The following is a 57,671-nucleotide window of genomic DNA, read 5'->3' as shown; positions in this document are numbered from 1 at the left end:
ATCCTCGATGATCCGGCGTTCGGCGTCGTCCAGCCTGCCCGGCTTCTCGAGCACCTCGATCGGGGTCGCCATCTTGCCGATGTCGTGCAGGAGTCCCGCGACCCCGGCCTGCTGCACCTCATATTCGGGAAGTCCCAGTTGCCGCGCGAGGTTTATCATCAGCGCGCAGACCGCGACCGAGTGGAGATAGGTATATTCGTTCTTGTTCTTCAGCCGCGTGACGTTGAGGATCGCGGACCGGTCGCGTTCGATCGAGGCGGCGATCTCGTCCACCAGCGGCACGACCGCCGTCATCTGCACCGCATGGCCCAGGCGCGCCTCGCCGAACATGCGTTCGACCGCCGCGCGCGACCGGGCGACGGTTTCGCGCGCGCGTTCCATCTCGTCCATGCGGCGGCGGCGCGGCCGGCCCGCGGCGCGGCGCTCGACCACCAGCGGCGCTGCGGCCGGTGCGGCGGCGGCGGCGGCGGGTCCGGCCTCGGGCGCGGGCGCGAGGCCGATCCCGCGTGCGTCGTCGATCGTGACCATCGCGATCCCCGACTGGCGCAGCCGTTCCAGGTCGGCCGGCTCGCGCAGCAGAAAGCGCGAGCGCCAGAAGGGATTGTTGAACCACGAACAGTCGACCGAGGAGATGTACATCCCCAGCCGAACGTCCGTGACCGCGATCCGATGAAGCATGCATTCCCCCCAATTCGTACGACCAATGTCGCACGCAAGGCGCTAAACAACGTTTAAGGGGCGTTGTTTGGGCCTCATAATGGGTAGGAAGGAATCGACATTTGAAGGTTTTCCCGGCGGCGATCGAACGGCTTTCCGAACGTCGGAACGGCCGGGCATGATCGCGCTATCCTTTCCCGGCATTCCCGCGCACTGGCGCCTGTCGATCGCGTCGCATGGACACGAATCGCAACCCGTGGTGGTGATCGACGGGTTCGTGCGCGAGCCGGAGGATTGGGTGGAGGACGCGGCCCTGCTGTCCTTCCGCGCCATGGGCGAACATTATCCGGGCGTGCGGGCGATGGTGCCGCGCGCGACATTGGCGCCGTTGCTCGACGCGCTGGCGCCGGTCGCGCGGGGGGTGTTCGGGTTGACCGCGCTGGCGGTCGTGGACGCCTTCTATTCGATCGTCACGACCCCGCCCGCCGCGCTCGCCCCGATCCAGCGGATGCCGCACGTGGACGAGGTATCGCCGACGCGACTGGCGTTGCTGCACTATCTGTCGCGCGACGATCGCGGCGGCACCGCGTTCTTCCGCCATCGCGCCACCGGCTACGAAACGATTGATGCGGCGCGGCTGGACCCGTATCGCGTCGCCCTGGCCGCCGATGTCGCGACGCACGGCCTGCCCGCGCCGGGCTTCATCGACGGCGACACGACATTGTTCGAGGAGGTCGCGCGGCATCGCGGGGTGTTCAACCGGGCGATCCTGTACCGGTCGAACAGCTTGCATTGCGCGGCGATCCCGCCCGACACCGTCTTCACCGCCGATCCGATGGCCGGACGGCTGACGGTGAACACCTTCCTGGAGGGGGCGGCATGTGGCGCGCCCGCAACAGTGTGAACGGACGTGTCTGAATACGTATGTGGCATTCTGGTGGCAGGTCCGGCGCGGGCCTAAGCGACACCCGGAAGCCGATCCGACCCGCCAGCGGTCTGTCGGCGCAGGGGAGGATACGCCATGGACGCCACGCATCACATCCATTTCGCCGGTACGCGCTCGCGCCTGGCGACGCAGGCCAGCGTGCTCGCGCTGGTGCTGGCGGCGACGCCCGCCTGGGCGCAGGAGACGCCGGACCCGAACGCGCCGTCCGCGAACCCCACGGGCAAGATCACGGTCACCCAGCCCGTTCCCGCCGCCGATCCCACGCCTGACGCGCAGGCGAACCCCGATGCCACCGCGACGCCCGCGGAAGAGGAAGGGGAGATCGTCGTCACGGGTATCCGCGCCAGCCTGGCGCGCTCGGCCGAGATCAAGCGCAATTCCACGCTGATCGTCGATTCGGTCAGCGCGGAGGACATCGGCAAGCTGCCCGACGTGTCGATCGCCGATTCGCTGGCGCGCCTGCCGGGCGTGACCGCGCAGCGCGTCGAGGGCCGCGACCAGAACCTGTCGATCCGTGGCCTGGGCCCCGATTTCTCCACCACGTTGTTCAACGGGCGCGAGCAGGTGACCGTGGGCGACAACCGCGGCGTCGAATACGACCAGTATCCGTCCGAATTCTTCCGCAACGTCAACGTCTACAAGTCGCCCGACGCGTCGCTGATTGCGGCCGGCATCTCGGGTACCGTCGACCTGCGCAGCATGCGCCCGCTGGAACAGCGCGACCGGTCGATCGTCGTGTCCGCGCGCGGCCAGTATAACGGCATCGGCAAGCGCAATCCGGACGGCGAGCGCCTGGGCTATCGCGTGTCCGGCGCGTTCGTGGACAAGTTCGCGGACGACACGTTCGGCGTCGCGATCGGCTTCGCCGCAACGGAGGCGCCGACGAATTACGACAAGTACGAGGCATGGGGCTATCCCGGGTCGGGCACGACCGCCGACCCGTACAATCTGGGCGGTGCCAAGCCGTACGTGCAGTCGAACCTGCTGAAGCGCTACGGCGGCGTCGCCACGCTGGAATGGCAGCCGAGCGATCGCTTCCATTCGACCTTCGACGCGCTGTACACGCACTTCAACGAAGTGCAGCGGCTGCGCGGGATCGAATTCCCGCTGGGCTTCAACGTCCCCGCCACCAATGTCGTGGCGCGCGACGGCTTCGTCCAGTCGGCGACGTTCAACCCGCTCTACACCGTGCAGCGCAACGATTATCAGGAGCGCGAGGCGGACCTGTTCTCGTTCGGGTGGAACAACGATTTCCTGATCGGCGACACGACGCATTTCAACGTCGACGCATCGTGGAGCCGGGCGGAGCGCACGGACTTCCTGCTCGAAACCTATTCGGGCACCGGTTATAACGGTGCGGGCGTCCGCGACACGATCAACATCACGCGGCAGGACAACGGCACGTACAAGATCGTGCCGACGCTGAACTACGCCGACACCGGCATCATCCGCATCACCGATCCGGGCGGCTGGGGCTTCAACGGGACGTCGGCGGTCGTGCAGGCGGGCTTCGTCAACCAGCCCAAGTTCACCGACGACCTGAAGTCGCTGCGCGCCAGCCTCCAGGGCGAGTTCGGCGACCTGGGCGTCATCAAGGGCTGGGAAGTCGGCGGCAATTACTCGCAGCGCGAGAAGGCGTCGACCTACACCTCCAACTTCCTGTGCCCGAAGGGCGGCGGCACGAACTGCACCGTCGCCAGCGGCACGCCGACGTCGATCGCGGTGCCTGCGGACGCGGTGCTGAAGGAGAATGCCTCGCTCGGCTTCCTGGGCGTGCCGCAGATGCTGACGGTCGATCCGCTGAAGATCTTCGGGCTGCTGAACCCGGTGTTCGACAACCGGCCCGAATCGCTGGCGAAGGCGTATTCGGTGACCGAGAAGGTGTGGACCGGCTATGCTAAGCTGGTGATCGACGGCGAGGCGGGCGGCAAGAACCTGAAGGGGTCGCTGGGCGTGCAGGTGGTTCACACGGACCAGTCGTCCGACGGCCGCATCGCGGGCCTGGTCGCCGGGGCGGTGACGCTGGCCGACGTGACGGGCGGCGTGAAATACACCAACTTCCTGCCCAGCGCGACGATGTCGGTCGAGCTGCTGCCGTCGACGTTCGTGAAGCTGGGCGCGTCGCGCACGATGGTGCGCCCGCGGATCGACCAGGAGCGGATCTCGCAGAACGTCAGCATCAACCCGGCGAACGTCGGCCGCGGCAGCGCGCCGCAGGACAGCCCGTTCAGCTCGAACGGCGGCAATTTCGCGCTGCTGCCGTACAAGTCGACGAACATCGACCTGTCGCTGGAGAAGTATTTCCCGGCGGGCGGCTATGTCGCGCTGACCGGTTACTTCAAGAGCATCAGCGATTACGTCGACGAGAATAACAACGTCCTTTACGACTTCTCCTCGCTGCTCAGTTCGCTGACCCCCGCGCAGCAGGCGACCGTGCGGGCACAGAATGCGCAGTTCGGCCTGTTCAGGAACCCGGCCAATTCGGGCGACGGCGAGCTGATCGGGGCGGAGGCGACCGCGTCGCTGCCGTTCCGCACGATCACCACCGCGCTGGACGGGTTCGGCGTCTTCGCCAGCGGCAGCTATACGTACAGCGCGATCCGGCTGGACAGCAATCCGGGGCAGAACATCACGCTGCCCGGCCTGTCGGACTGGGTGCTGAACGGCACCGCCTATTTCGAGAAGTCGGGGTTCCAGGCGCGCGCGACCTATCGCTATCGGTCGAAGTTCCTGGCCGAGGTGCGCGGCCTGTCGGCTACGCCGGAGCTGAACACCGCGCGGGGCGAGGGCATCCTGGACGCGCAGATCGGCTACGAATTCCAGTCGGGGCCGTTGCAGGGCCTGGCGATCCTGGCGCAGGCCAAGAACCTGACGGATCAGGAATTCGTCCAGTACACCAACGGCGACGAGCGGCAGGTGCGGCGGTACCAGCGGTACGGCACCGACTATTACCTGGGCCTGACGTACCGGTTCTGATGTCCGGGGTGGGGGAGCGGAGAGTCACGTCTCTCCCCGTCCCCACCCTGCCTCCGTTCGCCCTGAGCGACGTCGAAGGGTATGCGCGGGGGTCGGTTCGGGGATAGGCTTCGACTACGCTCAGCCCGAACGGAGGGGATGAAGGGATCATGCAGGACCTGTCCGCCCCCCGCACGATCGTGATCGCCGGCGGCGGTAGCGCAGGGTGGATGACCGCGGCGGCGTGCGCGCACTTGTTGCCCGCGCATCTGTATCGCGTCGCGCTGATCGAGTCGGATGCGATCGGCACGGTCGGCGTCGGCGAGGCGACGATCCCGCAGATCCGCAACTTCAACCAGGCGCTGGGGCTGGACGAGGATGCGTTCCTGCGCGCGACGGGTGGCACGTTCAAGCTGGGGATCGAGTTCGTCGGCTGGGGCGCGCCGGGCGAACGCTACCTGCACGCCTTCGGCGACGTCGGTCGCGACAGCGCGCTGCACGCCTTCCACCACCTTTGGCTGCGCGCGCGGGCGGGCGGGGACGTACGGCCGCTCGGCGACTATGCGCTGAACGACCTCGCCGCGCGCGCCGCGCGGATGCAGCGCGGCGCGGCGCGGACGGCGCGAATATTGCCCGAGATGCCGTACGCCTTCCATTTCGATGCCGCCTTGTATGCACGGATGCTGCGGCGCTTCGTCGAGGCGCGCGGGGTGATGCGGCACGAGGGGCGGATCGTGCGGGTCGAGCGCGCGGGCGAGAGCGGCGACGTGACCGCGCTGCTGCTGGAGGGCGAGCGGCGGATCGCGGGCGACCTGTTCGTCGATGCGACCGGGTTCCGCAGCCTGCTGCTGGGCGAGACGCTGGGCGTGGGGTTCGAGGAATGGACGCGCTGGCTGCCGTGCGACCGTGCGCTGGCGGTGCCGTCGGCGCGGACCGGACCGCTGCTGCCCTATACCCGCGCGACCGCGCACGATGCGGGCTGGCAATGGCGCATTCCGTTGCAGCATCGCACCGGCAACGGCGTCGTCTATTCCAGCGCGCACTGGTCGGACGACGCGGCCGCGGATCACCTGCTGGCGAACCTCGACGGCGCGGCGGAGGCGGACCCGCGGCCGATCCGCTTCACCACCGGAAAGCGGGCGCGGATGTGGGCGCACAACGTCGTCGCCTTGGGGCTGGCGGCCGGGTTCATGGAGCCGCTGGAATCGACCAGCCTGCATCTGGTCCAGAGCACGATCGCGCGGCTGCTGAAGCTGCTGCCCGGCGCGGCGGCGGGGGATGCGGTGCGCGACGCGTTCAATGCGCAGGCGGACGAGGAGTGGACGCGCATCCGCGACTTCCTGATCCTGCATTATCACGCGAACGCGCGCGACGGCGATTTCTGGCGCGCGTGTCGCGACGCGGCGTTGCCCGATACGTTGGCGGCGAAGCTGGCCTTGTGGCGCGAGGAGGCGGGCGTCGTGCGCGCGGGCGAGGAATTGTTCACCGATGTCGCGTGGATACAGGTGCTGATCGGGCAGGGCGTGATCCCAAGGCGCTGGCACCCGCTGGCGGATGCGCCGTCGCAGGCGGAGATGGCGGAATATCTGGACCTGATCCACCAATTGTCGGCGCGGGAAGTGGCGCAGATGCCGGACCATGCGGCGTTCGTGGCGGCGCATTGCGCGGCGCGGGCGGGGGCGCGGTAGGCGTCATTGCGTCGCTTGGCGCGCAATGACGGACCTTCGTTCGTGCTGAGCGTCGTCGAAGCACATGCGCGGCGCGCGGCCTTCGACTGCGCTCAGGCCGAACGGGGACGGTTTGCGTTAGCGCCTAGCTCGACGCCCTGACGACCAGCCTTGCCGGCAGCATCGCATTCTCGCCCGTCTCCCCCGCGATGCGGCGGACCAGCGCGTCGACCAGCGCGGCGCCCGCGCGGCTATAGTCCTGCGACACGGTCGTCAGCGGGGGGCGCGTCGAGCTGGCCGCGGGAATGTCGTCGAAGCCGACGACCGACACGTCGCCGGGGATGCCCAGCCCCGCCTCCCCCAGCGCGCGCATCGCGCCCAGTGCGATGAGATCGGAGGCGGCGAAGATCGCGTCGAAGCCGGCGCCGCGCGCGATCAGCGCGCGGGTGGCGTCGTAGCCGCCCTGTTCGATCGACAGCGAATCGACGTGCAGCGCGGGATCGGCGTCGATCCCGGCTTCCGCCAGTGCCTCGCCCAGCCCGCGGTAGCGGTCGCGGAATTCGGGATAGTGGTTCGACGCGTCGCCGACGAAGGCGATCCGGCGGCGGCCGCGTTCGATCAGGTGGCGACCGACGTCGCGCCCGCCCGCGAGGTTGTCGCAGCCGATGACATGGCCCAGGCCATGCGGCTCCACCGATCCCCAGCGGACGAAATGCGTGTCCTGCCGCACCAGATCGGTCAGCCGCGAACGATAGGTCTCCCAATCGCCGTAGCCGAGCAGGATCAGCCCGTCGGCCTTGCGCGCATCCTCGTAATCCTTGTGCCAGTCGGCGGACAATTGCTGGAACGAGGTCAGCAGGTCGTAGCCCTTCTGCGCGCACCGCATCAGGATCGAGCCGAGCATCGACAGGAAGAAGGGGTTGATGAACGATCCGTCGGGCAGCGGATCCTCGAAGAACAGCAATGCCAGCGTCTTCGCCTGCCCGCCACGCAGCGAGGACGCGTTGCGATCGACCTTGTAGTTCAGTTGCCGCGCGATCGCCTCGATGCGCAGGCGCGTCGCCTCGCTGACCGTGCGGTCGCCGCGCAGCGCCCGGCTGACGGTCGGCTGCGAGACGCCCGCCAGCGCGGCGATGTCGAAGGAGGTGGGCTTGTCGATCGCCGCCATGGCGACCGGCGTATACCCGTTGCGCGCGCGGGGGAAGCGATGGCGTGAATACGTATGCTGCGCGCTTGGCACGCCCGCGCTGCGCGCGCATCACGGCGGCGACCGGCGGACACGGCCGGAATGGGAGGGCCTGCGTGAAAAGCTGGATCGCCGCGATGATGCTGGCCGCCGTGACGCCGGCCGCCGCGCAGGATTATCGCGCGCGCACCCCCGACAGCGAGGTGATCTACTTCGCGCTGCCCGACCGGTTCGACAATGCCGATCCCGCGAACGACCGCGGGGGGCTGCGCGGCGGCCCGATGGCGACCGGGTTCGATCCGGCGCACAAGGGCTTCTATCACGGCGGCGACCTCAAGGGCCTGATCCGTCGGCTGGACTATATCCAGGCGCTGGGCGCGACCGCGATCTGGGTCGGGCCGATCTTCCGCAACAAGCCGGTGCAGGGCGCGAAGGGGCAGGAGAGCGCGGGGTATCACGGCTACTGGATCACCGACTTCGAGCATGTCGATCCGCATTACGGGACCGATGCGGACTTCCGGGCGCTGGTGGATGCGGCGCATGCGAAGGGCATGAAGGTCTATATGGACATCATCGCCAACCATACCGCGGACGTCATCCGTTATCGAGAGTGCGACGATTGCACGTACCGGTCGCGCGCGGACTATCCGTACCGGCGGCGCGGGGGCGTGACGGGCAAGGCGATCAATGACGGGTTCGCGGGCGATCAGGTGATGACCGCGGACAATTTCGCGCGGCTGACCGATCCGACCTACGCGTACACGCCGTATCTGCCCAAGGGGGAGGCGAAGGCGAAGTCGCCGGCGTGGCTGAACGACGTGACGCTGTACCACAATCGCGGCAACACCACGTTCGCGAACGAGAATTCGACGATGGGCGATTTCGTCGGGCTGGACGACCTGATGACCGAGAATCCGCGCGTCGTGGCGGGGATGATCGACATCTACGGCGGCTGGATCGACCGGTTCGGGGTCGACGGCTTCCGCGTCGACACCGCCCGGCATGTCAATCCGGAATTCTGGCAGGCATTCGTGCCCGCGATGCGCGCGCGGGCGGCGGCGAAGGGGATCCCGAACTTCCACATCTTCGGCGAGGTGGGGTTGACGACGCTGGAGCCGGGGCCGCTCGCGGTGCACACGCGGGTCGACGGCTTTCCGGCGGTGCTGGACTTCTCGTTCCGTCAGGCGGTGATCGAGGCCGTGGCGGGCACGCGCGGAACCGATGCGTTCGAGACGCTGCTGCGCGGCGACGCGTTATATGCGGGCGGGGAGGACGCGGCGCGCGGCCTGCCGACGTTCACGGGCAACCACGACAACGGCCGCTTCGCCTATTACGTGCGCAAGGCGTTTCCGCAGGCGGGCGACGACGAGGTGATGCGCCGCGTGATGCTGTCGAACGCGATGCTGCTGACGCTGCGCGGCGTGCCGACGATCTATTCGGGCGATGAGCAGGGGTTCGCGGGCGACGGCATCGATCAGGATGCGCGCGAGGACATGTTCCCCAGCCGTGTCGCCAGCTACAACGACAACCGCCTGCTCGGCAGCACATCGACCACGGCCGTCGCAAACTTCGACACCGCTCACCCGCTGTTCAGGCAGATCGCCGGACTGGCGAAGGTGCGGCGCGCGACGCCGGCGTTGATGCACGGCCGGTCGGTGCTGCGTGCGCGGGAGGACACGCCGGGGTTGCTGGCGGTGTCGCGCATCCTGGACGGGCGCGAGGTGCTGGTGGCATTCAACACCTCGACGCAGCCGCTCGACCGGCTGGTGGAGATCGGTGGCGCGGGGACCGTGGCGACGCTGGCCGGGACCGGCTGTGCGACCGGGACGGCGGCGCCGGGCAGCCTGCGGGTGCAATTGCCCGCGCTGGGCTATGCCGTGTGTGCGATTGGGACGGACGAATGAACGGAACGGACGTGTCGTGGTGGAAGGGCGCTGCGATCTACCAGATCTATCCGCGCAGCTTCGCGGATTCGAACGGCGACGGGATTGGCGACCTGCCGGGGATCACCGCGCACCTCGATTATGTCGCGGCGCTGGGCGTCGATGCGATCTGGATCAGCCCGTTCTTCACCTCGCCGATGGCCGACTTCGGGTATGACGTGGCGGATTATCGCGACGTCGATCCGATCTTCGGCACGCTCGCCGATTTCGACGCATTGGCGGCGAAGGCGCATGCGCTGGGGCTGAAGGTGCTGGTCGACCAGGTTTGGGCGCACACGTCGGACCGGCATCCGTGGTTCGAGGAGAGCCGCCGCGACCGCACCAATCTGCGCGCGGACTGGTACGTCTGGGCGAATCCGAAACCGGACGGCAGCCCGCCCAACAATTGGCAGTCGGTGTTCGGCGGCCCCGCGTGGACGTGGGACGGGCGGCGCGGGCAATATTACCTGCACAATTTCCTGAAGGAGCAGCCGCAGGTCAACGGGCATCACCCGGCGGTGCAGCAGGCGTTCCTGGACATCGCGCGCTTCTGGCTGGAACGCGGCGTCGACGGGTTCCGGCTCGACGCACTGAATTTCATGATGTTCGATCCCGCCTTCACCGACAATCCGCCCGCGCCCGCGGACGGGAAGGTGCGGACGCGGCCGTTCGATTTCCAGCTGCACAAGTACAACCAGTCCGACCTCGCCATCCCCGCCTTCATCGAGCGCGTCCGCGCATTGTTCGACGAATATGACGCGCGCTTCACCGTGGCCGAGGTCGGCGGGGCGGAGAGCGACCGCGAGATGAAGCTGTACACCGCGGGGAACACGCGGTTGAACAGCGCCTATGGCTTCGACTTCCTGTACGCCGATGCGCTGACGCCCGCGGTGGTGCGCGACGCGGTGGAGAAATGGCCCGATGCGCCCGGCATCGGCTGGCCCAGCTGGGCGTTCGAGAACCACGATGCGCCGCGTGCGGTATCGCGCTGGACCACGCCCAATCATGCGGCGGCGTTCGCGCGGATGAAGATGCTGCTGCTGGGGTGCCTGCGGGGATCGCCCATCCTTTATTACGGCGAGGAACTGGGGCTGACGCAGGTCGACGTGCCGTTCGAGGCGTTGCAGGATCCCGAGGCGATCGCGAACTGGCCGTTGACGCTGAGCCGCGATGGCGCGCGGACGCCGATGCCGTGGAAGAGCGGCGCGCCCGCGGTGGGATTCTCGACCGCGACGCCGTGGCTGCCCGTGGGGGCGGATCACGATGCGCTGGCGGTCGACCGGCAGGAGGCCGATCCGGCGTCGATGCTCCACTGGACGCGTGCCGTGCTGGCGTTGCGGCGTGAGCACCGCGCGTTACGGCAGGGCGACCTGACCGTCGTCACCGCCGACGACGCGGTGCTGGCGTTCGAGCGGCGCCTGCATAACGAGGTGCTGACCTGCGCCTTCAACCTGTCCGACGCGCCGGTGGCATGGGATGCCGCCGACGTATTGATCCAGACCGGCCATGCCGACGGGCGGCTCGCGCCGTTCGGCGCCCTGGTCGCGCGAAAGGAATCGTGATGAAGATAGTTGCCGCCCTGCTCGCCACCAGCCTGCTGGTCTCCGCGGCCCATGCGCAGACCGCGACGGTCGCGCAGGCGCCCGCGGAGGCGCGGATCGTCGCGCGCGGGACATCGCCGGACAAATCGATCGCGGTTGCGGTGTCGATCGATCCCGACGGGCGCGCGTCCTATTCGGTCACGCGTCGGGGCAAGCAGATCCTGGGCGAGAGCCGGCTGGGCTTCCTGTTCACCGACGCGCCGAAGATGGATCGCGGCATGAAGCTGCTCGGCACCACGGCCGACAGCAGCGACACCAGCTGGACGCAGCCGTTCGGCGAGTGGAAGACGATCCGCGACAGGCATAACGACCTGACCGTGAAGCTGGTCGAGGCGAACCGGCTGAAGCGGCGGCTGGAGGTGACGTTCCGCATCTTCGACGACGGCGTCGGCTTCCGCTACACCTTCCCCCGCCAAGACAACCTGGGCACCGTCAACATCGCGGAGGAGCTGACCAGCTTCGCCTTCGCGCAACCCGCGCAGGCGTGGTGGAAGCCGGCGTACGAGTGGAACCGCGAGGAATATCTGTACGCCAACACCCCGCTGTCGGGGGTAGGCACCGCGCAGACCGTCATGACGCTGAAGCTGGCGGACGGCACGCATGTCGCGCTGCACGAGGCGGCGCTGGTCGATTACTCGGCGATGAATTTGGCGCAGGTCGACGGCCATACGTTGAAGGCGGTGCTGACCCCCGGCGCGGGCGCGCCGAAGGTGACGCGCGATGCGCCCTTTTCGACGCCGTGGCGGACGATCGCGATCGCGGACGATGCCCCCGGCCTGTACATGAACCACATCACGCTGAACCTGAACGAGCCGAACAAGCTGGGCGACGTCAGCTGGCTGAAGCCCGCCAAGTTCGTCGGCGTGTGGTGGAACATGATAAAGGGCGAATGGTCGTGGGCGCGCGGGCCGAAGCATGGCGCGACGACCGCGAACGTGAAGCGCTACATCGACTTCGCGTCGGCGCAGGGCATCCCCGGCGTGCTGGTCGAGGGATGGAACGTCGGCTGGGACGGCGACTGGTTCGGTGACGGCACCGCGATGCAGTTCGACCGGCCGACCGAGGATTTCGACGCCGCCGAGCTGCAACGCTACGCGAAGGCGAAGGGCGTCTACCTGATCGGGCATAACGAGACCGGCGGATCGGTCAGCCATTACGATGCGCAGCTCGACCGCGCGTTCAAATATGCGCAGGACCACGGCATTCCGGCGGTCAAGACCGGCTACGTCACCGACGCGGGCGAGATCGAGCGCGTCGATGCGGACGGGACGAAGAAGCGCGAGTGGCACGAGGGGCAGTGGATGGTGAACCACCATTTGCGCGTCGTGCAGACCGCGGCGAAATATCGCGTCGGCATCGACAGCCACGAACCGGTGAAGGACACCGGCCTGCGCCGCACCTATCCCAACTGGCTGAGCCGCGAGGGTGGCCGTGGCATGGAGTACAATAGCTGGCCGGGGAAGAACCCGCCCGAGCATGAAGCGAACATGTTCTTCACCCAGTGGCTGGGCGGTCCGATGGACTTCACGCCCGGCGTGCTGAGCCTGACCGGATCGGAGGGGTCGGCGATCCTGTCGACCGAGGCGAAGCAGCTGGCGCTGTACGTCGTGATCTATTCCCCGGTGCAGATGGCGGCGGATACGCCGGAAAACTACGCCAAGCACATGAACGCGTTCCAGTTCATCAAGGACGTGCCGGTCGACTGGCAGGATACGCGCGTGCTGAACGGGGCGGTCGGCGATTACGTGACCGTGGCGCGCAAGGATCGCGCGTCGGACGACTGGTATCTGGGCAGCATCACCGACGAACAGGCGCGGACGATGACGGTGCCGCTGTCGTTCCTGGACAAGGGACGCCGCTACGTCGCGCAGATCTATCGCGACGGGCCGAACGCGGATTACCGGACCGAGCAGCGGCACTCGATCGCGATCGAGACGCGCAATGTCACGTCCGCGGACACGCTCACGCTGGCGCTCGCGCCCGGCGGCGGGCAGGCGGTGCGGTTCGTGGCGCAGGGCGGATCGGCGCGCAAGGCGCGCCGCAGGTGACCGACGCGCCGCCGCTCCGCATCGTCGTGCTGGGCGGCGGCACCGCGGGGTGGACGGCGGCGTGCCTGATCGCGAAGGCGTGGCCGCGCGCTCGCGTGACGGTGGTCGAAAGTCCCGCGGTCGGGATCGTCGGCGTCGGCGAGGGATCGACGCCGCAGATGCGCGACCTGTTCCGCGGGCTGGGGATCGCGGAAGGCGACTGGATGCCCGCGGCGGATGCGACGTACAAGGCGGGGATCCGCTTCGACGGCTGGGGCGGGGAGGGAAGCTACTTCCATCCCTTCCCCAGCGCGATCGACCGGCATACGCAGGCGCAATTCCACCACAATACGCTGGCGCGGCGGCGCGGCGCGGACGTGGACGCGCATCCCGACCGCTTCTTCCTGACCGCACGGATCGCGGCCGACGCCCGCGCGCCGGTGACGCCCGCGACCTTCCCGTTCGACATCGGCTACGGCTATCATTTCGACGCGCACAAGGTAGGTCAGGTGCTGCGCGACCATGCGGTCGGGCTGGGCGTCGTCCATCTGTCGCGACATGTCGCGTCGATCGCGCTGGCGGACGACGGGGATGTCGCGGCGCTGGTGCTGGACGATGGGGAGCGGGTCGCGGGCGACCTGTTCATGGATGCGAGCGGGTTTCGGTCGCTGATCGCGCAGCAGGCGCTGGGTGTGCGATTCCGGCCGTTTGCGGAGAATCTGTTCTGCGATTCGGCGGTGACGATCCCGACGCCTCGCCCTCACCCTTCCGCGGCTTCGCCGCTCCCTCCCTCTCCCACCGGGAGAGGGAAGTTGGAGGTACACACCACCGCCACCGCATTGTCGAACGGATGGGCGTGGCGCATCCCGCTGACGTCGCGGACGGGGAACGGCTACGTCTATTCTTCCGCCCACATTTCGCCCGATGCGGCAGAAACCGAGCTGCGCCGACACCTGAATGTTGTCGACGACGTGCCGGCGCGGCATCTGTCGATGAAGGTCGGGCGGGTCGAGACGACATGGACCCGCAACTGCGTCGCGATCGGGCTGGCGCAGGGATTCATCGAGCCGCTGGAGGCGACCGCGCTTCACCTGACGCAGGTGGCGGTGGAGGGGTTCGTCGAAAGCTACGCCGCGGGCGGCTTCACGCCCGCGCATCGCGACGCCTTCAACGCCCGGATCGCGCGGCGGTACGAAGGCGTGCGCGACTATATCGTCGCGCATTACCGGCTGAACCGGCGCGGCGACACGGACTTCTGGCGCGACAACGCCGCCAACGAGCGGCTGTCCGACGATCTGAAGGCGATCATGACCGCGTGGTTCACCGGTGGGGACGTGGCGGTGTTGCTGGGGCAGCGCGATCTGGCGCGTTATTATTCGCCGATGTCGTGGGAAGTGCTGTTCGCGGGCTATGGCACGTTCCCGGACCCGGGCCGGCTGCGCGCGACGGCGGATGCGGTGGACCTGCCGGGGATCGACCGGTTGCTGGACGGGTGCGTGCTGAACCTTCCGGATCATGCGGACGCCTTGTCCGCCCTCCGTTCGCCCTGAGCGACGTCGAAGGGCGCGCGCCCGCTGTCGGGAATAGGCTTCGACTTCGCTCAGCCCGAACGGGGGGTGGGGATCGGACAAGGGGAGGGGAGCAACAATGACCACCGCAACGGAACGCCGCCCGAAACTCGGCTTCGCCGGGCTGTGGAACCTGTCGTTCGGATTCTTCGGCATCCAGATCGGCTTCGCGTTGCAGAACGCGAACATGAGCCGGATCTTCCAGTCGCTGGGGACCAGCCTGGACGACCTGCCCGCCCTGTGGGTCGCGGCGCCGTTGACGGGGCTGCTGGTGCAGCCGGTGATCGGGCACCTGTCGGACCGGACGTGGCTGGGGCGGCTGGGGCGGCGGCGACCGTATTTCCTGGCGGGCGCGATCCTGGCCGCGATCGCGCTGATCGCGATGCCGGAGGCGCCGGGCCTGCTCGCCGCAGCGCTGCTGCTGTGGATGCTCGATGCCGCGCTGAACGTATCGATGGAGCCGTTCCGCGCCTTCGTCGGCGACATGCTGGACAAGGACCAGCATGCCGCGGGCTACGGCGTGCAGACCGCGTTCATCGGCGCGGGCGCGGTCGTCGGATCGATCTTCCCCTGGGCGCTGGAACATCTGGGGGTCAGCAACGTCGCGCCCGCGGGCGGCATTCCGGACTCGGTGCGCTACGCCTTCTGGTTCGGCGGGATCGCGCTGTTCGCCAGCGTGCTGTGGACCGTCATGACGACGCAGGAATATTCGCCGGACCAGATGGCGCGCTTCCACGGCGCGGACGACGAGGAGGACGGCCATACGGTGCGCGTCCTGGCCGCGCGGGGCTTCGGCGGGGCGCTCGCGTGGATCGCGGCGGGCGGCGTGGTGACGCTGGCGGTGGCGGCGGCGGGGCTGGAAAAGGAGGTCTACCTGCTGGGCGCGCTGCTGGCGGGCTACGGTATCGCGGGCATGGTGGCGATCGCGATGGCGCGGACGGGGCGTCCGGCCAGCCTGCTGGGCCATATCGTCGGCGATTTCGCGGGCATGCCGCCGATCATGAAGCGGCTGGCGGTGGTGCAGTTCTTCAGCTGGTCCGCGCTGTTCATCATGTGGATCAACACCACGCCGATCGTGACGCGCGACTTCTTCGCCGCGCCCGATCCCGCCAGCGCGGCGTATCAGCAGGGCGCCAATTGGGTCGACGTCCTGTTCGCGACCTACAACGGCGTCGCGGCGGTGTCCGCACTGGTGCTGCTGCCGTTCCTGGCGCGGCGGATCGGCAAGGTGCGGACGCATGTCGCAGGGCTGCTGTGCGGCGCGGCGGGCTATGCCAGCTTCTTCGTCGTGCGCGATCCGATGTGGCTGCTGGCGAGCGAGGTGGGGATCGGCATCGCGTGGTCGACGATCCTGGCCATGCCCTACGCCATCCTGGCCTCCACGCTGCCGCCGCGAAAGCTGGGCGTCTACATGGGCCTGTTCAACGTGTTCGTGGTCGTGCCGCAATTGCTGGTCGCGACCGTCATGGGATCGATCATGAAGCGCTTCTTCCCCGACGAGCCGATCTGGACGATGGCCTTCGCCGCGGCGACCCTGCTGCTCGCCGCGGCGGCGATGCTGCGGGTGCGCGAGGAGGCGTGACGCCCGCCCTGCCGACGCAAGGAACCCCGCCGGCTTTCGCCGACGGGGTCCGAACCTCCGCCCAATACTCCGGGCGAAGCGTGCGCCGCGCCGTCGCCCTTCTCGGGGGGGCGGCGACGGCGCGGGCGCACTAGCCTTACGACAGGAGCTTCAGCACGCCCTGCTGCGACTGGTTGGCCTGCGCCAGCATCGCGGTGGACGCCTGGCTGAGGATCTGCGCCTTCGCCAGCGCGGTCGATTCGGCGGAGAAGTCCGCGTCCTCGATGCGGCTGCGCGCTTCCGACAGGTTCGACGTGGTGGTGGTCAGGTTGTTGACCGTCACCTCCAGACGGTTCTGGATCGCGCCCAGGTCGCCGCGCTTCGCCGACACGCCGTCCAGCGCCTTGTCGATCACCGACAGCGCCCGGCTCGCGCCCGCCGCCGTGGAGATGTCGAGCGCCGCGCCCTCGGAACCGGTGCCGCCCTGGCTGTTGAAGCCGATCGTGGCCGCGCCCGCACCCTCGACGCGAACCGGCCCGCCGGTGGTCGTGGTGAGCGTGATGACGCCCGCAGTGCTCGTCGCGGTCACGCCGGTTTCGGCGGTCTTCAGGTTGATCGCGGCTGCGTAGGACGTGCCGTTGCCGGCAGCGGCCGTGCCACCCGTCGCCGCGCCGATCTCGACGCCGTTGATCTTCAGCGTACCCGCGGTCAGCGCGGTGTTGTCCGTGGCGGACACGGCAACGCCGGTGAAGCTGGCGCCGTCCGACCCGTTCAGGCCGAGCTGCGACAGGTCGGTCGCGGTCGTGCTGGCGATCTTCAGCGCCGATCCGTCGGCGTTGGTCAGCGCGACATAGCCCTTGATGTCGGTGTTCGTGCCGAACGCGCCGCCGGCGGTCGAGATGTTGCTGCCGTCGTCGTTGGACAGCGTGATCTTGCCGTCCGATTCCAGCTTCGCGGTGACGCCGTAGGTCGCCTTGTTGTTGTTGATCGTCTCGACCAGCGTGGCAGCGTCGGTGGCACCGGCGATCGCCTTGCCGTTGATCGTGCCGTTGGCGATGACGCCGGTGACGGCAGCGCTGGTCGACAGGCTGTTCGAGGCCGTGGCGACGACGCCCAGCGCCGGATTGTTGTTGACCGCGGTCGCGAAATCCTTCGCGGTGCTGATCGTCGTACCGGCCGAGAACACCTGCTTGCCGTTCAGCTGCAAGTTCGTCGAGATGGCGGTGGATCCACCGGCGCGACCGGACACGGCCTGCGCCCCGTCGAGGCCGAGCGACTGCGTCGACACGCGGTTGAGGTTGATCGCGACGGTGTCGCCGGAATTGCTGCCGGTCTGAAGCGTCAGGCCCTTCACCGAACCGTCGAGCAGGTTCAGCCCGTTGAAGTTGGTGGTGCGCGAGATATCGTTGATCTGGCTCAGCAGCTGGCTGGTTTCCGCCTGAAGCGCCTTGCGCTCCGACGTGCCCAGCGTGCCGTTGGCCGACTGCGTGGCCAGTTCCTTCATGCGCTGAAGCATGTTGGTGACTTCGCCCAGCGCGCCTTCGGCGGTCTGCGTCATCGAGATGCCGTCGCCGGCGTTGCGGATCGCGACGGCCATCGACTTGACCTGGCTGGTCATGCGGCTCGAAATCGCGAGGCCGGCGGCGTCGTCCTTGGCCGAGTTGATGCGCTTGCCGGTCGACAGGCGCTCCATGGCCTGGCTCAGCGACATCGACGCCGACGACGAGGCATTCGCCGAGCGCAGCGCCGAAATGTTGGTTCCGATAACCGTCATTTCAAAGGTCTCCAAAAGTAAGACGATCCCTGCTGCCCCCCCGAGCGAAGGGCCGAGCCGTCGACCAGCAAAACGGCCGGGTGCGGCGCGGCTTTAGCGAAGTTTTTTCGCACGGCCGTCGCTGCCGGGGTGCCTCGCGGGTGCCCACGTGCGCCCGCGTGGGGGCGGTCGCGCGCCCGGAAAAATGTTGCCGGTCGGACGGCAATTATACGGCGTGTTAACCATTGCTGCCGCATGCCCGTGTCCAGCAAACAGCGGGGATTACTCATGCGTTCGATCGTGCCGTCGTCAGTCGTGGAGCGGGAGCACCTGACGCTCGTGTCCTCGCTGCGCGCGCAGGGCTTCGCGGTGGAGCGTGCGGGCACCCGTCCGACGCCCGGCGCGGTGCACCTGGTGGCGGAAGGCGAGGCGATGACGGTGCCGTCGCGCAGCGTCGTGGTGGGCAGCGCGGGCCGCACGATCGTGCCGCACCGCGACGGCGCCCCGGCGCGAATCGCCTATGGCCATGGCGATGCGGCGGTCGGCAATGCCTTCGCCCGCGCGCTGGTCGGCGGGCCGGAACTGCCGACCGCGGCCGATCCCGAGACGCTGGCGCTGTTCGCGCTGGCGGAGCGCGTGGCGCAGGCGGACATCACCGTCCTCATCAACGGGCCCACCGGCACGGGCAAGGAAGTGCTGGCACGCACGATCCACCTGAACAGCCCGCGCAGGGACGGCCCGTTCATCGCGCTGAACTGCGCCGCGCTGCCCGAATCGATGCTGGAGGCGATGCTGTTCGGGCATCAGAAGGGTTCCTTCACCGGCGCGTCCGCGGCAGGCGAGGGGTTCTTCCGCGCGGCGCACGGCGGCACGATCCTGCTGGACGAGATCGCGGAGATGCCGGTCGGCCTCCAGGCAAAGCTGCTGCGCGTGTTGCAGGAGCGCGAGGTCGTGCCGATCGGCGCGACGCAGCCGGTGGCGGTCGACGTGCGCGTCATCGCCTGCGCCAACCGCGACCTCCAGGCCGAAGTGGCGGCGGGGCGGTTCCGCGCCGATCTGTACTACCGCCTGTCCGTCTTCCCGTTGACGACGAAGCCGCTGGCGGAGCGGGCGCAGGACATCCCGGCGCTGGCCGCGACGATGATCCTGCGCCACGCGGGCACGCGCGCCGTCGTGCCATGGCCGTCCGATGCCGCGATCGCAGAACTGGTCGCGCACGACTGGCCCGGCAACGTCCGCGAGCTGGAGAACGTGATCCAGCGCGCCTTGCTGTTCTGCGGCGGCGACACGATCGAGGCGAGCCATATCGTGTTCGATCGCCCCTCCGCCCCCCGGCTGATCGCGATCGAGGGCGAGACGCTGGGGCAGGTGGTGCAGCTTTCGGAATTCGCGGCGATCCGCGACACGCTGGCGGCCTGCGGCGGCAGCCGGATCGAAACCGCGAAGCGGCTGGGCATTTCGGAGCGCACGCTGCGCTACCGCCTCGCCCGTGCGCGTGAGTGCGGCGACGACCTCGTCCGGAGTGCCACGGCATGAGCATCGCAGGTGTGGGCGGCGTCGACCGCGTGATGGCGCTGCGGCAGCAGATCCTGGAGCGCAACGCCGCGCTGGGCCGGGCCAATGCGGTGGCGAGTACCCCGGCGCCGGTCGCATCGTCGCCCGGCGGCAGCTTCGCCGACACGATGCAGACCGCGCTGGAGAAGGTGAACGCCGGCCAGCAGAAGGCCAGCGCGTTATCCGAATCGTACGAGCGGGGCGAGACCGTCGACATCGCGAAGGTGATGCTGGCGCGGCAGGAAGCCTCCGTCGGTTTCGAGGCGACCTTGCAGGTCCGCAACAAGATCCTGTCCGCCTACAAGGACATCATGAGCATGCCGGTCTGACATGAGCAACGCTCTTGCCCCCACGAACCCCGTTCCCGCGCCGCTGGTGCCGGAGCGTTTCGCCAATCCGCTGCGCCAGGTGCAGTCCGTGTTCGCGCAGCCCGCGGTCCGGCGTGCCGGGCCGATGGCGTTGATGGTCGGCCTGATCGGCGCCGCGGCGCTGGCGTGGTCCGCGCTGTCCGCGCCGCCGCAGAAGACGCTGTTCTCGGGCCTGGCCGATGCCGACAAGGCGGCGGTGACGCAGGCGTTGAGCGCGGGCAACATCGACAGCCATATCGACGACGGCAGCGGTGCATTGACCGTGGCGGAGGAGGATTATTCGCGCGCGCGGTTGTTGCTGGCGGGGCAGGGCCTGCCCAAGGCGGCGCCGGGCGGTTACGCGATCCTCGACCAGCTTCCGATGGGCGTGTCGCGCGCGGTGGAAGGCGAGCGGCTGCGGCAGGCGCGGGAGACGGAAATCGCGCGGTCGATCCAGGAGATCGACGCGGTCGCGGAAGCGCGCGTCCACCTCGCCACGCCCGAGGCCAGCGTGTTCCTGCGCGACAATGCGCAGCCGTCCGCGTCGGTGGTGCTGAAGCTGCAATCGGGCCGCGCGCTGAGCGAGGCGCAGGTATCCTCGATCGTGAACCTCGTCGCCAGCAGCGTGCCGGGGATGAAGCCCGACGCGGTGACCGTCGTCGACCAGCTCGGCGGCCTGCTGAGCAAGGACGGCAACGGCGGCGACGGCTCCGAAGCGCGGATCCGGTTCCAGCGGCAGGTGGAGGACAAATATCGCCAGCAGCTGGTGCAATTGCTGACCCCGCTGGTCGGCGCGGGCAATTTCACCGCGGAGGTGCAGGCCGAGGTCAATCTGGACGAGACCAGCGCGACGCGCGAAAGCTACGATAAGGACGGTCGCCTGCGCGCCGAGACGGGCAACTGGACCGGCAACCAGGCGACGGCGCAGACGCCGGGGGGCATTCCCGGCGCGCTGAGCAACACGCCGCCGCCCGCCAGCCAGCTGTCCACGCCGCAGCCCGCGACGGGCAATCCCGGCGTGCCGACCCCCGGCGGCCCCGCGCCCGACGCGAACAAGCAGTCGGACCAGTTCAGCCGCGCCTACGACCTGGGCAAGGAAGTGTCGGTCACGCGCGCGGCGCCGGGCGGGGTCAAGCGCCTGTCGGTCGCGGTCCTGCTGCGCGATCCCGAGAAGGGGCGTCGCACCGCGATGGAGATCGGCCAGATCAACGAACTGGTGAAGAGCGCGGTCGGCTTCGACCAGGCGCGCAACGACAACGTCACCGTTATCAGCCGCAAGTTCGCGGAGGCGGGTACCGCCGCCGCCGACGGCCCGGCGTGGTACGACAATGCCTGGCTGCCGATCGTGGCGCGCAACCTGACCGCGATCGTCATCGCGCTGCTGGTGCTGATGCTGGGCGTCCGGCCGCTGGCCAAGGCGTTGATGAAGAAGCGCGACGACGCCCCCGCGGCGGGCGCGCTGCCGATGGGCGCCGCGGCCGAGACGGCGGCGGGACCGGCGGGCATTTCCGTCGCCAACCCCGTCGCGCTGGACCAGATCGCACAGGGCGCCAGTTTCGACGATCGCGTCGGCGCGGTGCGCGGCTTCACGCGCGACAATCCCGCGCGCGCCGCGCTGGCGGTCCGTGACATGATCTCCGCGGACGCCAAGTCGTGACCGCACCGGCGCCCGCGCGGCAGTTCACCGGTGTCGAACGCGCCGCGGTGCTGATGATGCTGGTCGGCGAGGAGGAGGCCGCGGCGATCCTGCAAAAGCTGGACCCCGAGGAAGTGCGCAAGCTGGGCACCGCGATGTTCGCGGTCGCGGACGTCAGCGAGGACGAGGTGGGCGGCGTACTCGACGATTTCGTCGGGAGGGCGCGCGAGCGGACGGGCATCACCTTCGATCCCCGGCCGCATGTGGAATCGGTCATGAACCGGGCGCTCGGGCCGGAGAAGGCCGAGAGCGTGCTGGCGCGCATCACCCCGACCGAGGCGGTGTGCGAGATCGACCTGCTCGACTGGCTGGAGGCGCCGGAGATCGCGCAGATGCTGGACAAGGAGCATCCGCAGATCGCCGCGGTCCTGATCGCGAACCTGGATCCCGCGATCGGCAGCCAGGTGCTGGAACTGCTGCCCGACGCGGCGCAGCCCGACATCCTGCATCGTATCGCGAAGCTGGGGCCGATCACGCCGGAGGCGGTGGAGACGCTGCGCCAGATGATCCAGCGTCGCAGCGCATCGGCGCAGCCGAGCGCGGCGGGGCTGCAATTGGGCGGTACGCGCGAGGCGGCGAAGCTGTTGCAGGGAGCGCGCAAGGCGGTCGAGCTGCGCGTGATGCCCAAGCTGTTCAAGATGGACAAGGACGTGGCCAAGGCGATCGAGGAGGCGATGTTCGTGTTCGAGAACCTGCTGGAACTGGACGACAAGAACCTGTCGACCTTCATCCGCAACGTCGACGGCGACATCCTGACCCGCGCGCTGAAGGGCTGCGACGAGGCCGCGCGCAACCGTATCCTGGGAAGCATGTCGGCGCGCGCCGCCGACGGCATCCGCGACGACATGGAGGCCCGCGGGCCGATGAAGATGAGCGAAGTGCTGGATGCGCAGAAGGCGATGATCCAGATCGCGCGCAACCTGGCGAAGGACGGCACGATCCAGATGGGGGCGGGCGAGGACGATTATGTCTGATCCGGCGAAGGACATGGGCGACGGCTTCGTCGTCGGCTTCCCGTCGCGGCGCGACGCCGCCGCCGGGGCGGCGATGGAGACGCGTCGCGTGGCCCCGACGGGCGGCTTCACCCCCGCCGAACTGATCGCGCGGATCGAGGAGGCGTTCGGCGGCGGCGGACTTGGCAATGCGGGGGTGCAGCCGCGCCACTTCTCGCCCGCGAACCGCGACGCCAGCCCCACCGCGGGGTGGGACCCGATGGATGCGGGCCAGCCCGCGTCGGGATTCGTCGATCCGGTCGAGGCGGCGCGCACCGCGGGTTACGACGAGGGCTATGCGGCGGCGCTTGCCGCGCAGCAGGAAAGCGACGCGCGCGACGCGGGGCTGACGGCGGATGTCGGCGCGGCATTGTCGGGTGGTGGCGCGATCGATCGCGCGTTGCTGGCGGAGCAGCTGCGCCGCACCGTGCTGGCGCTGGTCACGCGGATCGTCGGCGATACGGGGGTGTCGGGCGAATTGCTCGCGGGCCGGATAAAGGCGGCGACCGACTGCCTGGCCGATGCGAACGAATCCGCGATGCTGCGCGTCCATCCCGACGACGTGGCGCTGCTCGACGGTCGGCTGCCGTCCGCGGTGTTCGCGGTCGGCGACGTCGCGGTCGCGCGGGGCAGTTTCGTGATGGAAAGCGCCTCCACCGTCGTGGAGGACGGTCCCGCGATGTGGCTCGACCAGCTCGAATCCGCGATCGACCGGGCGGCGCTTCCCGCATGTTGAACACGTTCGCGGGCGACTATCTCGACACGCTGGGATCGATCGACTTCGTCGCGCGGCCGAAGGTTTCGGGGCGGCTCGCCTCGTACGACGGCCTGCTGATGGAGGCGGTCGGCCTGACCCTGCCGGTCGGTACCGTGTGCCGCGTCGGCGCGGACGGCGACGGCCAGCTGGAGGCGGAGGTCATCGGCTTCCGCAACGGCCGCACGCTGATGATGAACCTGGGCGGGCCCGCCGCGCTGCTGCCGCAGGCGCCGGTGCGCCCCGTGGGCCCCCCGGGCGAGGCGGAGGTCGGGGCGGCGATGCTGGGCCGCGTGGTCGACGGCGCGGGGCTGCCCATCGACGGGCTGGGCCCGATCCGGGGCGCCGGGCGGTGGCCGCTTGCCGGAAGGATGCAGTCGCCGCTGGACCGCGGGCGCGTGCTGGCGCCGATGGACGTCGGCGTGCGCGCGATCAACGGCCTGCTGACCGTGGGGCAGGGGCAGCGCGTCGGCATCATGGCGGGATCGGGCGTCGGCAAGTCGGTGCTGCTGGGGATGATGGTGAAGGCCGCGGCGGCGGACGTGATCGTCATCGGCCTGATCGGCGAGCGCAGTCGCGAAGTGTCCGACTTCCTGGAAACCAAGGTGGCGGGCGAGGCGCGGGCGCGGTCGGTGGTCGTGGCCGTGCCCGCCAACCACTCCCCGGTGCTGCGCATCCGCGGGGCGCTGCGCGCGACCGCGATCGCGGAAGCGTTTCGGGCGGAGGGGAAGAAGGTCCTGCTGATCCTCGATTCCCTGACCCGCGTGGCACATGCGGGGCGGGAGATCGGGCTGGCGCTGGGCGAGCCCGCGTCGGCGCGCGGCTATCCGCCGTCGGCGATCGCGATGCTGCCCAACTTGATCGAGCGCGCGGGCACCGACGTGCATACGGGCGGATCGATCACCGCCATCTACACCGTGCTGGCGGACGGCGACGACGGCAACGACCCGGTGGTCGATTCGGCGCGATCGATCCTGGACGGGCATATCGTGCTGAGCCGCGCGCTGGCGGAGCAGGCGGTCTATCCCGCGATCGACATCAGCAAGTCGGTCAGCCGCGTGATGAACGACATCGTCGGATCGGCGCACCAGCAGGCGGCGCGCGCATTGCGCCGCCATCTGGCGACGTACGAGGAGAATCGCGATCTCGTCCTCATGGGCGCCTATCGCAGCGGCAGCGACGCGGGCATCGACGCGGCCATCGCCTATCATCCCGCGATCCTGGAATTCATCCGGCAGGACACGCACCACAGCGTCGGGCTGGACGATGCGGCGAACGAACTGATCGGCGTGTTCGGTGACTGACGCCAAGAGGCTGGCGCGCATCCATCGCGTCCGCACGCTCCAGCTGGGGCTGGCGCAGGCGGACGAGGCGCGCGCGCGCGAGGGGCTGGCGAGCGAAACCGCGCTGGCGGAGCGGATCGGGCGGCTCGCCGCCGCGGTCGCGCCGTCGTCGGACATGGCGGCGGCGACGGCGTTCGCCGCGGCGGCGCATTATCGCGATCGCCTGCATCGTTCGGCGGAGGCCGCGGTCAATCGCGTGCGGGTCGCGCAGGATGCCGCCGACCGGACGGTCGCGGCGCGCCAGTCCGCGCATCGCGACCAGAGCGCGGTCGAGAAGCTGATGGCGCGCGCCACCGCGGCGGGGATCGCGACGGAAATCCGCGCGATGCAGGACGCGCCGACGTTCCGGAAAGTTCGGCACGATCCTTGCTGAACCTTCGTCGGTATCCAACCGGCGAGGCGAAAAAAGACCCGTGACATCGATTGCCGCCTGGTCGCTTTCCAGCGCATTGACCCTGCCCGGTCCACCGACCGCGACGATCGCGGACGGCGGCGTGGCGGGTCCGACGTCCTTTCCGACCCTGTTCGCCACCACGCCGGTCGATCCGCGGCAGGCGATTGCCGTCCCCGGCAAGCCGTTGCCGCAGGTCGTTCCGGCTGGCGAAGCGGCGCTGGCGTGGCTGGCGGCGACCATGCCGGCGCCGATCGCCGGTGCGGCGGTCGCGACCCCGGGGGCCGGCTTGACGCAGGCGGCGGCCGCACTGCCGCCATTGTCGCCGCTGCCGGAACCCGTCGCGGCATCGCCCATCGCGCAATTGCCCGAAGCGCCCGCCGACGACCGGGTGGCGTCGCTTCCGTCCGATCCCGTCGTGCCGCCCGCCGTGCCCGACGCCACATCGCCGGTGGCCATTCCCCCGACCGGTGACGATGGTCCGACGGCGGTGCGGCGTGCGGCGCGCGACGAATTGCGCGCCGCGATGCAGGCGGCGTCCCTGCCCGCGGCGACAAAGCAGACGAGCGCCCCCGCCGCCGGGGACGCGCGACCGCCGGCGCGCGCCCGCTCCGCCGAGCCCGTCGATACGCCCGCAGCGCCAGCGCCCATGGCCGCGGTCGCGATCCCGCCGGTCGTCGTTCTTCCCTCGCCCGTCGATACGGCGACGGCGGTCCCGGTCATCGCGACGACGACGGGTCCGAGCGCGTCCGAGCCCGAGCCCGTGATCGCCCGCGCACCCGCCGCACCCGGCGATTCCGGCCATGTCGCCAGGCGCGCGGCACCCGCGGCATCCTTTCCCGCCGCGCCCGCGGCCGCGTCGCTGCCGGCCGCTGCGTCACCCACCCCTTCGGTCGTGCCTGTATCGGCGCCGGCACCGTCCGGCACGATGCGGGCGGAGGCGCCCGCCGCCGGGGCCGTCCCCATCGTGGCACTCGCAGCGACGGTGTCTCCCATACCTGCCGCCGTCGACGCCTCGCCACTCGTGACACCGCCGGTCGATATCCGCGGCCCGGCGGCAGCGCAGGCCGTCGACGCGCCCGCGCCCCGCCGCGGCGGCAGGGGAAGCCCGCCGGCAGACGCGACACGGTCGGCCGTCGTTCCCCCTCCCGCCATCCCGGCACCGACGGTCCCCGGCGCTTCCGGCCCCGCGGTGCCCGTGCCGCTCGGCCCCGTCGCGCCGATGACCGCTCCGCCGTCGTCGCCCGCGCCCGAAAGCAAGACGGCGACGACGTCCAAGCCCGAGCCGTCGAGCGCCGCGGCGATGCCGGGCGCCGTGGCGGCGGACGTGCCGCCACGGGGGGCCGCCCCCGCGCCGCGCATCGATACTGCCGCGCGCACGTTCGCCGACGCCATCCACCGCGCGGTGACGACCGAGGCACCTGCCTTGCCGGGACCGGCCGCGGCCGCCGTCGTGCCGGTCGTGACCGATCCGTCGTCCGCGCAGCAGGCCCAGACCGCGCCGCTCGACCTGCGCCAGGCGCAATGGCCCGCGCGGATGATCGAGCGGATCGAGGCGTTTCGTGACGCCGCCGATGCGAACTGGGGCGCGGCCGAGTGGGTGGCGGGCAAGGACATGTCGATCCGTCTCGTCCCCGACGCGCTGGGCGCGATCGACGTCTCGCTGACGCGCGACGGCGACGGCGTGCAGGTGCAATTGACCGCCGAACAGCCGCAGACGCGGCAGTTGCTGGCCGATGCCGCACCGAAGCTGGCCGAACTGGCCGAGGCGCGCGGCGTCCGCCTGCATCAGGGCACCGCCGATGCCGGCGGCGGGAACGCCGCGGGCAACGGCGCCGCCGGCAGCCGGCAACAGCAGCCACAGCAGCAACCGTCCGCGCCGCCGTCGGCGCGGCGCGGTGCCACCCGATCCACCGACACCGGCGACGAGCGCGTCGCCTGACCCATGCCCTGGAGGACTGACCGATGAGCGACACCCCCGACGCCGCCCCTGCGAAGAAGAAGGGCAAGATGAAGAAGATCCTGGTCGCCGTCATCGGCGTCGGCGTGCTCGTCGGCGGCGGTGTCGGCGCCGGCCTGTACGCGGCCGGTTCCGGCATGATCGGCGGCGGCGCGCATGCCGGTCCGGCGGAGGACCCGAACAAGCCCAAGCTGGTGCCCAAGGCGGAACAGAAGCACGCCGGCGAGGGCGGCGAAGGCGAGGGTGGCGGCGACCATGGCGGCGGCGAAGGCGAGGAGGCCGCGGAAGGCGAGGCAAAGGGCGCGCCGACCCCCGCGGGATCGGGCGGGGAGAAATATGCGTCCAACTATTACGCGATGGAACGCGACTTCACGTCCAACCTCCAGGATTCCGCGCATATCGTCCAGGTCGGGGTCGCGGTGTCGACGCCGTACGACGACAAGGTCATCACGAACCTGAAGACCAACGACATCGCGGTGCGATCCGCGATCCTGATGGCGCTGGGCGACACGACCGAGGACCAGGTGTTCTCGTCCGAGGGCAAGAAGCAGCTCCAGAAACGGCTCGTCGCATCGATCAACCAGGTTCTGAAGGAAAAGGAGGGATTCGGCGGGATCGGTAACGTCTACTTTACCAATTTCGTCGTTCAGTGACCGGGCATGGTTAACACGCCCGAAACCACCGAATCAGCCCAGGAGGCTGGCGCCGCGTCGCCGGACCGGCGCGATCGCGCGCGTGCGGCGGCGGTGGGCGCGGCGGTGCTGGGCGCGCCCAAGCTGCATCCGTTCGGCGACCTGCACGCGTTGCAGCACCTGTCCGCACGGGCGGCGCGGGGCGTACGCGCGGCGTTCGAGGGATTGTTGCGCACCGAGTGCCGCGCCTGGGCGGAGCCGCTGGAGGTCGTCCGCGTGGGCGATTACCGCGCCGGCCGCGCGGAACAGCTTACCGCCTGGATCCCGCTGGGCATGGACGGGCGCGCGGTGCTGTGCGTCGTCGACGGTCCGCTGCTGCTGACGCTGCTCGACCTGTTCTTCGGCGGCACGGGCGATGCGCCCGCGACGATGCCGCGTGAATTCTCACCCGCGGCGGAGGCGTTGGCCGACCGTTTCGGGGCGGGCATCGCCCAGGCGCTGGAAACCGCGTGGGAGCCGCTGGCCCGCATGTCGTTCACGGTCGGCCGCTGCGAATCCAATGCCGCGCACGTCGCGGGCGTGGAGGTCGAGGACGTGGTGATCGTCACCCGTTTCGGCGTCGTGCGCGGCGATGCGAAACCGGTGTTCGTCGATATCCTGTATCCCGTCGCCGCGCTGAAGCCGCATGCGGTGGAACTGACCGGCCCCGTCGTCGCCAGGCCCGCAGAGCCCGATCAGGCATGGCGTACCGGGTTGACGCGCGCGGCGATGGCCGTGCGCTTGCCGGTACGTTCGGTCCTGGCGGAGCCGATGGTCAGCCTTCACCGCCTGATGGGGCTGAAGGCGGGCGACATCATCCCGATCGATTTCGCCGACGACGTACCCGTCATGGTCGGCACGTCCCTGCTGGGCACCGGCACGGTCGGTACCTCCAACGGCAAGGCCGCGATCCGCCTTTCCCATCTCGAAGGACTTCTTCCATGAACGACATGACCGGCGGCTTTCCCGTCGACGCGGCCGTGGCGGCGAACCTGCGCCTGTTGCAGGACGTCGACGTCAGGCTGACCGTCGAGATCGGGTCGACGACGCTGTCGCTGCGCGAATTGCTGGCGCTGGGCGAGGCGAGCGTGATCGAGCTGGACCGCAACGCGGGCGAGCTGCTGGACGTGTTCGTCAACGGCACGCTGATCGGGCGTGGCGAGGTCGTGACCGTGGGCGAGCGCTTCGGCGTGAAGATGACCGAGTTGATCGCCCCCGAGAAGCGCGGCTGACCCCCCGGAGTCCGATGGCATGATGTGGTCCTATATCCTGAAGCTCATCGTCCTGCTGCCGCTGGTCTGCGGCCTGATGATCGGGTGCCTGTACCTGTGGCGGCGGCTGGAAAGCCGGATGCCGGGGCGCCAGCAGGCGCGCATGATCGCGGTGAAGGAAACGATGATGATCTCGCCGGGCCTGCGGCTGGCGGTGGTCGATTTCGAGGGGAGCCGGTTGCTGGTGTCCGTCGGGCGCGGCGGCGTGCAGCTGGTGGACAAGAGCAAAGCGGTGGACGTGCTGTGATGAACGTGACGCGTACCGGTCGGGGTTCGCCGCTGATCCGGCAGAGCCGTGCCTCCGTGACGGCGGACGCCCAGTCCGGGTCTGCGCCGTCGCGGGGACGCAAGTGGCTGTTCGCGGCGCTGGCGATCGTGATCGGCTTCATCGTCGCGATGCCGGCGTTCGCGCAGGCCGCACCGGCGGCGCCCGCGGTCGGCGATGCGGTCGATCGCGCGCTGGGGCAGCTGTCGAACGGTTCGGCCGGCGGCACGAGCGGCGGCGGGTCGCTGTCGCTGTCGTTGCAGGTCCTCATCATCATGGGCCTGCTGACGATCCTGCCGGGCATCCTGTTGATGATGACCAGCTTCACGCGGATCATCATCGTCCTGTCGATCCTGCGCCAGGCGCTGGGCCTGCAACAGACGCCGCCGAACCAGGTGCTGGTGGGGCTCAGCCTGTTCCTCAGCTTCTTCATCATGGCGCCCGTCGTGACGCAGATCAACACGACCGCGATCCAGCCCTATGCCGCCGGGCAGCTGAACGGCACGCAGCTGATCCAGACCGCGGGCGCGCCGCTGCACGCGTTCATGGTGAAGCAGACGCGCGTGAAGGACCTGACGATGTTCGCGCAGATGGCGAAGTCCGGCCCGTATCGCAGCACTAACGACGTGCCCTTCTCGGTCCTGCTGCCCGCCTTCGTCACCAGCGAGCTGAAGACCGCGTTCCAGATCGGGTTCCTCGTATTCCTACCCTTCATCGTTATCGATCTGGTCGTCGCGACCGTCCTGATGGCGCTGGGCATGATGATGATGTCGCCGACGATCATCTCGCTGCCGTTCAAGCTGCTGCTGTTCGTGCTGGTCGACGGGTGGGCGCTGACGATGGGCAGCCTCGCCAACAGTTTCGCGACCTGATCCCCGGACCGGAAAGAAGCAGATGCAACCGCTCGTCGATGCCGATTATTTCCTGACGATCGCGAACCAGACCATGTGGGTGCTGGCGCTCGCCGCCGCGCCGATCCTGATCCCGGCGCTGCTGTCGGGGCTGATCCTGGGCATGGTGCAGGCCGCGACGTCGATCCAGGAACAGACGCTGAGCTTCGTACCGAAGCTGATCGTGGTCGCGGTGTCGATCATGGTGTTCGGCGCGATGATCCTCGGCCTGTTGAGCGATTTCACGAACGAGATCTTTTCCCGCATCCCGGATCTGGTGCGCTAGCGGTGATACGTTTCCACCCCGTTACCCCGGCGCAGGCCGGGGTCCAGGGCCAAGCAGAACCGGTGTCCGCATCCAGGACTCTGGACCCCGGTCTACGCCGGGGTGACGCTTGTGTGAGCGCGGTGGCGCCGCGGCGAAGCCGCGTCGTCGAACGGGCGCGGCGCGCCCGCCGGCCGGGCTTCGCCGCGTGGCGCGCGGCGCGCGCGCTCTCGCCGCGTGCGCCATGCTAGGCTTCGGCCTTGCGATCGAGCCGCAGCTGTGGGCGCTGCTGTTCGTGATGGTGCGCGTGGGTGCGGCGTTCGTGTTCGCGCCCGTGTTCGGCAACGTGTCGGTGCCGCTGCCGGTGCGCGTCGCGCTGTCGGGCGCGATCGGGGTGATGGTGCTGGGCGCCAATCCCGTCACGCCGCCGGCGCAGATCTTCTCGCTCGTCACCTTCGTCGCGGTCGCGGCGGAATTGCTCGTCGGCCTCGCGCTCGGCTTCGTCTTGCAGATCGCGTTCGCCGCGCCGTTGATCGCGGGCGAGATCATCGGCGGATCGATGGGCATCGGCTTCGCCAACATGATCGATCCGAATTCCGGGCGGTCCAGCCCTGCGATCGGGCAGTTCCTGTCGATCCTGCTGACGCTGCTGTTCCTGTCGATGGACGGCCACCTGATGCTGGTCGACATGATCCTGCGCAGCTACACCGCGTTGCCGCCGGGTGCGGCGTGGATGACGACGGGGCAGTTGCGCGACATCGCGCTGTTCGGCGGCTATGCCTTCATGGCGGGACTGCTGCTGGCGCTGCCGGTCGGGTTCCTTTTGCTGTGCCTCAATCTCGTGCTCGGGATGCTGTCGCGGTCCGCGCCCGCGCTGAACCTGTTCGCGGTCGGCCTGCCCGCCAGCCTCGCCGCGGGCGTCGTCGCGCTCGCCATCGCGTTTCCGGCGATGGGTGATTTCATGCTGGTGATCGTGCGCGAGGGGCTCGACGCCACACAGGCGCTGGTGCTGGGCTGATGTCGGGCGAAAAGACCGAAGCACCAACCCAGAAGCGCAGGGACGATTCGCGCAAGAAGGGCGACATCCTCAAGAGCCGCGACCTGGCGACCGCTCTGGTCGTGCTGGCGGGCATATCGTGGATGATGTTCTTCGGTCCCAAGCTGGTGCGCGCCTGCCGTGAGGTGATGCGCGCCAGCTTCACCTTCGGGCGCGGCGAGGTGGAGGATTTCCGCCCCATGGCGCCGCTGCTGGAGGCGGGGTGGAAGCTGCTGCCGTCGCTGGGCACCCTGTTCGCGATCACCGTCGTCGCCGCGATCGTGAGCCAGGGCGCGCTGGGCAGCCTGACGTTCAACGGCGGGTTGCTGGCGCCCAAGGGCAACCGGCTGAACCCCGCGTCGGGGCTGAAGCGCATCTTCGGCATGAACGGGTGGATGGAACTGGGCAAGTCGTTGCTGAAGGTGCTGCTGCTCGGCTCGATCGGTGCGTACATGCTGTGGAAGACCGCGAACTTCAGCTTCGGCCTCGCCTCCACCGACATCGACCGGGCCATCGGGTCGCTGGGATCGACGTTGATGACGGTGTTGCTGGTGATGTCGCTGGGCCTCGTCGCCATCGCGATGTTCGACGTGCCGACGCAGATCATGCAGCTGCTGCGCAAGCTGCGCATGAGCAAGCAGGAGGTGCGCGACGAGCATAAGGAGAGCGAGGGCAATCCGGAGATGAAGGGGCATCTGCGCGCACGGCAGCGCGAGATGCTGTCAGGGGGCATGCGTAAGGCGATGGCGGAGGCGGACGTGGTGCTGACCAACCCGACGCATTTCGCGGTCGCGCTGCGCTACGATCGCGGGCGCGACCAGGTGCCGGTCGTCGTCGCCAAGGGGCGGGGCGCCACCGCGCTGGCGATCCGCGAGGTTGCGGCGGAGATGAAGGTGCAGGTGCTGGAATATCCGGCGCTGGCCCGTGCGGTCTATTACACCAGTCGCGAGGGGCAGGAGGTGCGCGACGACCTGTACCTGGCCATCGCGTCGGTCCTCGCCTTCGTGTTCGGGATCAACGCGGCACAGGGCGGCGTCGCGCAACCCGCGATCGAGGTGCCGCCGACCGCGCGGTTCGACGAAAACGGCAACCAGCAGGCGTAAAGGTGCGGCCCCGGCGGTCGTTTAGGAAGGGCGTATGGCAATCACCACGAGCACCACCGCGACGACCGCGACGACGACACCGGCGGCGACCACCGCCGGCGTGACGAAGTCGGCCGCGTCCTCGCTGCTCAAGTCGCTGGGCACTGGGTCCGATCTCGACATCGGAACCCTGGTCCCCTCGCTGGTCGAGGCGCAGTTCGCGGGTCGCCGCATGGCGCTGACCAAGCGGCAGGATGCGCTGACCGCGCAGATTTCCGGCGTCGCGACGCTGAAGAACACGATCACCGAATTCGCCAAGGCGCTGGACACGCTGGTCCGCGGCGGCACGCTGACGTCGCAGCCGGTCAGTTCGGCGCCGTCGACGCTGACCGCGAGCGCGCTGCCCGGCGCGGCACTGGCGGGGAGGACCGCCAGCCTGCGGGTCGACCGGCTGGCGGCGGCGCAGACCGCGGTGACCGTCACGCCGTTCGACAGCGCGACCGCGACGATCGGGACGGGCACGCTGACGATCACGACCGGGGGCAAGGCGGTCGCGATCGCGATCGGTGCGGACAAGGGCACGCCCGCGGGCATCGCGGCGGCGATCAACGCCAGCAAGGAGGCGGGGGTGACCGCCTCCGTCGTCACGGACGGCAGCGGGAAGGCGTATCTGTCGCTGCGCGGCGCGACCGGGGCGGCGCAGGCGTTCACGGTCACCAGCACGAGCGAGACGGGCGACCTGTCCGTCGTCGACGTCGGGGCGGGCGCCACCAATTCCACGATCACGCAGGCGGCCCGCAATGCGCAGCTGACCGTCGACGGCATCGCGATCGAACGCGCCTCCAACGAGGTCGCCGACGTCGTGGAGGGCATGAAGCTGACCCTGGTCGCCGAATCCGCGACCGCGGTGACGCTGACCAGCACGACGCCGACGGCGGCGCTGACCGGCGCGGTGAAGGATTTCGTCGCGACCTACAACGAAGTGCTGGCGATCCTGAAGGAGCAGACCGACCCGGTGACCGGGCCGCTGCGTGCCGATCCGGCGGCGCGGCAGATGGGCAACATGCTGCGCGGGCTGGCGTCCACGGTGCTGCTGCCCGGCGCGGCCGCGGGATCGCCGTCCACGCTGGCGTCGATCGGGGTGCGGACGACCCGGCAGGGGACGCTGGAGGTGGACGAGGCCGCGTTGACGACCGCGATGACCCGCTCGCCCGAAGCGGTGGAGGCGATGTTCGCGGTCACGACGGTCGCGGGCACGGGCCTCCAGTCCGCGATGGAATCGATGAAGTTCAACGCCAACAGCTTCGTCTACGGCCTGGGTGCGGCGGGGCAGCGCTATGCCGGCGCGAAATCGACGCTGGCCCAGCAGGCCACGCTGCTGGAGGCGCAGACGGAGAAACTGACCACGCGGATGACCGCGCAATTCTCCGCCATGAACACGCGCGTATCGGCGTACAAGGCGACGCAGAGCTACCTGCAACAGCAGGTCGACATGTGGACGAAGTCGGGCTGATGGCCTACGCCTCGGCCCTGCTGCGCGATCCGGCGCGCACCTATCGCGAGATCGACCTGGCCGGCCGCACCGCGACCGCGGACGGCCCGGCGCTGGTGCAGTTGCTGTACGACGAATTGTTGCAGGCGCTGCGTGCCGCCGCCTGGGCGGCGGAGCGTCGCCAGTTCAAGACGCGCAGCGACCGCGTCACCCGCGCCACCGCGATCCTGTTCGCGCTGGAGGCCAATCTGGACCATGACAAGGGCGGCGACGTCAGCGTCGCGCTCCAGCGCTTCTACGCCGGGTGCCGGCGGCAGGTGGTGGATGCCGCGATCGGCGAGGACGGCATGCCGTTCCGTCGCGTGGCCGACGAGCTGGACGAGATCGCGCAGGCCTGGCGACAGGTGCGGGCGGCCTGATTCGCGCGCGCGGCCTGTCGAGGACACCCGGCGGAAGTTCACAAAGTTGACGACACCGTGGGGGTGCGGATCCTTCCCCGCGATACGCCGGAGCCGGCGCGGGCGGGGGAGGGGCGGGACGATGCGAAAGAGCGTGGGTGCGGTATAGCGCGGCGGGGGGTGTGTAGGACAGGGGGGCAAGATCGGTCGCGAGCACGCGGGGGTAGCGTGTTCGCAATCTTCGCCAGTGGGAACATGACGGTCGCCGGCATGGCGACCCCCGTCATGCCGGGCCGCAGGAGCCGGGGCGGTCGTTTTTGCGGCACGGTGGACCCCGGAACACGTCCGGGGTGACGGGCTACAATTTCGTCGCCCGCTCCCGTTCTTCCTTCAGGTCGATGCCCAGCCGCTTGACGCGATAGTAGAAGGTTTCGCGCGGGATCCCCAGCAATGCGATCGTGCGGGCGACGTCGCCGCGCGCGGTGGCGATCGCCTCGCGGATCGCGCTGCGCTCGAACGCCTCGATGCGGCGCGGCAGCGTCTCGTCCGGGGACGCGTCGTCCGCGGGATCGAGGCCCAGGACCATCCGTTCCGCCGCCAGTTCCAGCTCGCGCACGTTGCCGGGCCAGTCGCGGCGCGCGGCGCGGTGCGCGGCCTCCGCCACGGCGGGCGCGGGGCGGCGGTGGCGGGTGGCGGCGGCGTCGACCGCGCGCGCGAAGAGCAGCGGTATGTCCGCGCGCCGTTCCGCCAGCGGGGGCATCCGCAGCGGCACACCCGCGATACGGTGGTACAGGTCGGGCAGGACGCGGTCGCGCGCGCCATCGCCGATCGCGGCGACGAGCCGCACGTCGACGGGATCGGGATCGGGCCGGTCCCACGCCACCGTGCGACGCTCCGCGAATTGCGCGAGGCGGTGTTGGAGGTCGGCGGTGGCGCGGTCGAGATTGTCGAGGAACAGCGTCCCCCGGTTCGCCTGCGCGATCGGGCCGGTGCGCGCGAACAGTTCGCGCTCCACGACCGCGGCGGGCAGGATCGCGCAGTCGAGCGACTGGAACCGGTGCCGCCCGCGCTTGCCCGCGCGATGGACGAGGCGCGCGAACAATTCCTTGCCGGTGCCGGTCTCGCCCTCGATCACCAGGTCCAGCGCGGCGTCGGACAGCATCGGGATCATCGCGCGCAGGCGGCGGATGTCGGGCGTCTCGCCCAGCAGCGTCTCCTCTGGTCCTGCGGCGGCGGCGCGCAGGCGGCGGTTCTCCAGCGCCAGCGCGCGGGCGGTCGCGGCGCGGCGGACCGCGGCGACGAGGTCCGCGCCGTCGAACGGCTTGGTCAGGAAATCCCACGCCCCCGCCTTCAGCGCGTCGACCGCCATCGCGACGTCGCCGTGCCCGGTCATCAGGATGACGGGCAGGTCGGGGTCGCGCGCCGACAGATGCCGGAACAGTTCGATCCCCGACATGCCGGGCATCCGCACGTCGCTGACCACCGGACCGGGGAAATCCTCCCCGACCGCGGCCAGCGCGGCGTTCCCGTCGGGAAAGGCGTGGACGGTGAAGCCCGCGAGGTCGAGCAGCTGCGCGGTGGCGGCGCGCAGGTCGTCGTCGTCGTCGACCAGCGTGACCTCGGCGGGGTCCGGGGTCATGCAGCACGCACCGTCAGGACGAAGGTGGCGCCCGCCCCGCCGTCCGCGAGCCGCAGCGCGCCGCCCATGTCGACCATGATGTCGTGCGCGATCGCTAGTCCGAGGCCGAGGCCGTCCTGCCGGCTGGTGGCGAAGGGGGTGAAGAGGCGCGGGGCGATGTCCGCGGCGATGCCCGGGCCGTTGTCGGCGATGACGACCGCGACCATGGCGCCGTCGCGCGCGACGGTGATCGCGATGCGCGGATCGGCGGTGTCGCGCAGCGCCTCGATCGCGTTCTGGAGCAGGTTGACGACCACCTGTTCCAGCCGGACGCGGCCGCACAGGACCGTGCGCGCGGGATCGGGCGCGGGGCGGTCGAGCGTCAGGCCGCGCAACTGTTCCTTCAGGATCAGCAGCGCGCCGTCGATCACCTCGTCCAGCGGCACCGCGCGCAGCTCGCCCGCGCGGCGGCGGCTGAAGCCGCGCAGTTCGGCGGTGACGGTGCCGATGCGGTCGGCGAGGCGGCGGATCGCGTCGAGGTTCGCACGGACGGTGGCGTGGTCGCCGCGGTCGAGCAGCGCAAGGCCGTTGTCGGCATAGGTGCGGATCGCGGCGACGGGCTGCGCGGTTTCGTGCGCGACGCTGGCGGTGATCTGGCCCAGCGTGGCGAGGCGGTTGGCCTGGCGCAGCCCCTCGCGCAGGGTCGCGGCGCGCGCCTCGCTGGCTGTGCGTTCCTCGATCTCGCGCGTCAGGTCCGCGGTGCGCGCGGCGACCGCCTCCTCCAGCTGCGCGGTGCGGCGGCGGGTCAGCAGCGCGCGCTGGCGCAGGCCCCAGGCGAGCGCGGCGACCGCGATCACCGCCAGCGCGGCGCCGATGCCCCAGCCGCGCGCCGCCGCCGCGGTCGCGCGGGCGGCGTCGCCGCGCAGCGTCAGCGTCCAGCCGTCCTGCGCCGCGGCGATGCTGCGCTCCACCTCGTTGCGGGCGGGGGCGGGGAGCGGGCGGAGCGCACCGGGGCGCAGGCTGGCGTCGGTGCGCAGCCGCGCGACCGTGGCGGGCGACAGCGGGCGCGTGGTGGCGAAGCGCCAGTCGGGGCGGCTGGCGACGACGACCATGCCCGCGGCGTCTCGGACGTAGGTGGTGCCGCCCGCCCGTCGCCACGCGCGCTCGATCCGGTCGAACTCCAGCTTCACGACCACGACCCCGCCGCCGTCGGTGCGGCGCGCGAGGTAGAGGCCGGGGCGGCCGCTGACGGTGCCGAGCGCGAATTGCGATGCCTCCCCGCGGGCGCGGGCGACGCGGTAATAGCGGCGGAAGCGATAGTCGCGGCCGACGAAGCTTTGCGGGCCCGCGAAGTTGCTGGCCGCGACCGCGCGCCCGGCGGGGCCGACGAGGTAGATGACCGCGGCGCCGGTGGTGCGCGCGAGCGCGCCCAGCTTGCGGTCCAGCACCGCGCGTGCGCCGGGGCGTCCGTCCAATGTGGCCAGGACGTCGCGGTCGGCGGACAGCGCGAGGGGGAGCAGGCGGAAGCGCGCGACCTCGCTGTCCAGGAAGGCGGCGCGCAGCTGGGCGTCGGTCGCGGTCTGCGCGGCGACGGCGGCGCGGGCGTAGCGGCCCGCCACCGTCGCGGCGACGGCGGCGGCGAGCGCCGCGACGACGAGGGTCGCGGCGATCCACCATGTCCAGCCGGGAAGCCGCGGGGCGCGCATGGGGGATATCCTAGGCGGGATCGGCGGTGGAGGCATCAGGGGTGTCTCGGAAGGTAGGGGGCGTAACGGCGGTCACGGGTGGTCCGTCACCCCGGACTTGTTCCGGGGTCCATCGTGCCGCGAGGGCAACGCTGTCTGCTCTCGCGGCACGATGGATGCCGGGACAAGCCCGGCATGACGGGGAGGATTGGGTGGATGAATCGCGTTTCACGTTGTGCGGATAGTTGCACATATATGAGAAGGGCTGTGCAGAAATTTGTGCGCCTCGACTGTAGGTGTGGGTTTAACTATCGAAAACGAAACGATAATCAAAAAAGCACAGAATCCCCTCCCCCCGCCGTCCCGTGGTGCGATGATGGCATCGACCCGGAACCCCGCGCCAGAACCGACGGGGACATGGAGAGGAACCGATGGCCCATTTTCCCGACATCCCCGCCACCCCGGACGACAGCCTCCGGCAGCGGCCGTGGTATGCGCATTTGTATCTGCAAGTGCTGGTCGCGATCGTCGCGGGCGTCCTGCTCGGGCATTTCGCGCCGCAGACGGGCGAGGCGATGAAGCCGATCGGCGATGGCTTCATCAAGCTGGTGAAGATGATTATCGCGCCGGTCATCTTCCTGACGATCGTCACGGGCATCGCGGGGATGCGCGACCTGTCGTCCGTGGGGCGCGTCGCGGGGAAGGCGTTCGCCTATTTCCTGTTCTTCTCCACGCTGGCGCTGGTCGTCGGGCTGATCGTCGCCAATGTCGTGCGGCCGGGAGCGGGGCTGAACATCGATCCCGCGACGCTGGATGCGGGCAAGATCGCGGATTACGCCGCGAAGGCGCACGAGACGACGCTGACCGGGTTCCTGCTGGGCGTCATCCCCGACACGTTCCTGTCCGCGCTGACCGAGGGCAACATCCTCCAGACGCTGTTCGTCGCGATCCTGTTCGGCATCGGCCTCGCCATGATCGGCGATCGCGGCACGCGCGTGCTGTCCGCGCTGGAGGACGTGTCGATCGCGGTGTTCAAGGTCGTCGCGATCCTGATGAAGGCCGCGCCGGTCGGCGCGTTCGGGGCGATGGCGTTCACGATCGGGAAGTACGGCGTCGGCACGCTGGCGAACCTGGCGATGCTGGTCGGCACCTTCTACCTGACCGCATTCCTGTTCGTCACGATCGTGCTGGGCGCGGTGTCGTGGTGGGCGGGATTCTCGATCTTCAAGCTGATCGCGTATCTGAAGGGCGAGTTGCTGCTGGTGCTGGGCACGTCCTCGTCCGAGAGCGCGCTGCCGAGCCTGATCGAAAAGATGGAGCGCGCGGGCTGCCCGAAGTCGATCGTCGGGCTGGTCGTGCCGACCGGCTATTCGTTCAACCTGGACGGCACCAACATCTACATGACGCTGGCCGCATTGTTCATCGCGCAGGCGTGCAACGTCGACCTGTCGCTGGGGCAGCAATTGCTGCTGCTGGGCGTCGCGATGCTGTCGTCCAAGGGCGCGGCGGGCGTGACGGGCGCGGGGTTCATCACGCTGGCGGCGACGTTGTCGATCGTGCCGACGGTGCCGGTGGCGGGCATGGCGCTGATCCTGGGCGTCGACCGGTTCATGAGCGAGTGCCGCAGCCTGACCAATTTCATCGGCAATGCGGTCGCCACGGTGGTCGTGTCGCGCTGGGAAGGGAAGCTGGACAAGGAACAGTTCGATCTCGCGCTCGCGGGCCGGTTGCCGCGGGTCGAGGATATGGCCCCCGGCGTCGTCGCGGCGGAGTAGGAGGATGCGCCCCCATCTCCTCGCGCTGGCGGGCGCCACCGCCCTGCTCGCACCCCCCGCCCTGGCGCAGGCCGTCGCGCCGAGCGAGGCGGGCGGCACGCGCAACCCCGCCAATCCCACCGTCACTTCCTATCCGCAGGCGGCGGTCGGGGACGGGGCGACGCCGGGCGGGTACAACCTGTCGCGCTGGGCGGAGGATTGGCGCGCGATGTGCGATCCCGCGAAGCGCCGCGACCCGATCGACGCGCTGAAATGCGTGAAGCTGGACGACGACGGCGACATCTACGCCACCTTTTCCGGCGAGGCGCGGCTGCGCGTCAATCACACCACCAATCCGGGCCTGCGCGACCGGCGTGCGCAGCGGCAGGACATCCGGCGTTTCTTCGGCGCGGTGGACCTGCATGTGGGCGAGCATCTGCGGCTGTTCGGCGAGGTCGCGCATGGCGGGATCTCGGGCGTCGAGCTGGGCGTGCCCGCCGCGACGCTGAAGAACGAATTCGTGGCGCAGCAATATTTCGTCGAGGCGACCGGCGATGTCGGCGGCGTGACGATCGGCGCGCGCTACGGGCGGCAGGAGTTCACCGACGGGCCGAACCTGCTGGTGTCGCAGCGCGACAACAACACCATCCGCTACACGCTGAACGGCTGGCGCGCGTGGGCGCGGACGGGGACGATGCGGATCGACGCGTTCGACATGAAGCCGACGCAATATGGCGACCTGGGCAGCGACGACGACGTGATCGATCCGGCGCGGCGCTTTTCCGGCGCGACCCTGGGATTCGTGGTGCCCAAGACGTGGTTCGGGGGATCGAAGCTGTACGTCGACCCCTTCTTCTGGCGGCGGCGCAACAAGGTGGGCGCGTGGGGCGGGCGGATCGGGCCGGCGACGCGCTATTACCTCGGCACGCGCGTGTGGGGCGATGCCGGGCCGGTGACGGTCGACTGGTCGGTGAACCACCAATGGGGGACGTACATCGACCAGCGGATCGACGCGTGGCAGGTGTTCCTGGCGCAGACGTACCGGCTGGGGAAGGATGCCACCGCGCCGCGGGTCGGCTTCCATGTCGATTACGCCAGCGGCGGGGGCGGGTATGGCGAGGGCAAGCTGCGCAATTCGTACGCCCCGTTCGGCAACAACATCTATTACAGCTACGCCCTGTTCCTGACGCCGTCGAACCTGATCGCGGTCGCGCCCAACGTCACGGTCTCGCCCGCGAAGGCGCTGCGCGTGACCGCGGAATATCAGCTGGCGTGGCGCGACGACACGCGCGACGCGGTCTACCGCGCCAACGGCCAGCCGTTTCCGGGGACGCAGAACGTGCGCGCGGCGAAGATCGGCGACGTCGCGCGGTTGCAGGCGGTGTGGACGATCACGCCGCGCCTGTCCCTGACCGGGCGGTACGAGCATCTGTTCGCGGGACCGTCGCTGACGCGGGCGGGATATGCGGATTCGGACTTCGCCGCAGGGTGGCTGAGTTTTCGGTTCTAGGAGGTCGGTTCGCGCGCAGGCGCGAAGACGCGAAGAAGGAAGGTTGGGTTCGCGCGGAGGCGCGGAGACGCGGAGGTGGCGCGATCGAGGCGGGCGGCAGCCCTTCATGATCGGGCCGTGGGATGACGGCGCGCTGCCGCGCGCGGGACACCTTCGCGTCTTCGCGTCGTCGCGCGAACCATGTCACGGCGATGTCGCCACGGGAGTATTCGATGATCCATGCCGCCGCGCGGGCCTTGCTCGCCGATCCGCTGACCAACAAGGGCACCGCGTTCACCGAGCAGGAGCGCGACCGGTTCGGGCTGCACGGCCTCTTGCCGCCGCATATCGGGACGCTCGACAGCCAGATCGACCGGCGGCGCCGCGCGCTGGAGGCGTTGCCCGACGATTTCCACCGCTACGCCTTCCTGCGTGAGTTGCAGGACACGAACGAGGTGTTGTTCCAGGCCCTGGTGCAGAGCGACCTGCCGCGGATGCTGCCGCTGGTCTATACGCCCACCGTCGGGGAGGGGTGCCAGCGGTTCAGCGAGATCTGGCGGCGGCCGCGGGGGCTGTTCCTGTCGTGGCCCAATCGCGGGCGGATCGCGGATATCCTGTCCGATCCGGCGCTGGATCGCGTGAAGGTGATCGTGGTGTCGGACGGCGAACGTATCCTGGGACTGGGCGACCAGGGCGCGGGGGGCATGGGCATCCCGATCGGGAAGCTGGCGTTGTATACCGCGTGTGCGGGCATCCACCCGGGCGAGGTGCTGCCGATCCTGCTCGACGTCGGCACCGACAATCCCAAGCTGCGCGACGATCCGCTGTATGTCGGCTGGCGCCATGCCCGCGTGCGTGGCGACGATTACGACGCCTTCGTCGAGGATTTCGTCGCGGCGGTGGCGGCGCGGTGGCCCAATGTGCTGTTGCAGTGGGAGGATTTCGCGGGCGCCAACGCCTATCGCCTGCTGCACCGCTATCGCGACCGGTTGCTGTGCTTCAACGACGACATCCAGGGGACGGCCGCGACCGCGGTCGGCGCGCTGCTGGCAGCGGTGGCGCGGACCGGGCGCGCGCTGGCGGAACAGCGCGTCGTCATCGTCGGCGCGGGCGCGGCGGGGATGGGGATCGCGGACCTCCTGATCGACGCGATGGTCGCGGACGGGACGGCGCGCGAGGTCGCGACCCGCGCGATCTGGGCGGTCGACCGCGACGGGCTGGTGATGCGCGGAAGCGCGAGCGGGGAGGCGCAGGCGTCGCTGGCGCGCGATCCGCACGAGGTCGCGGGCTGGAGCGGGACCGGGCTGGACCAGGTCGTGGCGCAGGTGAAGCCGACGATCCTGATCGGGACGTCGGGCCAGCCGGGCGCGTTCGGCGAGAGCGTGGTGCGCGCCATGGCGGCGGGTGTCGAGCGGCCGATCATCTTCCCCTTGTCCAACCCGGTATCGCATTGCGAGGCGCATCCCGACGACCTGCTGGCGTGGACCGACGGCAAGGCGATCGTGGGCACGGGCAGCCCGTTCGGCGTGGCGGGCGTGGCGCAGGTCAACAACGTGTACATCTTCCCCGGGGTGGGGCTGGGCGCGCTGGCGAGCGGGGCGCACCGCGTCAGCGACGGCATGTTCCTGGCCGCGGCACGCGCGCTGGCGGCGGCGTGCCCGACGCAGGGCGCGGACCTGCTGCCGCCGCTGACCCGGTTGCGCGATACCGCGCGCGGCGTGGCGCAGGCGGTCGCGGCAGCGGCCGCGGCGGACGGATCGGCGCTGCACCGCAATGCGCCGCCCGCGGTGCCCGCGATGTGGGAACCGGCCTATTCCTGATCCGCGCGCGCCGGTATGGCGCGGGGCATGATCGATCATGTCGCCATCATCGGGGCGGGCTTTTCGGGGACGCTGCTGGCGGTCAACCTGCTGCGGTGCGACGGGCCGCGCGCCACGCTGATCGAGCGCGCGCCGGTGGCGGGGCAGGGCGTTGCGTACGGCACCGTGCATCGCGACCACGTACTGAACGTGCGCGCCGCGAACATGAGCGCGTTTCCCGACGAGCCGGATCATTTCCTCCGCTGGCTGGAGGCGCGCGGGGTCGCGGCGACGGGGGCGTCGTTCGTGCCGCGCGCGGTGTACGGCGAGTATCTGCGCGACCTGCTGGCGGCGGCGCGGGCGGCGGCACCGGGGCGGCTGGCGGTCGTTTCCGGCGATGCGGTCGATGTCGCGCGCGGGAGGGGCGTGCGCGTCCTGCTGGCGGACGGGGGCGCGGTGGCGGCGGATGCGGCGGTGCTGGCGGTCGGGAATTTGCCGCCGCACCTGCCGCGCGGGCTGGAGGGGGCGGCGGAATCGCTCTGCTATCGCGGCGATCCGTGGGACCCGGCGGCGACCGCGGGGCTGGGGGACGAGGACACGGTCCTGCTGCTGGGCACCGGGCTGACGATGGTCGACGTCGCGCTGGCGCTGGAGGCGCGGGGGTTCGGCGGGCGGATCGTGGCGGTGTCGCGGCGGGGCCTGGTGCCGCATCGCCACGCGTCGTCGCCGGCGAACGAGGCGCCGATCGCGGAACGACCGCGCGGCGGGCTGGCGACGCTGTTGCATAGAGGGCGCGTGCGGGCGGAGGCGATCGGGTGGCGCAATGCGGTGGACGAGCTGCGTCCGTATACGCAGGCGATGTGGGGGCAGGCGGACAGACACGCGCGGGCGCGGTTTCTGCGCCACCTGCGCCCGTGGTGGGACGTGCATCGCCACCGGCTGGCGCCCGTCGTCGCCGACCGGATCGCGCGGATGATCGCCGGCGGGCGGCTGACCGTCTTGGCGGCGAAGCCCGTCGCGGCGGCGGCGGTCGACGGCGGGCTGGCGGTGTCGCTGCGGCGGCGGGGGGGCGACGTGGTTGAGCGGATCGTGGTGCGGCGGCTGGTCAATTGCACCGGGCCGCAGGGCGACCTGTCGCGCACCGGCGAGCCGCTGCTGGCGACGCTGACCGCGCGGGGGCTGATCCGGCCCGATGCCGAGCATCTGGGGATCGACGTCGACGGCGTCGCGCGGACGGTCGCGATGGATGGGACGGTGGACGACCGGCTGTACGCGATCGGTCCGATGACGCGCGGCGCGTTCTGGGAGATCGTGGCGGTGCCCGATATCCGGCGGCAGGCATGGGACCTGGCACGGCGGCTGTCGAACGCGCATTGGGTGGGTGGCGAGGGGCTGTAGCCTGATCCGCATCAGCGCGATGCGGCGGACACAACGGGGGCTGGCTTCGTTCGTGGGGGGAACAGTGAGGTCCCCCATGACAGATTCGACGACGCGCAACCCCGGCAACGGCGGCGAGACGCACCAGCGCGCGGGCGGCGACGTGCCCGTGCTGACCACCAATCACGGCGTGCCGATCGGCGACAACCAGAACAGCCTGAAATCCGGCGCGCGCGGGCCGACGCTGCTGGAGGATTTCGTCCTTCGCGAGAAGATCTTCCATTTCGATCACGAGCGGATTCCCGAACGGATCGTCCACGCACGCGGCAGCGGCGCGCACGGCGTGTTCGAGGCGACCGACGATATCGCCGACCTGTCGAAGGCGGCGGTGTTCGCGAAGGGCGAGAAGACCGAGGTGTTCGTCCGCTTCTCCACCGTCGCGGGTGGCGCGGGATCGGTCGACACGCCGCGCGACGTGCGTGGGTTCGCGGTGAAATTCTACACCAGCGAGGGCAATTGGGACCTGGTCGGCAACAACATCCCGGTGTTCTTCATTCAGGATGCGATCAAGTTCCCCGACCTGGTCCATGCGGTGAAGATGGAGGCGGATCGCGCCTATCCGCAGGCGGGCAGCGCGCACGACACCTTCTGGGACTGGGCGTCGCTGATGCCCGAATCGACCCACATGCTGATGTGGGCGATGTCGGACCGGACGCTGCCGCGGTCGCTGCGCACGATGGAGGGGTTCGGGGTCCATACGTTCAAGCTGGTGAACGCCGAGGGCAAGGCCAGCTTCGTCAAGTTCCACTGGAAGCCGCGGCTGGGGTTGCAGTCGACGGTGTGGGACGAGACGCTGAAGTTGCAGGCGGCGGACAACGACTATCACCGCCGCGACCTGTGGGAGGCGATCGATACCGGCGCGTTTCCGCAATGGGACTTAGGGATTCAGGTGTTCGACGAGGCGTTCGCGCGCGCGCAGCCGTATGACGTGCTGGACGCGACGAAGCTGATCCCGGAGGAGGACGTGCCGGTCCGGCTGATCGGGACGCTGACGCTCAATCGCAACGTCGACAATTTCTTCGCCGAGACGGAGCAGGTCGCGTTCCTGCCGACGAACATCGTGCCGGGGATCGATTTTTCGAACGATCCGCTGCTTCAGGGGCGGCTGTTCAGCTACCTCGATACGCAGAATTCGCGGCTGGGGACGACGAACTTCCACCAGATCCCGATCAATGCGCCGCGCTGCCCGTTCGGCAACTTTCAGCGCGACGGGAAGATGCAGACGCAGGTGCCCAAGGGCCGCGCGAACTACGAGCCCAACAGCCTGGCCGAACATGGCGAGGACGGCGGGCCGCGTGAAAGCGTGGAGCGCGGCTTCGCGACGGTGAATGCCGCGACGGGCGACGACGAGCAGGGCGACAAACTGCGCATCCGCGCCGACCTGTTCGCGGATCATTATAGCCAGGCGCGACTGTTCTACCGTTCGCAGACCGAGAACGAGCAGGCGCATATCGCGTCGTCATTCGTGTTCGAACTGTCGAAGGTCGGACTGCTCGACAAGGTGCCGCCGCGGATGGTGGCGAATCTGCGCAACGTCGACGAGGATCTGGCGAAGCGGGTCGCGGACGGGCTGGGCATCGACCTGCCCGAAAAGGCGGCGGCGGCGCGTGAGCCGGTGGACATGGACGCGTCCGACGCGCTGTCGATCCAGAAGAACATGAAGGACACGCTGGAAGGGCGCGCGATCGGCATCCTGTTCGCGGACGGGACCGATGCGGGCGAGCTGGACGCGGTCGTCGCCGCGGTCGAGGCGGCGGAGGCGAAGGCCGTGCTGATCGCGCCGAAGGTCGGCGGCGCGACCTTGTCCGACGGGTCGATGCGCAAGGCGGACGGGCAATTGGCAGGCACGCCCAGTCAGTTGTTCGACGCGGTCGCGATCGTGCTGTCGGACCAGGGCACGAAGGCGTTGCTGAAGGAAGGCGCGGCGGTGCAGTTCGCGATGGACGCGTTCGGGCATCTGAAGGCGATCGGCGCGAGCGCGGCGGCCAAGCCCCTGCTGGACAAGGCGGGCGTGGAGGCGGACGCGGGCGTCACCGACCTGGACGGGTTCGTCGCGGCGGCGTCGCGGCGCTTCTACGATCGCGAGCCGGGGGTGCGCACGCTGGCGTGACGCCCTTGAAATCGGGGCAGGCGCGGCGCATCTATGCTGCACTGCAATAAACCGGCGCGCGCGAGGCAGTCGTGTCGCGCGGGGCCTGCCCCGACTGTCGCAGCCAAGGGGGCGTCATGCGCTCGATTTCCGATACCGTCGATCGCCTGCGCCGCGCAGGGATGGCGATGCCCGCCTTCGACGGCGCAGGCGGTGCCGCGGCGCCGGGCTTGACCCCCTTGGGGGAATTCGGCGCCAATCCGGGCGATTTGCTGGGGTTCGTGCATGTCCCGGCGGATCTGCCCGCGGGCGCGCCTCTGGTCGTCGTCCTGCACGGCTGTACGCAGGATGCGGCGGGGTACGACCGCGGATCGGGCTGGTCCATGCTGGCGGAGCGGCACGGCTTCGTCGTCCTGTTCGCGCAGCAGCAGCGCGGCAACAACCCCAATGCGTGCTTCAACTGGTTCGTTGCGGAGGACACGCGACGCGGCGGCGGGGAGGCGGCGTCGATCCGGGCGATGATCGCCGCGGTCGTGACGCGGCACGCGATCGATCCGGCGCGCGTGTTCGTGACCGGCCTGTCGGCGGGCGGGGCGATGGCCTCCACGATGCTGGCCACCTATCCCGACGTCTTCGCCGGCGGGGCGATCGTCGCGGGCCTGCCGCACGGCGTCGCGCACACGATGCCCGAGGCGTTCGACCGGATGCGCGGCCACGGCTACCATGCGGCGACGCTGGGCGCGAAGGTCCGTGCGGCGTCGGATCATCGCGGCCCGTGGCCGACCGTGTCGGTGTGGCACGGGACCGCGGACCGGACCGTCGACGTCGCGAACGCGGCGATGATCGTGGAGCAGTGGCGCGACGTCCACGGCCTGGGCGATCCCGACGTGAAGGGCGATACCTATCGCGCGTGGCGCGACGACGGCGGCCGGACGCTGATCGAGGAGCGGCTGATCCCCGGCATGGGGCATGGCACGCCGATCGCGACGACGGGGGCGGAGGCGTGCGGGACGCCGATGCCCTACATGCTGGATGCGGGTATCTCCTCCACCTATCGCATCGCGGCGTCCTGGGGGATCGTGCCGGCGGAGGCACCCGCGGTCGCGCCGGGTGCCGCGGCGCAGGCCGCCCCCGCGGCGACGGCCGGGGCGTTCGATCCGGCGCGGATGATCGACGATGCGCTGCGCGCCGCGGGGCTGATCCGGCCGTGAGGCTGCGCATCCGGCACGACACCGTCTATCGCTATGCGCGGCCGGTCCGGTTGCTGGACCATCGCCTGCTGGTATCGCCGCGGCAGCATCACGACATCCGGCTGCTGCATTCCGCGCTGACGATCGATCCGGCGGCCCGGATCGTGTGGCACGAGGATGCGGCGGGGAACAGCGTGGCGACCGCGCTTTTCGCCCGCGACGCGACGATATTGTCGATCCGGGCGGAGCACGAGCTGGACCATCGCGCCGAGGCGTATCCGATCTATCGCCTCGACCCCGGCGCGCATCGCTATCCCTTCGCCTACGACCCCGACGACCTCGCGCTGATCGGCCCCGCATTGGTGGACGGGGCGGTCGACCCCGTCACCGACGCGTGGGTTTCGGCATTCCGCGGGCGGGCGGGGGACGACACGCTGACCCTGTTGAAGGCGCTGAACGAGGAGATCGGCGCGGGGATCGCCTATTCGACGCGCGAGGAGGAAGGGACGCGCAGCCCCGCGGAGACGCTGACGCTGCGCAGCGGATCGTGCCGCGACCTGGCGGCGCTGTTCCTCGCCGCCGCGCGCCGGCTGGGCTTCGCCGCGCGGGCGGCGTCGGGCTATCTGTTCGATCCGGGCATGGCGGCGGGTGACGTCGGCGCGACGCATGCGTGGTGCGAGGTGTTCGTGCCGGGCGCGGGGTGGATCGCGTTCGATCCCACGCAACGGCGTATCGGCGCCGCCGGACTGGTCGCCACCGCGGTCGGTGCGACGAGCGAGGCGATCCTGCCCGTCGTCGGCAATTTCGCGGGCGAGCGCACCGATTTCGTCGGCATGACGGTGGACGTGAGCGTCACCGCGGCCTGAGTCACGTCCCGGCGGCGTGCGCTGACGACGCTACGCCGCCGCGTCGGGCAGCGAGACGAGGATCAGGCTGATATTGTCGCTGCCGTCGCGCTGGAGCGCGGCGGTCAGGAGGCGGTCGGCGGCGGTATCGAGCGGTTCGCGCGGCAGGAAGTCGCGATCGACCAATGCGCGCGACGCGCCGTCGGAACACAGGAACAGGGCGTCGCCCGCGCGGACCTCCACCGTCACGCGCGCCAGGTCGGGCGCGGGCTGCACCCCCAGCGCACGGGTGATGACGTGCCCCCGCGGATGGCGGGCGGCGTCGGCGGGGTCGAGCAGGCCCGCGTCGACCAGTTCCTGAACCACGCTGTGGTCGCGCGTCAGCTGGCGGCAGGCGCCGTCGCGCAGCAGGTAGCAGCGGCTGTCCCCCGCCCAGATGACGGTCGCGGTCGTGCCGTCCAGGTGAAGCGCGACGATCGTGGTGCCCCCCGGCGCCGGACCGGCGGCGATCCGCGCGCCTGCGTCGTGGAGCGCGGTCGCGATCGTCGCGGCGGTGATGCGTGCGTCGTCGTCGGCCAGTGCGGCCAGCGCGGCGACCGCGGTCTGCGCCGCGACGTCGCCCGCGCTATGCCCGCCCATGCCGTCGGCGATCGCCCACAGGCCGCGATCGGGGCGGTCGAGCAGGCGGTCCTCGTTCACCGTCCGGACGCGGCCGACGTGCGTGCGGGCGACCGATGCGAGTCGGAGCGGCGGGGCGGGGCGGCGCCAGCGCGCGAGCAATACGCTCACGACCTGCCGACCGGGGCGGGGCGTCCGGCGGCGTCGTAGGCGGCGACGAAGGCGTGGTCCAGCGAGCCGGGGCGCTGCTCCGTCAATTGTCGGTCGAGGTCGGCGTGACGCGCGGCGACCTCCTCCATCTGCGCCGCGGCGCGGCTTTTCAGCAAGGCGCCGCGCTTCGCCGCCGCGGTGTCGATGGCGGCGGGATCGAAGCTGTCGACCGCGGTGCGAAGGGACGCGCGCAACCCGGCGAAGCTGGCGACGAGGTGCTGCTTCACGTCGCGGAACGAGGCCTGCAACGCGGCGGGGCCGGACAGGAAGCCGGTCGATCCCGCCAGCAGCAGGTCCACCGCCAGCCGCTGCGTCGGGGCCCATTTGAAGGGATTGTTGTCCGCCCCGCTGATCGTGGTCCGGGTCAGCTGGAAGGCGGCGCGCGCGCGGTCGCGCTCCCCCATCAGGTCGCCGACGCCCAGCACCATCTGGCGATAGACCGCGCCGAGGCGGTGCATGATCTCCGCCGGATCCTCCCCCGACAGTTGCGAACCGTCGAGGCCCGCGCCCTGGCAGAACGATTCCAGCAGCGAACCGTCGCCGGGGCCGGCGGGAAGCGGGGGAGCGATCCGGTCGTCCGCCCAGTCGGCCGGCACCTCGGTCGAGGTGCCCAGCGGGGGGCGCAGGACCATCGTGCGGCCGTCGTCGACATGGACGTCGCCGTGCGGCGCGTGGGTCGCGACGATGCGGAAGCGGCCGAGGCGGAAGGCGCTGGGCACGGGCAGCGGCACCGCGATCGCATCGGGCAGGCGATCGCCCGACAGATCGTCGAAGACGCCGTTGGCGCCCAGCGCGGTCAGCGACAGCGCAGGGCCGTCGACCGCGACCTCGCAATGCGCGCGCGACAGGGCGCAGTCGGGATCGGCGATCGGCCAGTCGGCGGCGGCGTCGCGACCGATCCGCAGGATCCCGTCGCGGATCAGGCGCGCGTCGACGGGCTGGATCGCATCCGCCTCGTCGAACAATTGCAGCATGTACATGCGGGCGTCCTCAGGCGGCGTGACGTGACGGGGGGCGGGTCACGATGCGCGTTGCAGCGAGCGTGGCGGCGGTTTCCCGCGGCGCACCGTGCAATTCGGGTTCGATCGCGGCGGCGGCGCGGTTGAAGGCTTCGAACGCGGCGCCCAGTTCGTCGCGGCGATGATGCGAGATGCGCAGGGCGAAGCGCGATTCGGGCGCCTCGTCCAGGGCGCGGCGCAGGCGCGCGAGCGGCCGGGCGACCCACGATCCGCTGAGGTAGCCGACGATCAGCACCGCGGCGATCACGAGCAGCGACAGGATCGCGAGCAGGGTGCGCGACTGATCGAGCGCGGCGTCGAGCGACTGGCGCCGCAGGACCAGGTCGAGCGTGCCGAAATCGGCGCCGGCGTAGCGGATCGGCTGGACGAAGCGCAGGCCCGCGCCCTTGCCGTTGTCCGGAACCGACGACACGCGCGCGCCGCCGGTGGCGGGCACCCGGGCCTCCCCGCGCGGGACGCGATGGCGGCGGCCGACCAGCGACGCATCGTCGGCGGCGCGGACGATGCCGCCGGTGTCGGTGACGACGAGGCCGCGGATCTCGCGGTCGCGCGCGGCGGAGACGACGAACGCCTGCAACGCGGACCAGTCCTGCTGTTCGGGAGGAAGCCCGGCATTGTCGGCGGCGAGGAGCGCGGTATTCTGCGTCACGAAGCCCGCGATCGAACTGCCCGACACGACGGCCATCCGCTGCAACGTCTGCTGCTGCCGCTTCAGGATCGTCGTCACGCTGACCGCCAGCGCCAGCGCGGTGACGATCGCGAGCGACAGCGGCAGTTTCACCCGCAGCGGCAGGCCGCGGCGCGCCGGCGGGGCGTCCGCGGTCGATTGCCGTTCGCGTTCCAGCGCGCGGACGAGCAGATCGCCGTCGGCGAAGCGGGCCTCCGGCTTCTTCGCCAGCAACTTGTCGATGATGGCGCGCAGGCCGGGCGAGCAATCGCCCGCGGCGCGGTCGATCGGGTCGACCCTGTCCTGTGCGATCTGGATCGCCAGCGTCGCGAGGCCGGTGCCGGGGAAGGCGACCTTGCCCGTCACCATCTCGTACAGCACCACGCCGAAGGAGAAGAGGTCGGAGCGCGCGTCGACCGGCAGGCCCAGCGCCTGTTCGGGGCTCATGTAGCGGGGCGTCCCGATCAATTGCCCCACCTGCGTGCGGACCAGCGCCTGTTCCGCCGCCGTCCCTTCCAGGTCGGCGACGCGCGCGACGCCGAAATCGACCAGCTTGGCGGTGCGGCCGTCGGCGGACAGGAGGATGTTCGACGGCTTCACGTCGCGATGCACGACCCCCGCCCTGTGCGCATAGGCCAGCGCGGCGGCGAGCTGTTCCGCCAGCAGCAGCACGCGTTCGTGCGGCAGGCGGCCGTGCGCGGCCAGCACGGCATCGAGCGGTTGCCCTTCCACCAGCTCCATCGCGATATAGGCGATGCCGCGTTCGATCCCGACGTCGTAGATCGTGGCGATGCCGGGGTGGTTCAGCCCGCCCGCGGCCTGCGCCTCGCGCAGGAAGCGGCGGCTGAGTTCGGGATCGCGCGCGAGGTCGGGTTTGAGGACCTTGATCGCGACCGACCGGCCGATGCCGGTGTCGCGCGCATGGTAGACGTCGGCCATCGCGCCGTCGCCCAGTTTCCCCTCGATCCGGTATCGACCCAGCATTTCCATGCGCCCGAGCCTAACGGGGCAGGCGTAACCAAAGGCTTAGCGGCGGGTGCGGACCGTGGCGGCGATGCGCTGGGCACGGGACAGGTCGCGTGCGATGACGGGGTTGCCCGGATCGAGCGCGGCGGCGCGGCGAAGCTGGGCGACCGCGACGTTCACCTTTCCCTGGTTCAAAGCGGCGAGGCCCGCGGCGCGCGCCTGTCGTGCGGCGGCGGGGTTGGCGGCGGGGGCGGCCGTGGGGGCGGGCGGGCGGGGCGCAGACGGCCTTGCCGGCGCGGTCGCGGCGGGCGGGCGGGGGGACCGGGCAGGCGCGCGTGGTTCGGCGGTACGCGGCGGATCGGCGCGGCGCGGCGGGGTGCCCGGAATACGGATCGCCTGCCCCGCCGCCAGCGACGCGGGGCGATCGATGCCGTTGTAGCGCGCCAGCTGATACGCCTTCAGCCGGTTGCCCAGCAATCGTTGCGCCAGCAGCGTCATCGTCTCGCCCGGCTGCACGGTATAGCCGTAGCTGTCGGGGCCGAGCATCTCCTTCGCATCGCGGTCGATCGAATCCTTCAGCACCAGCAGCGACGGGTTCATCGGTTCGCGCTTCAGCGCCGCCTTCAGCAGCTTGCGTGCGGCGCCGACGTCGCCCTGGTCGAGCAGCGACAGGATCGTGTCGGGCGCGGCGGCGGGCGCGGAGGCGGCGGTGCCGGGGGGCGCCGGGCGATCTCCCCCCGAACAGGCGGCGAGGAGCAGCATCAGGCCCAACGGGGCGGCGGTACGACGGGTCATGCGTGGAACCTCACGGAATCGCGGGCGACGATATCGCGGCGCAGCGATGCGACGTCGTCGGCGAGCAGGATGGCGAGACGGCCGGTATCCGCGGCGAAGGACGCGAAATCGGCGGGGGCGAGCGGGCGGGAGAAATAATAGCCCTGGAAATAGCGGCAGCCGTGGCGGCGGAGCCATTCGACCTCCGCCCGCTGTTCCACCCCCTCCGCCAGCACGCGGATGCCGAGGCCGCGGCCGAGCGCGATGACGCTCTGGCAGATCGCCTGGCTTTCGCGGCGGCGGTGGACGTCGGTGACGAATTCGCGGTCGATCTTGATCTTGTCGAAGGTCAGGCGGCGCATCGTGCTGAGGCTGGAAAAGCCGGTGCCGAAATCGTCGATCGCAACCGCCACGCCCTGCGTCCGCAAGGCGCGGACCAGCCGCGCGGCCTGGCCGGTATCGTCCAGCGCGACGCTTTCGGTCAGTTCCACCTCCAGCGCGTCGGCCGGAATGCCGTGGCGCGCCAGCATCCGCGCGACGACCGCGGGCAGGTCGTCGTCGGTCATCTGCTGCCCCGACACGTTCACCGCGATCCGCAACGGGGACAGGCCGGGCTGCGCCCAGTCCGCGGTCTGGCGCAACGCGGCGTTCATCACCCACAGGCCGATGTCCCGCGCCAGCCCCGCGCTTTCCATGATCGGCACGAACTGCGCCGGCGGCACCGCGCCGCCCGCACGATCCCAGCGCAGCAGCGCTTCCGCCCCGCAGACCCGCCCCTCGCCTGCATCGATCAGCGGTTGATAGGCGAGGCGCAGTTCGGCGCGCGCCAGCGCCTGGCGCAGGTCCTGTTCCAGCAGGAAACGGTCGCGCGCCTGGATCACCTGCTGCGCCGGGGCGGCATCGCCGTCGAGGTCCACCACCGCGAAGGAGGCGATCGTGCGCGCCAGCGCCACGTCCGCCGTCTCCGCCGCGCGATCGAACGCGACGTGACGCAGCGCCACCTCCGGCAGGATCGCGCCGCTGTCGTCCGCGACCAACGTGCCCAGCGCGTACACTGCGGCCTTCAGTTCGCGCTCGGCGGCGTCGGGCGCCAATGCCGCATCGATCCAGATCGCCAGGTGGCCGCGGTCGACATGCGCGATCGTGCGCGACGGCGGCAGCATCGCGCGTACCCGGTCGGCCAGCACGCGCAGGACGCGGTCGCCGGCCTGCGGGTCGAAGGCGCACAGCCGGTCGTAGTCGCGGAACGCCAGCACGCCCAGCGTGCCGCGCGCGTCGGCCGCCATCGTCGCAAGCAAAGGTTCGCGCGTCGGCAGGCCGCTGACGGGATGCACCTCCTCCCGCGGGGGCGCGATCGGGGGGGCGTCCGGCGTCGCCGCCGCCGGGGCGGGGCGCCGCCACGACAGCGCCGCGAGCGCGGCGACGGCGGCGAGGCCGGGCCAGGCGCTGTCGACCGCGGCGCCCGCCACGCCCACGCCCAGGGCGACCAGGCCGAGCGTGCGACTCGGGCGGCACGGGGCCGGGGCTGGGAATCGGTCGCGCATTCGCGACGATTCCTATCGGCGGCGGGATATCAACCGGTTAACCCGGGGGATCGCGGTCCCTGCGATCCGGCATGACGGCGGTTACCCCACGAGCGATTTCAACGGCGTCGCCGCGTCGGCGAGCGACGCCGGGTCCGCGGCGACCCGGCCGGTCACCAGTGCCTTGCCCTGCACGTAGTCCTTTACGGCGTTGACGCAGTCGAGCGCGATCACGCGTCCGTCGCGCAGGTAGACGAGCGAGAAGCTGCGCGTCGCCGGATCGCCGCGCAGGATCGCGCGGTCGTGGCCGGTCGACAGGCCGACGGTCTGCAACTTCAGGTCGTACTGGTTGGACCAGAACCACGGGACCGCATGATAGGGATCGGTCCCGCCCAGGATCGCGCGCGCGGCGACGGTCGCCTGATCGTTGGCGTTCTGCACCGATTCCAGCCGGATCGACGCGCCGTCCGCGAAATCGTTGGCGTGGAGCGCGCAATCGCCGATCGCGAAGACATCGGGCAGCGAGGTGCGGCACTGCGCGTCGACCCTCACCCCGTTGTCGCCGTCGGCCCCCGCCGCCAGCAGGTGCTCCACCGCGGGAACGACGCCGATGCCGACGACGACCATCTGCGCCGCCAGCGTCTCGCCGTCGGCCAGGCGGACGCCGGTGGCGCGGCCGTCGGCGCCGAGGATGCAGTCGACCGTCGCGCCCAGCCGGAGGTCGACGCCGTGCGCGCGATGTTCCCCCTCGTAGAAGCGCGACAGCGGCTCGCCCGCGACGCGCGCCAGCACGCGGTCGGCGGCCTCCAATACCGTCACGTGCTTGCCCAGCTTCGTCAGGACCGCCGCGGCCTCCAGCCCGATATAGCCGCCGCCGACGACGACGACGCGGGTCGTCGCGGGCAGTTCGGCCATCAGCCGGTCGACGTCGGCGCGGGTGCGCACGGCGTGGACGCCGGTCAGGTCGTGGCCCGAACAGGTCAGCCGGCGGGGTGTGCCGCCGGTCGCCCAGATCAGAATGCCGTAATCGATCGGGGTCCCGTCGGCGAGGGTCACGCGATGCGCCGCCGCATCGACCGCCGCGACTCGCCGGCCCAGCAGCATCGTCACGTCGCGGTCGCGCCAGAAGGATTCGGGGCGGATCAGGATGCGTTCGAACGGCTTGTCCCGCGCCAGATAGTCCTTCGACAGCGGCGGGCGTTCGTAGGGCGGGTCGGGCTCGTCGCCGATCAGCGCGATCGTGCCCGCGAAACCCTGCTGCCGCAACGCGATCGCGGCCTGCGCGCCGCCGTGTCCCGCGCCGACGATGACGATATCGAAGCGTTCGGTCATTCTGGTGTCGGTCCTTCCTTCATGCGCGCGCCGTGTTCCTGCGCACGCAGGAACCCGGAGTCACGAACGGTGTCGCCTGCGGCCCTGGGTTCCTGCTTTCGCAGGAACGCGGCCACCCTCAGTCCACGTCACCGTGCCCATGGCCGACCGTGGCCTTCGCGCCCGTATCCGCGCCGCCGGTCGCGCCCTCCCACCAATAGGGCAGGCGCTTGCGCGTCCCCGTCGCCACCTCGTTCAGCGTCGCGGCGTCGTACAGGCGGCCGCCCAGCATCACCTGCGCCACCTTGTCGCTGTTGCGGATGTCGGTCGTGGGATCGGCGTTCAGGACGACGAGGTCGGCGAGCTTCCCCGCCTCCAGCGAGCCGACGTCCTTCGCATAGCCGAGCGAGGTCGCCGCCGCGATCGTGCCCGCGCGCAACGCCTCGACGGGGGTGAAGCCGCCGCGGGCGAAGCTCCACATCTCCCAATGCGCGCCCAGCCCCGGCTGCTGCCCGTGCGCGCCGATCGCGACGGGGATGCCCTTCATCGCCAGCTTCTTCGCCTCGCGCGCGGTGGCGCCGTCGACGTAATCCTCCTCCGGCGCGATCTCCCGCCGCGCGTTCTGCGCCGCGAGCAGCGCGGGCGGCGCGTGGCGCGACAGCAGGGGGTGGCGCCACACGTCGCTGTGCGCGCGCCAGTACGGGTCGCCTGCGGGGCCGCCATAGGCGACGACCAGCGTGGGGGTGTAGCCGACGCCGCTCTGCGCCCACAGGTCGACCACGTCGGCGTAGAAATGCTCCAGCGGGACATTGTGCTCGACGGTGGAATTGCCGTCCTGCACGAGGGACATGTCCAGCGTGTAGAGCGAGCCGCCCTCGGGCACGACCTCCATCCCCTCCGCCTGCGCGGCGGCGACGACCATCTGGCGCTGTTCGCGGCGCGGCTGGTTGTAGTTCTTCACGCTGCGCGCGCCCTGCGCCTTCAGCCGGCGGACGACCGCCAGCGCGTCCTCGTAGGTATCGATCTGCGCGTACACGTCCGCCGCCTTCGCGCCGTACACGATCTCGCCGGTCGAGAAGGTGCGCGGGGCCAGGATCATGCCCGCCTGCTGCATCTCCGCGGCGGGGAAGATCTCCGCGGAGCGCGACGACGGGTCGTGGACGGTGGTGGTGCCTAGCGCGAGATTGGCCATCGCGGACCAGTTCTGCTGCGGTACGACCTCGTCCTCCCCCTGCGGGCCGTGCGCGTGCGCGTCGACCAGACCGGGGATGATCGTCTTGCCGGTTACGTCCACCGTCGTCGCGCCCGCGGGCACGGCGATGCCGGCACGCGGGCCGACCGCGACGATGCGGTCGCCGCGGATCAGGATCGTGGCGTCGTCGACGATGCCGCCGTCCGCGCTCGCCATCGTCACGACGCGCGCGCCGGTGAGCGCGACGGTGCGCGTCGGCTTGTCGGCGGCGATGTCCATCGACAGCGAAATGCCGGTGCGCGGGGCGACGAATTTCGGCGCGTCCTCGCCCGCGGGGGCGGCGCGGAAGAGCGCGGCGGTTTCGGCGGTGAACAGCGTCGGGCCGGCGCTCCAGTGCACCTGCCGCCCGTCATTCGACCAGTGGATGAAGTCCGCGCCGTCCGCGCTGACGCGGGTGACGGGCAGGGGGCCGCCCTTCATGTCCGCGTCGACCGACTGGCGGCCGGGGAGGAGCGGCATCACGAACGCCTCGTAATTCTGGCGGAAGGCGACATGATCGCCCTTCGGCGAGACCTGATAGTCGTTGACCAGCTCGCCCGCGGCGTGGACGCGGCGGTCCTGTCCGTTCAGGTCGGTGCTGACCAACTGGCGCTTGTCCTTTTCGCGCGCGACGAGGAAGACGCGATCGCTGGTCGCGCCGAATTGCGGCGTCGACCCGTCCTTCGTCACCAGTACGGGGGTGCCGCCCGTGGCGGCGACGCGGTAGACGCCGGTGCCCGCCGCGCCGCGCGCCGCGGTCAGCCCGCCGCCCGCGCCCTGTTCGAACACGATCGTCTGGCCATCGGGGGAGAATTGCGGGCGGGTGTAATGGCCCGCCGCCGTGGTGACCGCCTTCGCCGTGCCGCCGGTCGCCGCGATCGTGCGGACCTGACCCAGCCCCGCGTCGGTCCAGCCGACGAACACGATCCGTTTCCCGTCACGCGACCAGGCCGGGAACAGTTCCAGTTCGTCGGTGCCGCGCGTCAGCCGCCGCGCGGTGCCGCCCGCGACCGGCTTCGTCCACAATCTGCCCAGCGTCTCGAACACCACGGTGCGGCCGTCGGGCGAGACGCTGGCCCAGCGCGGCATCTTCGTCGCGAAGCGATCGGGCGCGACCGCCACCTGCGGATGCGTCGCGGCGACGATCGTGCGGGTGTCGTCGATGCGGAACGGGATCACCGCCGCGCCCGATCCGT

At 70.4% G+C, this 57,671-nt stretch carries 45 protein-coding genes (2 of these 45 cut by a window edge); 33 read left to right on the top strand and 12 right to left on the bottom strand.

Going from position 1 to position 57,671, the window contains the following annotated elements; translation table 11 throughout:
- Window positions 1-678, bottom strand: partial view of an HD-GYP domain-containing protein gene (locus tag ASG29_RS00910; RefSeq protein ID WP_055978845.1) — the 5' portion only. It extends 603 nt beyond the left edge of the window; the window shows 678 of its 1,281 coding nt (coding positions 1-678); the start codon lies at window positions 676-678; its stop codon lies off the left edge, out of view.
- 157 nt (window positions 679-835) lie between these two features.
- Between ASG29_RS00910 and ASG29_RS00905 the strand changes: the two genes are divergently transcribed.
- From ASG29_RS00905 to ASG29_RS00895, 3 genes are all read left to right on the top strand, one after another.
- The gene (locus ASG29_RS00905) at window positions 836-1,561 is read left to right on the top strand and encodes a DUF6445 family protein (RefSeq protein WP_055978842.1); all 726 of its coding nucleotides are present in this window, start codon (window positions 836-838) and stop codon (window positions 1,559-1,561) included.
- 117 nt (window positions 1,562-1,678) lie between these two features.
- Window positions 1,679-4,579, top strand: a complete 2,901-nt coding sequence (locus tag ASG29_RS00900; protein WP_055978839.1) for a TonB-dependent receptor — start codon at window positions 1,679-1,681, stop codon at window positions 4,577-4,579.
- Window positions 4,580-4,728: 149 nt separating this feature from the next.
- The gene (locus ASG29_RS00895) at window positions 4,729-6,246 is read left to right on the top strand and encodes a tryptophan halogenase family protein (RefSeq protein ID WP_055978836.1); all 1,518 of its coding nucleotides are present in this window, start codon (window positions 4,729-4,731) and stop codon (window positions 6,244-6,246) included.
- 124 nt (window positions 6,247-6,370) lie between these two features.
- Here ASG29_RS00895 and ASG29_RS00890 read toward each other — a convergent pair whose 3' ends face one another.
- Window positions 6,371-7,393: a LacI family DNA-binding transcriptional regulator gene (locus tag ASG29_RS00890; RefSeq protein WP_055978833.1), complete on the bottom strand. Its 1,023-nt coding sequence runs from the start codon at window positions 7,391-7,393 to the stop codon at window positions 6,371-6,373.
- Window positions 7,394-7,548: 155 nt separating this feature from the next.
- Here ASG29_RS00890 and ASG29_RS00885 point away from each other — a divergent pair, with 155 nt between their 5' ends.
- The 5 genes from ASG29_RS00885 (at window position 7,549) to ASG29_RS00865 (ending at window position 16,111) form a co-directional block, all read left to right on the top strand.
- Window positions 7,549-9,315 (top strand): alpha-amylase family glycosyl hydrolase, encoded by a 1,767-nt coding sequence (locus ASG29_RS00885; RefSeq protein ID WP_055980641.1) that lies wholly within the window; start codon window positions 7,549-7,551, stop codon window positions 9,313-9,315.
- On the top strand, window positions 9,312-10,895 hold the full coding sequence (locus ASG29_RS00880) for an alpha-amylase family glycosyl hydrolase (RefSeq protein WP_055978830.1): 1,584 nt from the start codon (window positions 9,312-9,314) through the stop codon (window positions 10,893-10,895). The genes ASG29_RS00885 and ASG29_RS00880 overlap by 4 nt, the downstream gene beginning before the upstream one ends.
- Window positions 10,895-12,982, top strand: coding sequence for a glycoside hydrolase family 97 protein (locus tag ASG29_RS00875; protein WP_082515539.1), 2,088 nt, complete (start codon window positions 10,895-10,897; stop codon window positions 12,980-12,982). Before ASG29_RS00880 ends, ASG29_RS00875 begins: the two co-directional genes overlap by 1 nt.
- Window positions 12,979-14,511 (top strand): tryptophan halogenase family protein, encoded by a 1,533-nt coding sequence (locus tag ASG29_RS00870; RefSeq protein ID WP_055978827.1) that lies wholly within the window; start codon window positions 12,979-12,981, stop codon window positions 14,509-14,511. The genes ASG29_RS00875 and ASG29_RS00870 overlap by 4 nt, the downstream gene beginning before the upstream one ends.
- 97 nt (window positions 14,512-14,608) lie before the next feature.
- The gene (locus ASG29_RS00865) at window positions 14,609-16,111 is read left to right on the top strand and encodes an MFS transporter (protein ID WP_055978825.1); all 1,503 of its coding nucleotides are present in this window, start codon (window positions 14,609-14,611) and stop codon (window positions 16,109-16,111) included.
- A gap of 136 nt (window positions 16,112-16,247) precedes the next feature.
- Here ASG29_RS00865 and ASG29_RS17800 read toward each other — a convergent pair whose 3' ends face one another.
- Window positions 16,248-17,864, bottom strand: a complete 1,617-nt coding sequence (locus tag ASG29_RS17800; protein WP_055978822.1) for a flagellin — start codon at window positions 17,862-17,864, stop codon at window positions 16,248-16,250.
- A gap of 267 nt (window positions 17,865-18,131) precedes the next feature.
- Between ASG29_RS17800 and ASG29_RS00855 the strand changes: the two genes are divergently transcribed.
- The 18 genes from ASG29_RS00855 (at window position 18,132) to ASG29_RS00770 (ending at window position 34,271) form a co-directional block, all read left to right on the top strand.
- Window positions 18,132-19,379: a sigma-54 interaction domain-containing protein gene (locus ASG29_RS00855; RefSeq protein ID WP_055978819.1), complete on the top strand. Its 1,248-nt coding sequence runs from the start codon at window positions 18,132-18,134 to the stop codon at window positions 19,377-19,379.
- Window positions 19,376-19,726 (top strand): flagellar hook-basal body complex protein FliE, encoded by a 351-nt coding sequence (gene fliE / locus ASG29_RS00850; RefSeq protein WP_055978816.1) that lies wholly within the window; start codon window positions 19,376-19,378, stop codon window positions 19,724-19,726. The genes ASG29_RS00855 and fliE overlap by 4 nt, the downstream gene beginning before the upstream one ends.
- A gap of 1 nt (window position 19,727) precedes the next feature.
- Window positions 19,728-21,401 (top strand): flagellar basal-body MS-ring/collar protein FliF, encoded by a 1,674-nt coding sequence (fliF, locus tag ASG29_RS00845; RefSeq protein ID WP_055978813.1) that lies wholly within the window; start codon window positions 19,728-19,730, stop codon window positions 21,399-21,401.
- Complete coding sequence (fliG, locus tag ASG29_RS00840; RefSeq protein WP_082515538.1) at window positions 21,398-22,414, top strand: flagellar motor switch protein FliG; 1,017 nt, start codon at window positions 21,398-21,400, stop codon at window positions 22,412-22,414. Before fliF ends, fliG begins: the two co-directional genes overlap by 4 nt.
- On the top strand, window positions 22,407-23,168 hold the full coding sequence (locus tag ASG29_RS00835) for a flagellar biosynthesis protein FliH (protein WP_055978810.1): 762 nt from the start codon (window positions 22,407-22,409) through the stop codon (window positions 23,166-23,168). The genes fliG and ASG29_RS00835 overlap by 8 nt, the downstream gene beginning before the upstream one ends.
- Window positions 23,162-24,490, top strand: a complete 1,329-nt coding sequence (locus ASG29_RS00830) for a FliI/YscN family ATPase (RefSeq protein ID WP_055978807.1) — start codon at window positions 23,162-23,164, stop codon at window positions 24,488-24,490. The genes ASG29_RS00835 and ASG29_RS00830 overlap by 7 nt, the downstream gene beginning before the upstream one ends.
- The gene (locus tag ASG29_RS00825) at window positions 24,483-24,902 is read left to right on the top strand and encodes a hypothetical protein (protein WP_055978803.1); all 420 of its coding nucleotides are present in this window, start codon (window positions 24,483-24,485) and stop codon (window positions 24,900-24,902) included. The genes ASG29_RS00830 and ASG29_RS00825 overlap by 8 nt, the downstream gene beginning before the upstream one ends.
- Before the next feature lie 40 nt (window positions 24,903-24,942).
- The gene (locus ASG29_RS00820) at window positions 24,943-26,862 is read left to right on the top strand and encodes a flagellar hook-length control protein FliK (RefSeq protein WP_156457822.1); all 1,920 of its coding nucleotides are present in this window, start codon (window positions 24,943-24,945) and stop codon (window positions 26,860-26,862) included.
- Between the two features lie 23 nt (window positions 26,863-26,885).
- Window positions 26,886-27,533, top strand: coding sequence for a flagellar basal body-associated protein FliL (gene fliL, locus ASG29_RS00815; RefSeq protein WP_055978797.1), 648 nt, complete (start codon window positions 26,886-26,888; stop codon window positions 27,531-27,533).
- Between the two features lie 6 nt (window positions 27,534-27,539).
- Window positions 27,540-28,496 (top strand): FliM/FliN family flagellar motor switch protein, encoded by a 957-nt coding sequence (locus tag ASG29_RS00810; RefSeq protein ID WP_055978794.1) that lies wholly within the window; start codon window positions 27,540-27,542, stop codon window positions 28,494-28,496.
- Complete coding sequence (gene fliN, locus ASG29_RS00805; RefSeq protein ID WP_055978791.1) at window positions 28,493-28,783, top strand: flagellar motor switch protein FliN; 291 nt, start codon at window positions 28,493-28,495, stop codon at window positions 28,781-28,783. Before ASG29_RS00810 ends, fliN begins: the two co-directional genes overlap by 4 nt.
- A 19-nt stretch (window positions 28,784-28,802) precedes the next feature.
- Window positions 28,803-29,069 (top strand): flagellar biosynthetic protein FliO, encoded by a 267-nt coding sequence (locus tag ASG29_RS00800; protein WP_055978788.1) that lies wholly within the window; start codon window positions 28,803-28,805, stop codon window positions 29,067-29,069.
- A complete protein-coding gene (gene fliP / locus ASG29_RS00795) occupies window positions 29,069-29,959 on the top strand; it encodes a flagellar type III secretion system pore protein FliP (protein ID WP_055978785.1) in 891 nt (296 codons plus the stop codon). The genes ASG29_RS00800 and fliP overlap by 1 nt, the downstream gene beginning before the upstream one ends.
- Before the next feature lie 22 nt (window positions 29,960-29,981).
- A complete protein-coding gene (gene fliQ, locus ASG29_RS00790; RefSeq protein WP_055978782.1) occupies window positions 29,982-30,263 on the top strand; it encodes a flagellar biosynthesis protein FliQ in 282 nt (93 codons plus the stop codon).
- A 223-nt stretch (window positions 30,264-30,486) separates the two neighbouring features.
- Window positions 30,487-31,260 (top strand): flagellar biosynthetic protein FliR, encoded by a 774-nt coding sequence (gene fliR / locus ASG29_RS00785; protein WP_055980634.1) that lies wholly within the window; start codon window positions 30,487-30,489, stop codon window positions 31,258-31,260.
- Window positions 31,260-32,381: a flagellar biosynthesis protein FlhB gene (locus ASG29_RS00780; protein WP_055978779.1), complete on the top strand. Its 1,122-nt coding sequence runs from the start codon at window positions 31,260-31,262 to the stop codon at window positions 32,379-32,381. Before fliR ends, ASG29_RS00780 begins: the two co-directional genes overlap by 1 nt.
- Window positions 32,382-32,415: 34 nt before the next feature.
- Entirely contained in the window at window positions 32,416-33,873 is a 1,458-nt protein-coding gene (fliD, locus tag ASG29_RS00775) for a flagellar filament capping protein FliD (protein WP_055978776.1), read from the top strand.
- Window positions 33,873-34,271, top strand: a complete 399-nt coding sequence (locus tag ASG29_RS00770) for a flagellar protein FliS (protein WP_055980632.1) — start codon at window positions 33,873-33,875, stop codon at window positions 34,269-34,271. The genes fliD and ASG29_RS00770 overlap by 1 nt, the downstream gene beginning before the upstream one ends.
- Window positions 34,272-34,608: 337 nt before the next feature.
- Here ASG29_RS00770 and ASG29_RS00765 read toward each other — a convergent pair whose 3' ends face one another.
- Window positions 34,609-35,889, bottom strand: coding sequence for a sigma-54-dependent transcriptional regulator (locus tag ASG29_RS00765; RefSeq protein ID WP_055978773.1), 1,281 nt, complete (start codon window positions 35,887-35,889; stop codon window positions 34,609-34,611).
- Window positions 35,886-37,574, bottom strand: a complete 1,689-nt coding sequence (locus ASG29_RS00760) for an ATP-binding protein (protein ID WP_055978770.1) — start codon at window positions 37,572-37,574, stop codon at window positions 35,886-35,888. The genes ASG29_RS00765 and ASG29_RS00760 overlap by 4 nt, the downstream gene beginning before the upstream one ends.
- Window positions 37,575-37,984: 410 nt before the next feature.
- On the opposite strand from ASG29_RS00760, the gene ASG29_RS00755 reads away from it, so the two are divergent.
- The 7 genes from ASG29_RS00755 (at window position 37,985) to ASG29_RS00725 (ending at window position 48,177) form a co-directional block, all read left to right on the top strand.
- On the top strand, window positions 37,985-39,328 hold the full coding sequence (locus ASG29_RS00755; protein ID WP_055978768.1) for a dicarboxylate/amino acid:cation symporter: 1,344 nt from the start codon (window positions 37,985-37,987) through the stop codon (window positions 39,326-39,328).
- Window positions 39,329-39,332: 4 nt separating this feature from the next.
- Window positions 39,333-40,817, top strand: coding sequence for an alginate export family protein (locus ASG29_RS00750; RefSeq protein ID WP_055978765.1), 1,485 nt, complete (start codon window positions 39,333-39,335; stop codon window positions 40,815-40,817).
- A 191-nt stretch (window positions 40,818-41,008) separates the two neighbouring features.
- On the top strand, window positions 41,009-42,616 hold the full coding sequence (locus ASG29_RS00745) for an NAD-dependent malic enzyme (RefSeq protein ID WP_055980629.1): 1,608 nt from the start codon (window positions 41,009-41,011) through the stop codon (window positions 42,614-42,616).
- Window positions 42,617-42,643: 27 nt separating this feature from the next.
- Complete coding sequence (locus ASG29_RS00740; protein WP_055980626.1) at window positions 42,644-43,993, top strand: FAD/NAD(P)-binding protein; 1,350 nt, start codon at window positions 42,644-42,646, stop codon at window positions 43,991-43,993.
- Between the two features lie 76 nt (window positions 43,994-44,069).
- Window positions 44,070-46,142: a catalase gene (locus ASG29_RS00735; protein ID WP_055978762.1), complete on the top strand. Its 2,073-nt coding sequence runs from the start codon at window positions 44,070-44,072 to the stop codon at window positions 46,140-46,142.
- Between the two features lie 116 nt (window positions 46,143-46,258).
- Window positions 46,259-47,332: an alpha/beta hydrolase family esterase gene (locus tag ASG29_RS00730; RefSeq protein ID WP_055978759.1), complete on the top strand. Its 1,074-nt coding sequence runs from the start codon at window positions 46,259-46,261 to the stop codon at window positions 47,330-47,332.
- Window positions 47,329-48,177 (top strand): transglutaminase family protein, encoded by an 849-nt coding sequence (locus tag ASG29_RS00725; RefSeq protein WP_055978756.1) that lies wholly within the window; start codon window positions 47,329-47,331, stop codon window positions 48,175-48,177. Before ASG29_RS00730 ends, ASG29_RS00725 begins: the two co-directional genes overlap by 4 nt.
- 30 nt (window positions 48,178-48,207) lie before the next feature.
- Here ASG29_RS00725 and ASG29_RS00720 read toward each other — a convergent pair whose 3' ends face one another.
- The 7 genes from ASG29_RS00720 to ASG29_RS00690 all read right to left on the bottom strand — a co-directional run.
- Entirely contained in the window at window positions 48,208-48,945 is a 738-nt protein-coding gene (locus ASG29_RS00720; protein ID WP_235532718.1) for a PP2C family protein-serine/threonine phosphatase, read from the bottom strand.
- The gene (locus tag ASG29_RS00715; protein WP_055978750.1) at window positions 48,942-49,964 is read right to left on the bottom strand and encodes a type VI secretion system-associated FHA domain protein; all 1,023 of its coding nucleotides are present in this window, start codon (window positions 49,962-49,964) and stop codon (window positions 48,942-48,944) included. The genes ASG29_RS00720 and ASG29_RS00715 overlap by 4 nt, the downstream gene beginning before the upstream one ends.
- Window positions 49,965-49,974: 10 nt before the next feature.
- On the bottom strand, window positions 49,975-51,660 hold the full coding sequence (locus tag ASG29_RS00710; protein WP_055978747.1) for a serine/threonine-protein kinase: 1,686 nt from the start codon (window positions 51,658-51,660) through the stop codon (window positions 49,975-49,977).
- 36 nt (window positions 51,661-51,696) lie between these two features.
- Window positions 51,697-52,431 carry a LysM peptidoglycan-binding domain-containing protein gene (locus ASG29_RS00705; RefSeq protein ID WP_055978745.1) on the bottom strand — a complete coding sequence of 245 codons (735 nt, stop codon included), beginning with the start codon at window positions 52,429-52,431 and terminating at the stop codon, window positions 51,697-51,699.
- The gene (locus ASG29_RS00700) at window positions 52,428-53,954 is read right to left on the bottom strand and encodes a putative bifunctional diguanylate cyclase/phosphodiesterase (RefSeq protein WP_156457821.1); all 1,527 of its coding nucleotides are present in this window, start codon (window positions 53,952-53,954) and stop codon (window positions 52,428-52,430) included. The genes ASG29_RS00705 and ASG29_RS00700 overlap by 4 nt, the downstream gene beginning before the upstream one ends.
- Before the next feature lie 81 nt (window positions 53,955-54,035).
- Window positions 54,036-55,265 carry an NAD(P)/FAD-dependent oxidoreductase gene (locus tag ASG29_RS00695; RefSeq protein WP_055978739.1) on the bottom strand — a complete coding sequence of 410 codons (1,230 nt, stop codon included), beginning with the start codon at window positions 55,263-55,265 and terminating at the stop codon, window positions 54,036-54,038.
- A 118-nt stretch (window positions 55,266-55,383) separates the two neighbouring features.
- Window positions 55,384-57,671, bottom strand: partial view of an amidohydrolase family protein gene (locus ASG29_RS00690; protein ID WP_055978736.1) — the 3' portion only. 1,114 nt of this gene lie beyond the right edge of the window; 2,288 of the gene's 3,402 nt are visible here — the last part of the coding sequence; its start codon lies beyond the right edge, outside the window; it ends in the stop codon at window positions 55,384-55,386.

It is taken from the genome of Sphingomonas sp. Leaf412, assembly GCF_001425405.1.
GTDB lineage: Bacteria > Pseudomonadota > Alphaproteobacteria > Sphingomonadales > Sphingomonadaceae > Sphingomonas.
Note: the sequence above shows the minus strand (reverse complement) of the source record. Positions and strands in the feature narration are given on the sequence as shown.

Bases quoted from the DNA above. Each gene is read 5' to 3' on its own strand.
- fliL (WP_055978797.1), top strand. From the start codon at position 26,886: ATGAGCGACACCCCCGACGCCGCCCCTGCGAAGAAGAAGGGCAAGATG.
- ASG29_RS00885 (WP_055980641.1), top strand. From the start codon at position 7,549: ATGATGCTGGCCGCCGTGACGCCGGCCGCCGCGCAGGATTATCGCGCG.
- ASG29_RS17800 (WP_055978822.1), bottom strand. From the start codon at position 17,864: ATGACGGTTATCGGAACCAACATTTCGGCGCTGCGCTCGGCGAATGCC.
- ASG29_RS00700 (WP_156457821.1), bottom strand. From the start codon at position 53,954: ATGCGCGACCGATTCCCAGCCCCGGCCCCGTGCCGCCCGAGTCGCACG.
- fliP (WP_055978785.1), top strand. From the start codon at position 29,069: ATGAACGTGACGCGTACCGGTCGGGGTTCGCCGCTGATCCGGCAGAGC.
- ASG29_RS00905 (WP_055978842.1), top strand. From the start codon at position 836: ATGATCGCGCTATCCTTTCCCGGCATTCCCGCGCACTGGCGCCTGTCG.
- ASG29_RS00900 (WP_055978839.1), top strand. From the start codon at position 1,679: ATGGACGCCACGCATCACATCCATTTCGCCGGTACGCGCTCGCGCCTG.
- ASG29_RS00895 (WP_055978836.1), top strand. From the start codon at position 4,729: ATGCAGGACCTGTCCGCCCCCCGCACGATCGTGATCGCCGGCGGCGGT.
- ASG29_RS00755 (WP_055978768.1), top strand. From the start codon at position 37,985: ATGGCCCATTTTCCCGACATCCCCGCCACCCCGGACGACAGCCTCCGG.
- ASG29_RS00735 (WP_055978762.1), top strand. From the start codon at position 44,070: ATGACAGATTCGACGACGCGCAACCCCGGCAACGGCGGCGAGACGCAC.
- ASG29_RS00770 (WP_055980632.1), top strand. From the start codon at position 33,873: ATGGCCTACGCCTCGGCCCTGCTGCGCGATCCGGCGCGCACCTATCGC.
- ASG29_RS00890 (WP_055978833.1), bottom strand. From the start codon at position 7,393: ATGGCGGCGATCGACAAGCCCACCTCCTTCGACATCGCCGCGCTGGCG.
- fliQ (WP_055978782.1), top strand. From the start codon at position 29,982: ATGCAACCGCTCGTCGATGCCGATTATTTCCTGACGATCGCGAACCAG.
- ASG29_RS00760 (WP_055978770.1), bottom strand. From the start codon at position 37,574: ATGCGCGCCCCGCGGCTTCCCGGCTGGACATGGTGGATCGCCGCGACC.
- ASG29_RS00765 (WP_055978773.1), bottom strand. From the start codon at position 35,889: ATGACCCCGGACCCCGCCGAGGTCACGCTGGTCGACGACGACGACGAC.
- ASG29_RS00800 (WP_055978788.1), top strand. From the start codon at position 28,803: ATGATGTGGTCCTATATCCTGAAGCTCATCGTCCTGCTGCCGCTGGTC.
- ASG29_RS00780 (WP_055978779.1), top strand. From the start codon at position 31,260: ATGTCGGGCGAAAAGACCGAAGCACCAACCCAGAAGCGCAGGGACGAT.
- ASG29_RS00695 (WP_055978739.1), bottom strand. From the start codon at position 55,265: ATGACCGAACGCTTCGATATCGTCATCGTCGGCGCGGGACACGGCGGC.
- ASG29_RS00705 (WP_055978745.1), bottom strand. From the start codon at position 52,431: ATGACCCGTCGTACCGCCGCCCCGTTGGGCCTGATGCTGCTCCTCGCC.
- ASG29_RS00865 (WP_055978825.1), top strand. From the start codon at position 14,609: ATGACCACCGCAACGGAACGCCGCCCGAAACTCGGCTTCGCCGGGCTG.
- fliF (WP_055978813.1), top strand. From the start codon at position 19,728: ATGAGCAACGCTCTTGCCCCCACGAACCCCGTTCCCGCGCCGCTGGTG.
- ASG29_RS00740 (WP_055980626.1), top strand. From the start codon at position 42,644: ATGATCGATCATGTCGCCATCATCGGGGCGGGCTTTTCGGGGACGCTG.
- ASG29_RS00750 (WP_055978765.1), top strand. From the start codon at position 39,333: ATGCGCCCCCATCTCCTCGCGCTGGCGGGCGCCACCGCCCTGCTCGCA.
- ASG29_RS00855 (WP_055978819.1), top strand. From the start codon at position 18,132: ATGCGTTCGATCGTGCCGTCGTCAGTCGTGGAGCGGGAGCACCTGACG.
- ASG29_RS00710 (WP_055978747.1), bottom strand. From the start codon at position 51,660: ATGGAAATGCTGGGTCGATACCGGATCGAGGGGAAACTGGGCGACGGC.
- ASG29_RS00835 (WP_055978810.1), top strand. From the start codon at position 22,407: ATGTCTGATCCGGCGAAGGACATGGGCGACGGCTTCGTCGTCGGCTTC.
- ASG29_RS00875 (WP_082515539.1), top strand. From the start codon at position 10,895: ATGAAGATAGTTGCCGCCCTGCTCGCCACCAGCCTGCTGGTCTCCGCG.
- fliE (WP_055978816.1), top strand. From the start codon at position 19,376: ATGAGCATCGCAGGTGTGGGCGGCGTCGACCGCGTGATGGCGCTGCGG.
- ASG29_RS00830 (WP_055978807.1), top strand. From the start codon at position 23,162: ATGTTGAACACGTTCGCGGGCGACTATCTCGACACGCTGGGATCGATC.
- ASG29_RS00810 (WP_055978794.1), top strand. From the start codon at position 27,540: ATGGTTAACACGCCCGAAACCACCGAATCAGCCCAGGAGGCTGGCGCC.
- fliN (WP_055978791.1), top strand. From the start codon at position 28,493: ATGAACGACATGACCGGCGGCTTTCCCGTCGACGCGGCCGTGGCGGCG.
- ASG29_RS00745 (WP_055980629.1), top strand. From the start codon at position 41,009: ATGTCGCCACGGGAGTATTCGATGATCCATGCCGCCGCGCGGGCCTTG.
- ASG29_RS00880 (WP_055978830.1), top strand. From the start codon at position 9,312: ATGAACGGAACGGACGTGTCGTGGTGGAAGGGCGCTGCGATCTACCAG.
- fliD (WP_055978776.1), top strand. From the start codon at position 32,416: ATGGCAATCACCACGAGCACCACCGCGACGACCGCGACGACGACACCG.
- ASG29_RS00715 (WP_055978750.1), bottom strand. From the start codon at position 49,964: ATGTACATGCTGCAATTGTTCGACGAGGCGGATGCGATCCAGCCCGTC.
- ASG29_RS00730 (WP_055978759.1), top strand. From the start codon at position 46,259: ATGCGCTCGATTTCCGATACCGTCGATCGCCTGCGCCGCGCAGGGATG.
- fliR (WP_055980634.1), top strand. From the start codon at position 30,487: ATGCTAGGCTTCGGCCTTGCGATCGAGCCGCAGCTGTGGGCGCTGCTG.